This window comes from Acinetobacter sp. 1424608 (assembly GCF_000588255.1).
GTDB classification, from domain to species: domain Bacteria; phylum Pseudomonadota; class Gammaproteobacteria; order Pseudomonadales; family Moraxellaceae; genus Acinetobacter; species Acinetobacter nosocomialis.
The window spans coordinates 57,672-101,977 of the sequence record NZ_JFXL01000015.1 but is presented as its reverse complement, the minus strand read 5'-3'; the positions used below and the strand labels follow the sequence as shown (position 1 = coordinate 101,977).

Genomic DNA, 44,306 nt, shown 5'->3' with positions numbered 1-44,306 from the left:
CGGCGCAGATGGATCTCGGGTAATAATTGGAATAAATTTAAAACCTACATGCCCTTCGCCAAAAGTTTCGGCAATCTCTTGAATACGGTCAACATAAGCCAATTCATCTGCTGTACGTACACTGTAGACCAAATTGATCTTTTGATAATTAGACCAAGTTTCAAAGTCTTGTAGCATCGACAAAAATGGAGCCAAACCAGTACCTGTTGCCAATAACCATAAATCATGCGGTAAAGGTTGCTGATAACGCGCCAAAGTCAGATAGCCATATGGAATTTTTTCTAAATATAGCTCATCACCGACTTTCAAATGCTGCAGATTCGAGGTGAAGGCACCGTCTGGTACAACAATTGAGAAGAACTCTAGCGTTTCATCAAATGGAGAAGACACCACCGAATAAGCACGAACAACCAGTTCCTCCCCCACCTTTAAACCTATACGCGCAAACTGACCTGCGGTAAATTTAAAATGTGAAGGGCGAGTCATGGTAAAGCTGAAAAGTGTTGGGGTCCAACGATGAACAGATAAAACTTTTTCTACGCTAAATTTTTCAATTGACATGATTTCAACGTGGCATGAAATAGTGCGCTCATGTTAGCATGACAGCCGAAATAATGAATACTTTTAAACGTTAAGGCTTTTAAACATGCGGATGACATTACGCCAGTTGGCTGTTTTTGTAGCAGTCGCCCAAGAAGGAACCGTTACTAAAGCCAGTGATGCGGTCAGACTGACGCAAAGTGCAGCAAGTATGGCTTTAGCTGATTTAGAAGACGGCTTAGGTGCTCCTTTGTTTGATCGTTTAGGGAAGCGCTTACAACTAAATGATCTTGGACGTTTTTTACTTCCACAAGCATTAGAGATATTAGGGCGCTGTGAAGCTTTTGAACAAGCTGCAAAAGGTGAGTTACAAAGCATTGACCTTCGTATTGGGGCGACCTTAACTATCAGTGACTATTTAATGCCTGATTTAATGGCTAACTTTTTACAGCGTCATCCGCAAGCACATTTACAACTTCAAGTAGGTAACACACGCCAAATGATTGAAGCTGTGAATCAGTTCCAATTAGATTTAGCTTTAATTGAAGGTTCTTGTCACTTACCTCAACTCCAATGTATTCATTGGCGCGATGATGAATTAGCAGTGTGCTGTTCACCAGATCATCCTTTAACACGTTTAAATCGCCCACTTACGCCTCAAGATTTTCATGACATAGAATGGATATTACGTGAGGAAGGTTCTGGTACTCGAGAAGTCTTTGATAATGCTATTTTGCAAGATCTACCCGATGCCAACATTCGCTTAACGCTTGGTCACAATGAAGCAATCTTAAAAATAGTGGCAGGTGGGTTAGGAATGTCTTGTATTTCTAGATTAGCAATTGAACCTTTAAGTGAAAAAGGTCAGCTCGTCATTTTAGATACACCATTTTGGCAACTGACCCGTCCGCTTTATATGCTGGTGCATCGCCAAAAATATCAAGGTCCGGGCCTTAAAGCATTTTTAAAATTCTGCGATGAAGATCAGGCTTAAAGCCTGATTTTCTAATGCCATCGTGAGTCATTTTCACACAGCTCACCGTCATGATCACCATCCATTTTAGTGTTGGGACAATTTCTTACAAACCAACGTGCTTCTTCTAAAGAATGCATTTGCGAACAATACTCACGCCCATCACACTGAAAAACTGATGTTTCATCATTTACCCGTTCTGTTGGTCTTTCAGGTGTAAATGCTAAAGCCTTTTTCGTTTTTTCAGTAAGTTGAATATCCGGCAATTTACCCAAAGCTGCGCGCTGTGCTTCGATAATCTTCTTCTGTTGCTGTATTAATAATTGCACTTTTTCATGTGATGCACGTTGTTGAGCCTCCTGACGATAGTGCAATACCATAAAACTCACACACGCAACAATGACTAAGACAATAACGGTAAATATACTGATGTATTCACTTGGACTCAGCTTGAATTTGCTGCGTTTGGCTTTTCCCCGTTGATTCATATTTCCCCTTTTTTTTAATTTTATTATTCGTTTTAAGAAAATTAAGGGAAACTTATATCTCCCTTAATTCTAAATCTCTTAATTTTTTTAAACACCAACCAAAGTAATTGCTTAATACATTATTTAAGTAATTTTAATGCATAAGACTTAGTTCACCTAGCGTCGGAAATTTGACAATAACTCACTGGTGATCGCTTTATTGTGTTCCGAAATTTTATTTTTTTTAGTTTTTGCAGGGTTTGGGTCAACACGCTCAATTTTGATCGCTTTAAATTTCCCCTGATTATCCGCTGCAAGAAATCTTACTTTTTCATTTCTTTTCGGCTCACCTTCTGATGCAGGGAAATCAGAAATATGAAAGAAAATATCTCCTTCAGTGGTTGAAATAAAACCAAATCCCTTATCGGCGTTATATTGTTTTACTCTTCCAACATAAAACTCTTGCTTCATGATCTTTCCCCTATTTTTTCCCATCCAATCGTTGCGGTAAATAAAAAGAGACTTTCAATTCCGCTCTTAAAAAAATATACGGTTTGATGAAGTCTCTTTTTATTGCTATGTCAAAAATTAATCTTTTTGAACACTACCAAAAATCTTGTCACCAGCATCGCCTAAACCAGGAACAATATAACCATGTTCATTTAAGCCATCATCAATAGATGCAGTATAAAGCTGAATATCGGGATGTGCTGCTTCTACTTTTGCAATTCCTTCAGGAGCTGCAACTAACACCATAACACGAATATCTTTACAACCACTTGCCTTTAGCACATCAATGGCAGCAACTAAAGAATTACCCGTTGCTAACATTGGGTCAATAATCATCGCAATACGGTTCGCCACATCTGGAACTAACTTCTTATAGTAAGTACGTACTTCTAAAGTAGCCTCATCACGTTCAAGACCTAACACACTAACTTTGGCACTTGGAATCAGGTTAAGTACGCCATCAAGCATACCAATACCTGCACGTAGAATTGGTACAATCGTTATTTTTTTACCAGCAATACGCTGAGTAGTAACATTGCCAGCCCAACCTTCAATCTCACAATCCACAACTGGTAAATCTTTGGTTGCTTCATATGTCAATAACATAGTCACTTCTTGAGCAAGCTCACGGAAATTCTTAGTACTGATGTCAGCACGACGTAATAAACCTAATTTATGACGAATAAGTGGGTGACGAATTTCTTGAATGGCCACAGATGTTACCTAAAAATATAAAAACGTATTTATTATAATCTTTTTTTAACTATCAATAAAAAAAAGCCTCCATATTTGGAGGCTTTTTTGTACACAAGAATTATTGCTGTTGTGAAAGCATGAAATGTAATGGAGATAAAATTTCTGCTTTTAACGCCAAATTAATCATTGGATCTGGATATACACCCAAAATAATTACTAATGCAGCAGCAGCCAACACCATTAAACCACCCACTTTTTGTCCCCAATGTGCATCAGCATCAATACGAGGAGTTTCAGGTGGAGTCATATACATAACAACCATCACACGTAAGTAGTAATACAAACCAATACCACTACCTACAATAATCATTGCAGCTAAGAACCAGTGTTGAGTCGTTACAGCAGCCATAACAACCAAGAACTTACCAATGAAGCCCGCTGTTAATGGAATACCAGCCAAAGATAACATCATGACTGTTAATGTTGCTGTAAGTACTGGACGACGCCAGAACAAACCACGGTAGTCTGCAAGGCTTTGTGCTTCATCTACATTGTTATATGGGCTAGACATTAACGCTACTGCACCAAAGGCACCAATAGTTGTTAATACATAAGTCACCACATACACAGTTACGCTACCTAAGCTCGCATATGTCATGCTAATTAAAGCAATTAATAAATAACCAAAATGAGCAATAGATGAATAACCCAAAATACGTTTTAAGTTCACTTGACGAACAGCGAGCAAGTTACCGACTAAAATTGACAATACAGCAATAATTGTCAAAACAGTCACTAGCGAGTTCACCATGATTGCGCCAGAAGCAAGCAAATAACGTACGAACAAACCAATTGTTGCAACTTTAGCAGCAGTCGCTAAGAAAGTTGCCATTGGAGCTGGAGCGCCTGCATATACATCTGGTGTCCATTTATGGAACGGTGCAAGCGATAATTTGAATGCAACAGCAAAGATAATGAGTGCTAAACCTAATAACACCATTGGCTGTTTGATTGCACCAAATAAAGCTTGAACAGAATCATAGAATGAAAGCGAACCAGTATAAGCGTAGATATACGCCATACCCATCAACAACATTGCAGAAGCTGTTGCAGAAAGCACAAGGTACTTAATGCCCGCTTCAAGCGATTGACTACGTTGATATGTATAAGCAAGTAAGCCATATACAGGAATCGACATTAACTCAAGGCTAATGAAGAAAGATGCATAGTGAGAACTTGCAACCATCAACATTGCACCAGCTACAGAAGCAAGTAACAGAAGATAGAGTTCTTCGCGGTTGTCTTTATAAGTCTCGATATAAGCATGAGACAAAGTACAACAAGCCAATGATGCAACTAGAATCATGAACTGATAGAACAAAGTAAATGGATCAACCATAAACATGCCCATCACATTTGCCGGTACAAATTTACCGCCAAATAGTTCTAGCAAGATATAAAGTGCAGCAAGGTTTAAACCGACAACAGAAGTTGTTGCGATTAAATTATGGTTACGTTTAATTGAAATTAACAACATGACGACGACTGTTGTCAAAGCAACAATCATCACCGGTGCTAAAGGCATAAGCGTAGAGAATGATACTGTGAAGTTCATGATTATTGGATCTCCACATGGTCAAGTTGAGTAGCTGTTTGCTGAACAGTTTCAACGACTTCTTGTACTGGCACATAACTATTGACCAACCACTGCATACTTGAATGAGATACATCCAAGAATGTTTGCGGGAAGATACCAAGCCAAACGAGACCAATCGCACAAATCATCAAAATAACAACTTCACGAGCAGATAAGTCTTTTAATGGACTAGTGTAGTGTTGCTTTTGTTCAGGGTTTGGCTCACCAAATAAAGCACGGTGAATCAAGATCAAGCCATATAAACCTGCAAATACAAGGCTGATAGAAGCAAGAATCGTGAAGGCAGGATATTTATTAAATGAACCCATCAAAATCAGGAATTCACCAATAAAGTTACCTAAACCTGGCACACCAACAAGAGCAGCTACGAAGAACATTAAGAAGAATGGTAAGTATTGGAGTTGACCACGAAGACCACCCATCAAACGCAAATCACGTGTATGCAAGCGCTCGTAGATTTGACCAGACATAATGAACAATGCAGCAGATGACAAACCATGTGCCAACATCATGATCATTAAACCTTGGAAGGTCAAAATATTACCTGCATAGATCGCAAGTAAAATGAAGCCCATGTGTGAAATCGACGTATACGCAAGTAAACGCTTCATGTCAGTTTGCTGGTAAGCACACCAAGCGCCGTAGAAAATACCAATCAAACCGAAAATAATCGCGATATCTGCAAACTGTGCAGAAGCTGCCGGGAAGAATGGAATTACAAAACGGAGCAAACCGTACGCTGCAGTCTTAATCAAGATACCAGCCAAGTCTACAGAACCCGCTGTAGGAGCTTGAGCATGCGCATCTGGTAACCAGCCATGCAATGGGAAAACTGGTAACTTCACTGCAAAACCGATAAAGAAGCAGATCATGAAACCATACGCGAAGCCAGCAGGTAAACGATTCGCTACAGCTAATAAATAGTTGTAATCAAAACCGATCATACCAGTCATCATGTAGCCATAGACCACAAGGCCAAGGATACCGATTAACATCACTAAACCAGCGATTTGTGTATATAAGAAGAACTTTGTTGCAGCGTAAACACGTGAACGACCGTTTGAACCCTTATGCCCCCATAACGCAATCAAGAAGTAGATTGGTACAAGCATCATCTCCCAGAAGAAGAAGAATAGGAACAAATCAATTGCCAAGAACACGCCAATAACGCCACCTAAACTCCATAATAAGTTTAAGTGGAAGAAACCAACATTCTTTTGAATCTCGCCCCATGAACATCCAACAGCAAGTACACCCAGTAAAGCTGTTAACAACACCATGAGTAAAGACAAACCATCCACGGCTAAGTGAATGCCAATACCGAGAGACTTAATCCACGGTAAGTAGAACTCGGCTGACCAAGTTGGGACTTTCGAGCCCAACTCGTAGCTATAAGTACCATTTTGCCAAAGTGCAAGACCTAAGCCCAATGTAATGAGCATACCAATTAAGGCAATCCAGCGTGGCAAAGTTTTGTCGAGTTTATCGACTAACCAACAAGTAAAACCTGCAATGAACGGAACAAGGATCAGCGCGGGTAAAATTAAATTGTTTTCCATTTTATTTCCCCACTACCTGAATAACGATCAAGATCATCAATAACACCACTACACCGAGTGACATGCTTGATGCGTATTCACGCAATGAACCTGTTTGACGTGAGCTTGTGAAACTGTTTCCGCCTTTAACAAGCGCAGGAAAAACAAGCCATAAGCTGTCAATCGGATCACGACCAAATAGTTTGGCGAAGAATAAATAAGGTTTAACAAAAACGATGTCATACAACGCATCGAAACCAAATGCAGTACGACAAATATGAGCTAAGCCAGCACCAAGACTTGTTTGAGCAAACGATTTCACTGCACCGTAAGCAAATGCAAATAGACCAATACCAACAGCTAAACCAACAAGCGCAATGCCTACAGCTAAATGCTCTGCCCCATGCATGCCTTCTACAAATTGTTCAGCAACATGGAATTCAGGAATTTTTGCTGTATTTAAAATACCAGCTACTGGACCTTTTAATGCAGCACCCACAAAAGTAGACAATACTGCCAAGATACCTAATGGCGCCCAGTAAGTTGCACCTTTAATCTCATGATAATGCGTATTTTCTTTACCGAAGAATACAACCCAGATTAAACGGAAGGTATAAATTGAAGTCAGGAATGCACCTGCTACACCAGCCCAATATAAAGTGTGGTATAGAGCAATTGATTGACCTTGTACCCAAACTTCACCAAGAATTGCATCTTTTGAGAAGAAGCCGATTGTTAAGAATGGAATCGCTGCTAATGCACCACCACCAATCGCGAAACATGCAAATAGGAATTTGTTTTTGTAGAACAAACCGCCCATTTTGAAAATGTTCTGTTCGTGATGGTAAGCAAGAATAACTGCACCAGAAGACAAGAATAATAATGCTTTGAAGAATGCGTGAGCTAACATGTGGAACAGGCCAGCTTGATACGCTTCTGCACCTACAGCCATAAACATATAACCAAGCTGACTCATTGTTGAGTAAGCCAAAATACGTTTGATATCTGTTTGCACGAGAGCAGCAAAACCTGCAACTAATAAAGTTACAGCGCCTGTTACCGAAATGAACTGCATCACTTCAGGTGCAAGCTCAAATACGCTAAATAGACGGCAGCATAAGTACACCCCAGCCGTTACCATTGTTGCTGCGTGGATTAATGCAGAAACAGGTGTTGGACCTGCCATCGCATCTGCCAACCATGTTTGCAATGGAATTTGAGCAGATTTACCAGCAGCACCTAAGAACAACATTAATGCAGTCCAGATAGTAAGTGACGAACTCTTCGTCATGACTTCTGCTGCGTGTTCAACGATGTACTGAGTATTAAGCGTACCAAATTGTTGGTAAAGCAAGAATAAAGCGATAAGTAGGAATACATCACCTACACGGGTAACTGTAAATGCTTTGATCGCTGCCCAACCATTTGCAGGGTTTGCATAATAGAAACCAATCAGCAAGTAAGAGCATAGACCTACGCCTTCCCAACCTAAGAATAACAACGCTAAGTTGTCACCCAATACAAGCACAAGCATGCTTGCAACGAATAGGTTGAAATAAGAGAAGAAGCGCGCATAACCTTCTTCACCACGCATGTACCATGATGCAAAGATGTGGATTAGAAAACCAACACCTGTGATCATGCCCATCATGAGTAAAGATAAGCCATCTAAATGTAAGCTAATGCCAGGAGCGAAACCACCAACATTGAACCATGTCCAAAGGTTTTGAACAAAAACCTGTTGGCCGCTGTTGGTAAATGCCATACCAGCAATCAATGCAAATAATGCAGATAAACCTACAGAACCCACACCGATAATTGCTGCAACATTTTCAGAGAGCTTATCACGCCCTGCCGCCAATAAAATAAAACCGATTAGCGGAAATAATACTGTTAGATATAAATAACTCATCCGCGCATCTCACTAGCAGCATCCACATCCAAATGATGGAAGCGATGATAGAACTGAAGGACAATCGCAAGACCGATACACGCCTCTGCCGCAGCAAGGGTTAAAATCAGAATGAACATGACTTGTCCATCTGGTTGTGCCCATACACTACCTGCAAGAACGAATGCTAACGCAGCAGCATTCATCATGATTTCAAGGCTCATTAACATAAATAGTAGGTTGCGTCGCACCATTACACCGTAAAAACCGAGTGCAAAAAGAATGGTTGCAACAATCAAACCATGTTCTAAAGGGATCTGGCCCATTATTCTTTTTCCTCTTCTGCACCTGGTTCACGTTTACCTAAGTGGTATGCTGCAACAAGGGCTGCTAGCAATAACATCGCGGCAACTTCAACCAATAATAAGTAGTGAGTAAAGAGCGCTTGACCAACAACTTTTGGTCCAATTACTTGTGCTCCAAGTGGTGCAGAGATGGTTGTATATTCACCACCAAGCATCCAAACTAAAAGCAAGCCAAGTAAAAAGCTCATGAGTGCTGGATATGCCCAAGCATCTGAAGAAAGCCATTTACGCTCTTGTTCCACAGTGTGTTGCCCTAAGTTAAGCATCATCACAACGAATACGAACAAGACCATAATCGCACCAGCATAAACAATGATTTCGAGGGCGCCAGCAAACGGCGCACCTACGATCATGAAAATACCAGCAACAGCTAGTAATGAAACAATCAGACTAAGCAATGCATGTACAGGGTTCGTGTTAGTCACTACACGAACCGTAGAAACGATGGCCACGAGCGCCATCAAATAAAACGGCCACATCATGGTAATAGACTCCGTACATCGATTGGTGCACTTTCTTTTTGTGCTTGACCTTTCTCTTTACCGTTAATTGCCATACCAGTTACACGGTAGAAGTTGTAGTCTGGGTATTTACCTGGACCTGAAATGAGTAAGTTTTCTTTCTCATATACGAGGTCTTGACGTACGTATTCGCCCAACTCGAAATCTGGAGTTAACTGAATCGCTGTCGTTGGACATGCTTCTTCACACATACCGCAGAAGATACAACGAGAGAAGTTGATACGGAAAAACTCCGGATACCAACGACCGTCTTCTTTTTCAGCTTTTTGCAGTGAAATACAGCCAACTGGACATGCAACCGCACAAAGATTACATGCCACACAACGCTCTTCCCCATCTGGGTCACGTGTCAAGATAATACGACCACGATAGCGAGGTGGTACAATTTCCTCTGCTGGTACTTCTGGATAAAGAATTGTGTCACGTTTACGGAAACCATGGGTAAATACCATGAATAACGTCCGAACGATTGACCCAACTCCAGCTAGAATTTTATACATTTTGTACTCCCTGCTGTCTTAGGCCTGATTCATCAGAATCACAGCACCAGTTACCAATAGGTTAACCAACGCCAGCGGCAAACAAATTTTCCAACCGAAGTTCATGACTTGGTCGTAACGTGGACGCATTAAAGAACCACGTGCCAATACAAACATCATTACGAAGAATGCTGTTTTAATCACAAACCAGAACACTGGTGGAATAAATGGAATTTCTAAATTGAATGGCGCTAACCAGCCACCAAAGAATAAAGTCACGATCAATGCAGAGATAAGTACAACGTTTACATATTCAGCAACGAAGAACATACCCCATTTCATACCGCCATATTCAACATGGTAACCTTCAGCCAATTCTTGTTCTGCTTCAGGTTGGTCAAATGGGTGACGGTGAGTTACCGCAACACCAGCAACCACGAAAATCAAGAAACCTAAGAATTGTGGAATGATGAACCAAACGTCACGTTGAGCTTCAACAATTTCACGAAGGTTAAATGAACCAGCGATTGCAACTACGCCCATTAACGAGATGCCCAAGAACACTTCATAAGAAATTGTTTGAGCAGCTGAACGCAAACCACCGAGTAATGAATATTTGTTATTTGATGACCAACCACCGAATAACACTGCATAAACCGCAATACCAGCCATAGCCATAAAGAACAACAGACCGATGCTCATGTCTGCAACACCCAATGCAGGGCTTACAGGAATAACCATGAACGAAAGCACCGCAGTTGCCATCGCAACTGCCGGAGCTAAACGGAAAGTTAATTTATCGGCAAATTTTGGTGTCCAGTCTTCTTTGAACATGATCTTAAGCATGTCGGCAACGATCTGGAACATACCACCAGGACCAACACGGTTTGGACCATAACGGTCTTGCCACCAAGCAAGTAAACGACGCTCAATAAAAGACATCAATGCAGCAACAAGTACAACGACAAGCAAAATCACAACTGCTTGAACCACTGCATAAGCAATTGGCCAGTTCTCAGCCCAAAGTGGCGTTTGACGTATAATTTCTTGATTCATGAATTACACTCCTAATGCCACTGAAACAGGCTCAGCTAAGGATACTGTCGGTGCTAAACCAACTGGGTAACCGATATAACCTGTAGGTAAATATTCAATTACTTGTACAGGTAAGCTCACTGTAGTTTCGCCTGCTTTAACTGTAATACGTTGACCTTCTTGTAGGTTCAAACGCGTTGCGTCTTGTTCGCCTACAGCAAATACAGCTTCAGGAATACGAGTTTCCATTGCAGGTGTTTTAATCGTGAATTCACCAGAACCAAAAATATGGTGCATTGGTACAAGACGGAAGCTTTCAGGGTTTGCAACTACTGCAGTTGGAGCAACATAGCTACGTGCTGGACGTTTTGCTAAACGGTCAAATAAACGAACGCCTGAATCACCACCTTTTAAGTGCCCCCCCACTTCATCTTGGTATTTGTTCCAAGATTGTGGAGAGTTCCAACCTGGCGCCCACGCAAATGGTACAAGCGAAGAAGCTTTTTGCGGACCTACATAACCTTCCATAGAGAATGTTAATGCTGAGTCTGGGTCTGTCGGTTGCTTAGGTTCATGAACAGATAAAGGTGCACGAATTGCTGTACGACCAGAATAGCGACGTGGTTCACGAGCAATTTTCAAACCATGTACACGATAGCCTGCATCTGGTGCAACATCTTGAATTGCTTCAAGTACCGGAACATTTTTAACGATACTTTCAATGACGTCATCAAGCAATGTCCAATCAACTGGCTTACCTTTAAGACCAGTTTCAATGGCATGCAACCAACGCCAAGATTCTTTAATCGCGTATTCAGGTTTGTAGTAGCTTGGATCGTAAACTTGATAGAAGCGCTGAGCACGACCTTCTTGGCTTACAACAGTACCATCACCTTCGGCAAAGCTTGCTGCTGAAAGCACAATATCCGCCTGTTTCACAGTTTCTGTTTCGCTGTGATCAAGCACGATTACTGTTTCAGCTTTATCAAGTGCTGCTTTAACTTGAGCAGCTGGTAAACGACGGAACAAGTCATTTTCAACAATAACAAGTGTGTCGTAGTCTTGAGCAAATGCTTGTTCAAGGCTTAAGCCACCAAACAATGCCAAGCCCATAGAGTTCACTTCAGGAACTACAAGGCTTAAACCAGCTTTTGAGCCAAGGTTTTGCGTTAACTCTGCTGCAGCTTCCATAATTGAAGCATCTTGCAAGCTCGTACCCGCAATAATTAACGGTTTGTTTGCTGCTTTTAAAGTGTCTGCAATAGTTTGAGCAAATGCTTTTGCATCGTCATCTAAACCATTAACTGTTTCACCTTTAACTGCCGCAGCAACTGCAAAACCTAAACGCGCAATGTCATTTGGAGAGGCAACAACTTCACCAGTTGCAACATCAGCAAGACGAGTTTGAGTTGCAGCCAAAATATAGATCGGAGATTTCGCTTCCTGACCAATACGTTGTACTGGTTCAGCCAACCAATCTGGCGTACGTGTTTTTGCAGCCATTTCGCGAGCTTTGTTTTTCGCAGCTTGACGAACTGACAAAGCCATACGTGGTGCAGTTTGGGTTAAATCTTCACCCAAAATTAATACTGCATCATAGCTTTCAATTTCACGCATGTTCGGGTTGTAAATACCTTCTGTTTGCATGATTGAAGCAGCAAGTTCAACAAGTTTTTGCTCTTTTTGTGCAACACCTGTTGAGTAGTTTGCCTGGCCTACAAGTTCACGTAATGCATAGTTTGATTCTAAGCTTGCACGTGGTGAACCGATACCTAAAACTTTTTTACCTTCAAGTTTCGCAATTGCTTGATCTAAAGCTTGGTCAACAGAAACAGTTGCTACTGTTTCGCCATTACGGAACTGAGGTTGACGTGGACGATCTGCACGGTTTACATAACCTGTGCCAAAACGGCCTTTGTCACAAAGGAAGTATTGGTTAACCGAACCATTGAAACGGTTTTCTACACGACGGATTTCGCCATAACGCTCACCCGGAGAGATGTTACAACCTGAAGAACAGCCATGACACACGCTTGGTGCATATTGCATATCCCATTTACGGTTATAGCGCTCTGAATGAGTTTTGTCGGTAAATACACCTGTTGGACATACTTCAGTCAAGTTACCAGAGAATTCAGATTCTAAAGTGCCTGATTCTGGACGACCAAAGTAAACACGCGATGCATTGGCAAACACACCAAAGTCTGTACCGCCCGCATAGTCTTTGTAGTAACGAACACAACGGTAACAAGCAATACAACGGTTCATTTCATGCGCAATGAATGAGCCTAGTTCTTGGTTGTAATGTGTACGCTTAGTAAAACGATAGCGACGACGGTCATGACCAGTCATTACAGTCATATCTTGTAAATGACAGTGACCACCCTCTTCACACACCGGACAGTCATGTGGGTGGTTGGTCATTAAGAACTCAACGATAGATTCACGAAAATCCGTTGCTTCTTTGTCTTCAATCGAGATATAGGTATTGTCAGATGCTGGTGTCATACATGACATCACAAGACGTCCGCGCGTATCTTCAGGATTTGCATACTGAGTTACGGCACATTGACGACATGAACCAACAGAACCTAAGGATGGGTGCCAACAAAAATACGGAATATCAATGCCAAGGGATAAACATGCTTGTAGCAAGTTTTCTGATCCATTGACTTCGTACGATTTTCCATCGACATGAATTGTAGCCATAGTCGAATCCCTTAAGCTTGTTCTACGTTGCTAGTTTGCACGACAGGACGATTCGTCACTTTCGCTTCAAACTCGCTACGGAAATGTTTGAGTGCGCCCATAAGCGGCTCCATCGCACCTGGTGCGTGGGCACAGAAAGTTTTACCAATCCATAATTTACGAGTAAGTTCTTGTAAATGATCGATATCTTCTTTCTTACCTTCACCTGTTTCAAGTGCTTTAAGCGCTTTAACAGCCCATGGCAAACCATCACGGCACGGTGTACAGAAACCGCATGATTCACGCGCAAAGAATTCTTCAAGATTACGGGTCAACGACACCATACATTGAGTCTCGTCTACCACCATCAATAAACATGTTCCTAAACGAGAACCTGCTTTCATAATGGTTTCAGCATCCATTGGTAAATCAATGGTATCTGCAGGTAAAAAGTCAGTTGACGCACCACCTGGTAACCATGCTTTAAGCTTTAAGCCTTCACGCATACCACCGGCATGATCTTCGATTACTTCACGTGCAGTCGTACCAAATGGTAGTTCCCAAAGACCAGGGAATTTAACTTTACCTGACGCACCATAAATCTTAGTGCCTGGGTCTTTTGATTTACCAGCTGATAAACCGATATACCACTCTGGACCACGAAGCATGATTGCTGGCAAGTTGTTATAAGTTTCAACGTTGTTCACAATCGTAGGACGACCCCATGCACCAGCAACTTGCGGGAATGGCGGTTTAGTACGTGGGTTAGCACGACGACCTTCAAGTGAGTTAATCAATGCAGTTTCTTCACCGCAGATATAACGACCTGCACCAGTATGCACGTGTAACTCGAAGTTCCAGCCAGAACCTAAAATGTTGTCACCTAAGTAACCTTTAGCGCGAATTTGCTCAAGCGCTTCATTTAGGTATTGAGCAGCTTCGATATATTCGCCACGGATGAAGATATAGCCTTGAGTTGCTTCTAAGGTATAACCTGCAATTAACATACCTTCGATCAATTGGTGAGGAAGTTTTTCCATCAACAAACGGTCTTTAAAGGTACCTGGTTCCATCTCATCAGCGTTACAGATCAAGTAACGTGGGCCACCATCGTTTGGCGCCATAAGAGACCATTTGATCCCTGCTGGGAAGCCTGCACCACCACGACCTTTTACAGTTGCAGCTTTAATGACTTCAAGCACTTCAGCAGGTTTCATGCCTAATGCTTTTTTAAAGCCAGCATAACCTTCAAGTGCTTCATAGTCGTCAGCGCTATGTACGGCATCTTGTTTGCTTAAACGCCAAGTCAGTGGATGAGTTTCCGGATTACCGTCGCCATAAATTGGTTTTGGTTCAGTATTCATACATACTTCTCCAATAACTGTTTGACTGATGTCACTTCAACTAAACCGTGAGTATCTTCATCAATCATTAACGTTGGGCCTTTGTCACAGTTGCCTAGGCAGCAAATTGGGAGCAGTGTAAAACGACCATCTTGTGTCGTTTGACCAAACTGAATACCTAATTCACGCTGGAATGCTTCAGCTAATGTTTCAGCACCCATTAAGAAGCAAGCAATCGAGTCACAAAGCAAAATTACGTGACGACCTACAGGCTGGCGATAGATCCGGTTGTAGAACGTTGCTACACCTTCTAAATCTGCCACACTAATCGTCAATAATTGTGCGATGGCGTTCATTTGAGCATCATCTACCCAACCGTTACGGCGCTGTACGCACTTTAATGCATCTAAAGAAGCTGCACGTGGGTATGGATAGTGACCAATGTGATGTTCAATTTCATGGATTTCTTCAGCAGTCAAAATCCCTTCAACATTCACACGTGGTTTTTTATCAGTCAGAATCATCATTTTGCGTTACCTCTTAGCGATCCACGTCAGCCATAACCACGTCAATGGTCGCCAGATAAATGATTAAGTCAGACACTAAACTGCCGTTAATCACTGAAGGAATTTGCTGTAAGTGAGTAAACGTCGGTGTACGGATACGAGTACGATAACTCATCGTTGCCTTATCCGAAGTCAAGTAATAAGTACTTGCACCTTTCACAACTTCAGTCATGAATGACGCTTCACCAGCAGGCATGACAGGACCCCATGACACGCTCAAGAAGTGCGTAATCAAAGTTTCAATATCTTGTAACGTCTTATCTTTTGGTGGTGGAACAGCCAATGGGTGATCCGCTTTATATGGACCAGAAGGCATGTTATCCAAACACTGTTTGATAATTTTGAGTGACTCAGTAATTTCACGGAAGTGAACAAGAACACGAGCGTAAGCATCGCCTTCATACTCAACTGGCACATCAAAATCAAAGTTTTCATAGCCACTGTATGGACGATATTTACGAACGTCGAAATCAATACCTGTTGCACGTAAACCAGTACCAGTTACACCCCATGCAAGCGCAGATTTTGCATCGTATTGAGCAACATTACGTGTACGACCAATAAACACAGAGTTTTTAAGCGCAGCTGTGTAGTATTCGTTGAGACGTTTTGGCATCCACTCTAGCAATTCTTTAACAAGTTTTTGCCAGTTATTTGGAAGGTCGTGTGCTGTACCACCAATACGGAACCATGCTGGGTGCATACGGTAACCCGTAATTGCTTCAACAATGTCGTATACTTTTTGACGGTCTGCGAACATATAGAATACTGGTGTCATACCACCGGCATCCTGAATTGCCGTACCACAGTAAAGTAAGTGGTTATTAATACGGAACAATTCGTTCAACATGACACGAATCACTTGTGCACGCTCAGGAACTTTAATTCCTGCAAGCTGTTCAACTGCCATTACATATGGCATGTTTTGCGCACAACCGCCCAAGTAGTCAACACGGTCAGTATAAGGAATGAAAGAGTGCCATGTTTGACGCTCAGCCATCTTTTCCACACCGCGGTGGTGATAACCGATATCAGGAACACAGTCTTTCACTTCTTCGCCATCTAACTGCAATACAATACGGAACGCACCGTGTGCAGATGGATGGTTAGGACCCAAGTTCAAGAACATGAAGTCTTCATCAGCGTTACCACGCTTAAGACCCCAGTCTTCAGGTACAAAGCGTAAATGTTCCTGTTCGAAATCTTGCTTCGCTTTGTCTTGCATATACGGCGTATATTCTGTCGCACGTGCTGAATATTCTTTACGAAGCGGGTGACCTTCCCAATAAGTTGGCAACAAGATACGACGGAGCATTGGATGCCCTTCGAAATTGATACCGAACATATCGTAAGCTTCACGTTCATACCAGTTGGCATTTGGCCAGATATTTGTCGCTGTCGGGAGGCTAAGATCATTTTCGTTCAAGGCAACCTTGATACGAATGTCACTATTACGCTCAAGCGATAATAAATGATAGAACACAGTGAAGTCAGATGCTGGTAAACCATCACGATGTTGACGTAAACGCTCATCCATCGCTGATAAGTCAAACAGCATTACATAAGGACGTTCCACTTTACGCAGGAACATGAGGACTTCTTGCACGCGTGCGCGCTCAACCCAGACTGTTGGAAACTCTTCAAAAGTCGCCTGCACATAGAAGTTCTCACCAAACTTGGTTTTGAGCTCTTCTACGATTGCAAATGCTGGGCGTGAATCAACTGGTGTTGATTCTGGCATAGCAATGTCAGTTTCAGCCATTGGCTTGGCTTCCTATTTAATACAAATTCTGTCAATTTTCTCGATGAACATATCGGTCAGATATGTCAAAACACCGTCAAAAAATTATTTAATCTCATCCATAGAGCGTAAGTTTTTAACGGCAATACGCTGCGCATTCTTACGATCACGTTCTGGCATCATCTTTGGCTTATACACTGGCTGAAGATCATCACCAATCACGGCAGAAAGCGGGCGTCGCTCTAATTGAATCTGGTCTTGCAAAAGCATTAACGCTTGAATTAATGCTTCAGGACGAGGCGGACAACCTGGGACGTACACGTCAACAGGAATAATTTTGTCTACACCTTGTACTACTGAATAGATGTCGTACATACCTCCAGAGTTTGCACAAGCACCCATTGAAATAACCCATTTAGGTTCTAACATTTGTTCATACAAACGTTGAATAACCGGAGCCATTTTTACAAAGCAGGTACCTGCAACAATCATCAAGTCAGCCTGACGAGGTGAAGCACGAATAACCTCTGCACCGAAACGGGACAAGTCATGCACGCCTGTTAAAGTCGTTGCATATTCAACGTAACAACATGAGGTACCAAAGTTAAATGGCCACAAAGAGTTTTTACGTCCCCAGTTTACTGCTGTATGCAAGACATCCTCTAAACGAGTCATGAATACGTTTTTATTCACTTCCTCTTCAAGCGGATCAGTCACAATTTGGCGTTCTTGCAATGGGTATTGATCAGCATCCGGATTCGCGCGGGTCAGAGTATATTTCATCCCGACTTACTCCTTTTCAGATGACAATGCAGGTGTAGTTTTTGACTTAACACGACCTGATGATTGGGCTGGAATCTGGCCAGTAGGGTCAGTTACGAGCTCTTCAATAGAGTTAAAGCGTGTAATTTCAGCAATGTCCATTGTTGGTGAACCGACTTTAATCTTCTCACCAGCTAATTTACGGCGATCTGCCGGTGCCCAACTTAAAGCACCTACAGAGAAGGCATAAACAAGCGCAATTAATAGATCAACGACAAAGATTACAACAGTGGTATATCCCAACCACCCTACTTCACGCACAGAAGTAGACCATGCATAGAGGTAAAGGGCCTCTAAGTCGAAAACCACGAAGAAAATTGCAACTAGATAGAACTTTGCAGACAGGCGAATGCGAGCGCCACCAGCACTCACGACACCTGATTCAAACTGCTCTTGCTTAGCACGTCCCCACGATTTTCCCCCGAGGAGTAAGGGAACTGTGAGCATAAAGACGCAAAGAAATGTAACGCCGATCACGAAGGCGATAATCGCCCAGTCGTATGGAGTAATGGCACTCATGCGGGGATAACTCCTGGCAGGCCTATTATTTAACAAAGAATGTATGTATTGGCCTTTGAATACACCAAACACAAAATTAATCCCGCCAATTGTACCTGATTTCTAATTTCGCATGCTAGTTGAAGCGTCTTAGTCTTTTGGATGATTTTCCAATCAAAAGTATTGTTCTATGTCTTGTAGAGGGGGTTTCACCGCTTATAATCGGTTTATTTGATAGTTTTCTTAGTTGTAATGATTTTTTTCATTTTTTGATTTTTAATATTATTTGCACAATTGCTCAATCGGTCAAAATAAACACCTTACTTTTTTATAATATTAGACGGTTTTTTATTGTATTCATCTTCCCCTCTGAATTATGATGAATGTTTAATCATGCATTAATATTTTATTACTCTTGGATAAGAGTGTTTATCATTAAGGGCAGCTGATGCCATACTCACTTCGTGAATTTTCATTTTCTTCTTCCCTGAAGTTTTTTTTCCTATTTACTCTCATTATTTCAATATGCTGCTTTATTGGAATTGCATCTCGCCCCCTTAGTTTTCTTGCATTTTTCTGGCCTGCTAACTCCGTATTTTTAGGTCTACTCATTCGATTTCCGCAAACACGACAAGTGGGTAGTTTTGCAGGAGCTTTTATCGGTTACATGATTGCCGATTTAGTTAAGGGCACTCCTCTTTTTCTCACCCTTATTTTAACTGCCTCAAATTATCTATATGTCGTCATGACATTAGCACTTGCAATGTTATTTGGCCGTTATATAAAAGCTGCGTATCGAGGCTATTCTTACTTGGTTTTATTTGCTCTGTGCGGTATTGGTAGCATAACCGGTGCTTTTTTTGCAGCAACTTTTGTACCGATGTTTAATACCAAATTTATGATTGGCAGCTTTTGGGCTGAGTTTGGTTATTGGGTTACATCAGAACTTCAAAATGCCTTACTGTTATTGCCAATCATTTTAAACTTCCCTCCTTATCTTAAAATAAAAAACTACATTAAAGGTAATCAAGTATATGTAAAGGCTGTTGATTTTCTGCCTTTATTGGCTGTCCTCATTTCAATAACTGTCAGTTATTATGACTCAGGTCCAGGTTCCCTACTCTATCCAATTGCCGCATTAATCTGGTGCGCTATACGCTATAAACCCATTATTGTGGCTCTCATTACTTCTTTTACGAGTGCGTATATTATTTATCATGTCTCTGGTCATTATTTATTACTGTATCCACAAGATTATTTAAGCAATACTATTTCTATCCGTATAGGGCTAATCATGATGACCATTGCACCACTTACTGTTTCCAGTATTAGTGCACTTCATTCTGAATTAATTCAAAAATTACAACATGCTATTGCCCATGATGAACTCACATCGAGTTTAACTCGACGTCAGTTTTTACAATCGGTTCGTTTACTCCAAGAAAAAGTACAAAAAGAACATAAAACCTCTGCATTTTTTATGTTGGATGTCGATCATTTTAAAAAGGTGAATGACAGTTATGGTCACTTGATTGGTGATAGAGCCTTACAAACCTGTGTAACCACCATACAAAATATTCTGCACCCTCATGACTTACTGGGTCGTTTTGGAGGTGAGGAATTCGCAATTTTTATTCCTGACACGACTAAAGAAGCTGCTTTTGAACTTGCAGAAAGAATACGCATTAAAATTAGTCAGCAACCAATATATGTTTATGGCAAATTACCTATTTTTGTACAGGTCAGTATTGGCATTAGCTTATATTCTCCAAACTACCACCGATCTATTGAAAGCTTGTTTAAAGAAGCAGATGACGCACTCTATCAAGCAAAGCGCCAAGGTCGTAACCGAGTTTTTATTTCTTTGTAATATTTTAAAGTCATTATCTAGTGTAATGAATTTTATACAATAACTTCTGTTTTGCCATGTATGCTAATAACAGATAATAAGGAGAAAAATGTATGAATCTAGAATATACGCATAAACCAGACTATTACTTGTTTGCACAATTACTCGTGCGACATATAGAAAGCTATATTCAAAAACACCCAGATGCAGATAATGCCATTTTTGACTTGCGAGATGTCTATGAAATTTTTAGACAAGATTTCGCGTCAACCACAACAAATCTAGAAGGCATTTTACATATTGCGGATTCATATAGAGTTGAAACTTTGAATGGAGACCAGCCTCTTATTCAAAAATATCAAATCGATGCTAAAAACAATTCGCTGTTAATTGACTTTAATACAGATGCGCTAAACAGTTTAAGAAGCGGGAAACCAATTTTAGAACCTGATGCCACTCAATTATAAATAAACCAATAAAAAAGCACCTTATGCAGGTGCTTTTTTATTTGCCTTTAATGGCGGCTGTTTAAAGCGATGTGCTGGCCACGTCATGACAAAACGTGCGCCTCCCAAGCTTGGGCTTTCATCTACTTTAATTTCACCACCAAACCAATAAGCAATACGGCTTACAATCGAAAGTCCTAAACCATACCCACCAGATGCACGTGTACGGCTATCATCTAAACGTGCAAAGGCTTCAAATACACGTTTACGATCTTGTTCAGGAATACCGGGACCATCATCTTCAACACAGACAAAAGCCATGCCATCGCTGTGAATACCGCCAGTAATACGCACTTTGTTATCACAATAACGAACAGCATTACCTACTAGGTTTTGTACAACACGGTGAAGGTAACGACGCTCTGCATCTACTTTCACATATAAAGGTGGTGGAATAAGCTCAATTTCTTTCTGTGTTTTTAACGCTTCGGTTTCAACAGCAACCTGATCTAACACTTCAAAGAGCACAATTTCTGCAAAATCTAGCGAAGGTGTACCCTGCTCTAGTTTTGCATAAGTCATGATTTCATCAATTAAGGTATTGAGTGCTTCAATATCTTTATCAATCATGTCGACCTGATGCATACGGTGATTGTAGTCATCTTCTTCGGCTAACATTTCTGTACCAAAGCGAATACGTGCAACAGGTGTTCTCAGCTCATGAGATACCGCTCTCATTAACTCACGTTGAGCTTCAATTAAACGCTGAATATGATCAGACATATTGTTATAACTTGAAGCCAAGTTTGCCATTTCGTCACTTCCTTCAATCGGAACACGCAATGACAAATCACCCGATTTCATACGGTTTAATGCGTAACGCACTTGGCGAATTTTGCGCTCTAACGGCAAAATCAAACCGTAAACACCCAAACTTAATAAGAACAGGCTAAATAAGGTAATCCCCGCCGAAAGCTGTAAAGGCATCCAGTTAAACATTGGAACAGGGCCCAACACTAACACTTGTGCCGGATGATTCGGGATTGGAGAGACAATCGAAATGGTCGTACCACGTACTGTTGCACTATCTTTGTACAACATGACACTTTGGTCTTGGCGTAAACGCCCAATCTGTTCAGAGTCCAGATTTACATCTTGAATGTTTTGAATATTGATTGGATATGAAAAGTGTTTTTGAATCTTGGCAAGGTACTCTTGTTCCTGCCCCGGATAAAACATTAAGTAGTCGAGTACAAAAATAGGAAGAGCCTTCATTTGGCGTTCACTAATTTTGTCGACTTTTATAGATAAGTAATGTTGTGGGTCGTCACGCAAACCAATAATGACATACGCAATGCTATTACTGGCATCGTAACGAACAACAGATTTTTGTGCTTCAATCCGCTTTTTCTCGGTTCGAGACAATTCAACCTTACTTGCATCAGTATAGTAAATTGGAAGTTCGAGCAAATCAGATGCATCAGAAATCCAATCTATCTTTTGCTGCTTCCCAGGTTGTCGAGCGACCCCTTCACTAATGACATAAGAAATACCATCAGTTAAAGATTCTCGGTATTCTTGTGCGCGTTGGTAGTTGATAATTTGTACCAGTAAATACCCAAAAACAGCCACCAAAACAACAAGAATTACCAGCCCCGCATATATTCGCAGGAATATACTGTGTTTAAACACTCGACCAACCTTATAGGAAGTTTAATCAGATTTTACAATCCATTGGTTTCTTTAACAAACAAGTAACCTTTACTACGTACAGTTTTAATACGTTTTGGATTTTCAGGATCATCGCCAATTTTTGGACGAATACGCGAAATACGTACGTCGATTGAACGGTCTTGACCGTCGTATTCGATACCACGTAAACGCTCGAAGATATCTTCACGCGATAAAATACGACCAGCGTTTGAAGCAAGCAACCATAACAAGTCATATTCAGCACTTGTAAAGTCAACAAGTTCACCGTTTAACGTTACAGAGCGGCCGCCATTGTCGATGACTAGGTCGTCAAACTCGATACGTTGAGCAACTTCATCTTCAACAGTTTTATCTGTGCGACGTAATAGTGCACGAATACGCGCTAATAATACACGTGGTTGAACTGGTTTAGCGACATAATCGTCTGCACCCATTTCTAGACCAAGTACTTGGTCCATGTCTTCAGTACGCGCAGTCAACATCAAAATAGGTTGATGGTAGTGTGGGCGAACTTCACGACAAACGGTTAAACCATCTGCACCCGGCAACATGACATCCAAGACCACAAGATCTGGTTGTTCACTAATAATACGACGAATTGCACGGTTACCGTCAGTTTCTACACCAACTTCCAAACCGTTGCGGATTAAATATTCTTGAGTTAATCGCGCTAAACGCTCGTCGTCTTCAACGATCAGAATCTTTGGTAACTTTTCTTCTTGGCTCATATCATTGCCCCTATAAATCTCATTACATGCATCTTAAAAATCTTGCAGATACATTCGTTTATCATTTGCAATATACACACGTTTACATTGTAAACAAGTAGGCGTTCACCAAACTGATACATGACAACCATGTTTTGTTGCATTTTATTAACCTTTGAATTTTCAAGTATTTTTGATATCTGTTTATTATTCTTATATGTCATAATCTATTCATATTTCCTATGTATGAATATTAAACAAATTATTTCTTAGATGAATTTAAATTCACTCAAGTGTTTGTTTTTTGAGTTATCCACAAAGTTATCTATAAGTGTTTTTTCATAGCTTTGGTATGCTATCTCCCGACAAATCATACAGATAAAAAATTACTAAAAAGTCAAGATTGATCTAGCTTAAAAAATCCCGTATCTTGTGTTGAAAATAAACTTTAACTACTAAGTCTTGTGTTTATCCCTCAAATATCGTGGCATGTTTTTTGCTCGGTTCAAACGGTCTATGAACATAACAAAAGTGACAATGGAGCTATGCTGGCATGAGCGTAATTACTTCGACTCCTGGTCAAATTCAGGTGATTAAGCGTACTGGAGATGTTGCTGCATTTGATGCAGAGAAAATTTCTGTTGCGATTGGTAAAGCTTTTCTTGCTGTGGAAGGTCAACAGAGTTCGGATTCAAGCCGTATTCATGACCGTATTACCCAGTTGACGGAAATGGTATTAAATACTTTTAAACGCCGTTTACCATCGGGCGGTACGATCCATATTGAAGAAATTCAAGATCAAGTAGAACTTGCTTTAATGCGTACTGGGGAACAAAAAGTTGCCCGCGCTTATGTAATTTACCGCGAACAACGTGCTAGCGCTCGTCAGCAAACAAATTCAAACCACCACCCTACCTTGCAAGTTACTGATGCAAACGGTCAGCTTCAACCACTTGATTTAAGTGCACTGAAAGCAACTGTAAATAGAGCTGCTGAAGGCTTAGAAGGTATTGAGGTTGAAGCAATTATCGATGAAACCGTTAAAAACTTATATAACGGCGTAAAAGAAAGCGATATTGCAACAACTATGATGATGGCAACACGTACACGTATCGAACAAGAACCTAACTATACATACGTAACTGCGCGTTTGCTCCGTGATGAGTTGGTCAGCACTGGTTTAGCATTCTTAGGTTTACCGGCAGATACAGCTGAAAATAATGCACTTGAAGCATTCTTGAAAAAAGGTGTAGAGCTTGATTTGCTTTCACCAGACTTGCTTAAGTTCGATTTAGAAAAACTAGCAGCAGCGATTCAGCCTGAACGTTCTAACCAGTTTACCTACTTAGGTTTACAGACTCTATTTGACCGTTACTTCATTCACTCAAACGGCGTTCGCTTCGAATTACCACAATTATTCTTCATGCGTGTGTCTATGGGTCTTGCACTGAATGAGCAAGATAAAGAAGAGCGTGCAATCGAATTTTATAACTTGTTGTCTAGCTTCGACTATATGGCTTCTACGCCTACCCTGTTTAACTCAGGTACATTACGTCCACAGCTTTCAAGTTGTTACTTAACAACGATTGGTGACGACCTTTATGACATTTATGGTGCAATGCGTGACAACGCGATGCTCTCTAAATGGGCGGGTGGTTTAGGTAATGACTGGACACCAGTACGTGCCTTGAACTCTTATATTAAAGGTACAAACGGTAAATCTCAGGGTGTTGTTCCATTCCTTAAAGTTGCGAACGATACTGCTGTTGCGGTAAACCAAGGTGGTAAGCGTAAAGGTGCGGTATGTGCGTACTTAGAAACTTGGCACTTAGACATCGAAGAATTTTTAGAACTTCGTAAAAACACAGGTGATGACCGTCGTCGTACTCATGACATGAACACTGCAAACTGGGTTCCTGACCTATTTATGCAACGTGTGTTTGAAGATGGCGAATGGACACTATTTACTCCATCTGAAACTCCAGACCTCCACGATTTAACTGGTGCTGAGTTTGCTGAACGCTATGCATACTATGAGTCTGTTGCGAAAGAACAGAACATGTTGCACAAGAAAGTACGTGCGAAAGACTTATGGCGCAAAATGCTTTCTATGTTGTTCGAAACTGGGCATCCTTGGATCACGTTTAAAGATGTATGTAACTTACGTTCACCACAACAACACGTTGGCGTAGTTCACTCATCTAACCTATGTACTGAAATTACGTTAAACACAAACCAAGACGAAATTGCAGTATGTAACTTAGGTTCGATCAACCTTGTTCAACACGTTAAAGGCGGCGTATTAGACCGTGAAAAGTTAGCGCGTACGGTTAAAACAGCAGTTCGTATGCTCGATAACGTTATCGACATTAACTACTACGCTGTACCACAAGCGAAAAACTCTAACTTGAAACACCGTCCTGTTGGTATGGGTATCATGGGCTTCCAAGATGCGCTTTACGAAATGGGTATGGCTTACGGTTCTGATGAAGCTGTGAACTTTGCTGACGAGTCAATGGAAGTGATTAGCTACTATGCAATCCAAACTTCAAGTGACTTGGCTGTTGAACGTGGTGCTTACTCAACATTTAAAGGTTCATTGTGGGATCAAGGTATCCTTCCAATCGACTCTTTAGAAATTGTTGCTAAATCTCGTCCAGAACGTATGTTCGAAGTTGACCGTACTCAACGTTTAGACTGGGACACTTTACGTGCCAAAGTTCAAAAAGACGGTATGCGTAACTCAAACGTAATGGCGATTGCTCCAACTGCAACCATTTCAAACATTTGTGGTGTTTCTCAGTCTATTGAGCCAACATTCCAAAACTTATATGTGAAATCTAACTTGTCTGGTGAGTTCACTGTTATTAACCCTTACCTTGTTCGTGCATTAAAAGACCGTGGTCTTTGGGACACAGTAATGGTTAACGACCTTAAACACTTTGAAGGTTCAGTACAAAAAATTGCTCGTATTCCTGAAGAATTAAAAGCAATCTTTGCTACTGCGTTTGAAGTTGAGCCACGCTGGATTGTTGATGCTGCATCACGCCGTCAAAAATGGATTGATCAAGCACAGTCTCTTAACCTTTACATCTCTGGTGCAAACGGTAAGAAACTTGACATCACTTATAAGATGGCATGGTTACGTGGTCTTAAGACGACTTATTACCTCCGAGCTTTAGGTGCAACTTCTGCTGAAAAATCTACAATTAACACAGGTGCGTTAAACGCGGTTAAACCTGCAACTGTAGAAGCGGCAGCACCTGCAGCAGCGCCAGTAGTAGAAGCGAAAAAACCTGAAGCAGTTGAAGAAGACGGCTTTACTCAAGCAGCTCCGGTTCCTATGGCTTGTTCAATCGACAACCCAGATTGCGAAGCTTGCCAATAATTAGCTTCTAAAGGTCTCTATATCAGAATAACGGCTACATTTGTAGCCCACTGATAATTCTTTAAACATGGGCTACATGTAGCATAAGTATCTAACAAGGTAATTATGTTTAAGAAAAAAGATTCCTTTAGCAAAAAGCTAAAGTTGACCGCTAAAGAAAAAAACACGCTAAACCGTCGCATGAGTCAAATAGAAGTAGTTCTGCTTTATTGGGTTCAAGTTGAAAGGAAATGTGTAATTCTTTATAGATATTTTATTTATTTGGGAGCGCTTATACTCCCAAATAAACAAACCAAGCAAAAACTTTATAAAATTGCTTTAGGATTGATTAAACAATTTGCTGTTTATATTTTCCTACCAAGCATTTGTAAAATTTTTACCGATATATTGGTAACGGCTTATTCAAATAACTTTATGTTGTAATAGAAATATTTGAATAGATAAAGGAAAGACTATGTATCATTTGACCGAAAATTATAAATTAGGACTCATGGTTTTAGTCTTTTCATTTATCTTTTTTTATCTGCCAATGATGTACGCTTTTTTAGCAATTCGTAAACAACGACGTAATCAAAATAAGTAAGTTTTCAAAAAAGAATTACTTATTTTGATTATGTAGAAATACATAATCAAATCTAAATTTGAAGATTGTAGATATTTAGAGCAATTTAAAATTTAGAAGGTTCTGAGAAAATGTTGGGGATACTGCAATATCCCCGCCATGTTTCTCAGATAACCAAGAACTTGGTTGACTGATAGCTTTCTTGCTAGAAAGTAAAACGAATATTCGTTCACTTTGGGCTATGAGTCAACTGTTAATTTTCATCAATTAACTAACACTTTGTTTTAAGGAGCATTAAAAATGCGATTAGAAAAAAGTAACATCTCGACCCAATTTGAAGGAGTATTGTATGCCGCTATGGTGTTTAAGTTACGATTTAAAAAATAAGACTCGCTCACATTATTCTAAAATATATCAATCACTTAGAAAATATGATTGCGAGAGATTACAACAATCGATTTGGTTACTTCGCACAACGAAATCGGTTGATGAAATTACAAATGATTTTAGGCATTGTGTTGATCAGAGTGACCGTCTTGCGGTTTTTCCAATCGACCAAAATTTGTTAAACGTTTTAAAGGAGTAAATACCCCTACCATTCATTAGCGATAATAAATGGTTTTGAAATAAAGAGAAGATTATAATCTTCTCTTTATTTCAGGGGTTCATTACTTACTAAGTAGGAGAATCCCATGTCCATTTTAAGTTGGGACGATTTTGAAGATGATTCGCAAAAACCGGCTGCACCTGAACACAAGTCTGCGCCCATCCAACCGGAAAAAACGTCTGATTCGCAGAATGTATCTGCTGCGCAGCCATCATCGCAGAGCTTGGCAGCTCCACAATCCGCTGGAACCCATTCCGTGCGATCAACAAATCCAACCGATTCAATGGCTCGAGCATCTGAAGCCTTAGAACATTTGGATGTTGCTCCTGGCCTGGAAGAGTTAGAAATGGGCGCGCAACGCGTTCAAGTTGACGACAAAGCCATGATTAACTGTCGCGCTGATTTGAACCAGCTTGTGCCGTTTAAATATGAATGGGCTTGGCAGAAGTATCTTGACGGGTGTGCAAACCACTGGATGCCGCAAGAAGTGAACATGAACCATGACATCGCACTTTGGAAGTCTGAAAATGGCTTAACCGAAGATGAGCGAACTATTGTTATGCGTTCTTTAGGTTTCTTCTCGACTGCAGACTCTTTGGTTGCGAACAACTTGGTATTGGCGATTTACCGTCACATTACTAACCCTGAATGCCGTCAGTACATTTTGCGTCAAGCGTTTGAAGAAGCAATTCACACTCACGCTTACCAATACTGTATCGAATCTTTAGGTATGGATGAAGGCGAAGTCTTCAACATGTACCGCGAGATTCCATCAGTTGCACGTAAAGCAGCTTGGGGCTTGAAATATACTCAATCATTAAGTGACCCTACTTTCCACACAGGTACGCCTGAAAACGACCAACGTTTACTTCGTAACTTGATCGCGTTCTACTGTGTACTTGAAGGGATCTTCTTCTACTGTGGCTTTACTCAAATTTTGAGTATGGGTCGTCGTAACAAGATGAACGGTGTTGCTGAGCAGTTCCAATACATCTTGCGTGATGAGTCTATGCACTTGAACTTTGGTATCGACATGATTAACCAAATCAAGATTGAGAACCCTCACCTATGGACTGCCGAGTTCCAACAAGAAGTCATTCAAATGATTCTTGAAGGTACTATGCTTGAAATCGAATATGCTCGTGACACAATGCCACGTGGCGTATTGGGTATGAATGCAAGCATGATGGAAGAATATTTGAAATTCATCTGTAACCGCCGTTTATCTCAGTTAGGTTTACCAGAGCAATTTGCTGGTGTAACTAACCCATTTGCGTGGATGTCTGAGATGATGGACTTACGTAAAGAGAAGAACTTCTTTGAAACTCGCGTAACTGACTACCAAACTGGTGGTGCGTTAAGCTGGTAAGTTTAATTTAGCATTTGCAATAAGAAAGCCACTCCTCTTGAGTGGCTTTTTTATCGCGAGTATTTTTAAATTTGATTTTAAACAATATTGAATTATTCACTATATAAATATGTTATTTTCACTTAAATAGAACTTTCTTCACATTAGGAACAAATAAATAATAGCCTTTTAATTTAAAAACAATAATACTGATACCAAAATATTTTATAGATAAAAACTAATAATATAAATATATAAAAAACTCTTGTTTTTAAAAAGTTTTTATAATTAAAACTAGGCGTCGGCTGACCCGCTTTTGCTTTTAAACGAATATAAACTCAGCCGACGAGCTAGATATACCAAATTATTTCACTAAAAACCAATATCAATACTATTATTTTACAAATAAAAATAGAATATTAATTTAAAAAATTCAAAAAACAAATATATCCAATTTAATTAATTGTTTTATTTAAAGAATAACAAACCACTAAAAACCGAATTAAAGAATTAAAACAAAAACAATGATTTATCAAATTAAAACCACCATAAAGAAGTAAAGTTATTTTTATTTCAATAATATAGATTATGTTTTATTTTATAATTTAAATAAAAATATATTATTTAATATTCATAAAATCCTATTAAGTTATCTCATATTTTGTGTTTAAAAATGTTATTAAAAATAACTCTATTTTTTATTTTATTGATTTTAAATATATTTAGATATGCTTCACATGACCAGTGACAGATTACACATCTTGACACCAAATAGTAAAAAATTAAATACTCTTTACCAATTATGTGCACAGAAGCACATAATCAACAAATAGTAATAAAAATATCTCAAACAAATCACATGGAAATAGATTATGTTAATTAAAAGTATTTTATCTTCGATTACTAAGATTATCCCACTTCCTGAAAATACTAACACAAGCAGTAGTTTAGGTAACGGCTCTGGTGACGGCCTACTGAACGGAATATCTTCGGGAAATGGTGAACACAACTATGGTATAGGAAATGGTATTGCTCATGACGCCAGTATTACTGCCCCAATTACCATACCTCTTAACCTTTCAGGCAATTCAATTACACTCATAGGTAATTCATCTTCAAGTTCAGTTAACACGTCACCAACGACCACTTCGAATACAGTTCATGACAACGACGTAACAAATAATGGTAATGGTTCCACTTTAGGTGCCGGTACAGGAAACGGCTCTGGCGATGGGCTTTTAAACGGTGCAGCTTCAGGAAATGGTGAACATAATTATGGTATTGGTAATGGCATTGCCAACGGTGCAAGTATTACTGCGCCACTCTCCATTCCTCTTAACCTAGCGGGTAATTCCATTACCTTAATCGGTAATTCATCCTCTAACTCAGTCAACAACTCTTCAACCAATACCTCAAATACTGTTAATAGTAACGACACCACATATAACGGTAATGGCTCGGGGGCAGGTAATGGTTCAGGCGATGGCTTGTTAAATGGAATTGGCTCTGGAAATGGTGAGCAAAATTACGGTATCGGAAATGGTATTGCCCAAGGTTCACATGTTACAGCCCCAATCACTCTTCCCCTGAACCTGTCTGGCAATTCAATTACATTAATTGGTAACTCATCTGCTAGTTCAGTTAACACATCACCAACAACTACTTCTAATACCGTTCACGACAATGACACAACCAATAATGGCAATGGCACGGTTACAAGTGGTGTAGGCACGCTTGGCAGTTCTGGCAATGGCTCAGGTGACGGCTTGTTAAATGGAATTGGTTCTGGAAATGGCGAGCAAAATTACGGTATCGGAAATGGTATTGGTAATGGCGCTAACATTACCTCCCCAATTACCGGAGTTTTAAACCTCTCTGGAAACTCTTTTACTTTAATTGGTAACTCTTCTTCTAGCTCAATCAATACTGCACCAACAACAACTTCAAATACTGTAAACGACAATGACGTGAAGAATAATGGAAATGGTGCAAGTGGTGTAAATGCACTTGGTGGCTCTGGCAATGGTTCAGGTGATGGCATTGGCAACGGCTTAGCTTCTGGCAATGGTGAACATAACTATGGTATTGGCAACGGGAATGGTAACGATGTAAATATTACTGCCCCACTGACAGGTGCACTAAACTTTTCAGGTAATGCTTTTTCACTGATTGGCAACTCTTCTTCTAGTTCAATTAACATTGCTCCAACCACAACGACTAACACAGTTAATGACAATGACGTGACCAATAATGGCAATACTGGAAACACATTAGGTACTGTTGGAGGTTCTGGAAACGGAACTGGTGATGGCTTACTCAACGGTGCAGCATCTGGTAATGGTGAGCACAATTACGGCATTGGTAACGGAAACGGTAACGATACCAACTTTACGTTTCCCTTCACTGGCGTACTTAACTTTTCTGGAAATGCGCTTTCAGGTTTCGGTAGTTCAACAAGCCACTCCTTAAATATTGCTCCAACCACCACAACCAATACAGTCAATGATAATGACACCATTGTTAATAGTAACTCTGGTGGACTGGGTAGTTCTGGTAATGGCTCTGGCGATGGTCTATTAAATGGCACAGCGTCGGGCAATGGCGAACACAACTACGGCATTGGTAACGGTAACGGCGAAGGTACAAACTTCACACTTCCATTTACTGGTGGTTTAAATATTTTGGGTAATGCTTGGTCTGGTATAGGTGGGACTTCAGCTCAGTCTATAAATATCTCACCAACCAACGCTTCAAATACAGTCAATGATAACGACATTACCCATAACGGTAATGCATCAGGTGGTGTGATTGGCTCTGGTGGTTCAGGCAACGGCTCTGGTGATGGCCTATTAAATGGCATTTCATCTGGCAACGGTGAACACAATTATGGCATTGGTAACGGTAATGGCGATGGTGCTGATATTACTGCACCTATTACCACACCAATAAATATATTAGGAAATTCCTCTTCATTGGTTGGTGGTGAAGGTACAGGCGATATTTTAAGCCCTATTACCAACGTCATTGGAGGTATTGGCGGCATCGGTGGCGATCTGGGCGATAACCCGCTGACAGGAATTATTCAAAGCGGCATAGATGTTTTACAAGGTGCTGAAAGCTTAAAAACCAGTCTGATCAATGGTGGTATTGATACCATTGCAGGAACGATTATTGGCGCATTCCCTCAGGCAGAACACCCTGTCGGTGATTTTGCAGACCTAGGCAAACTGCTTTTTGAAACTTCTCGTGATAGCGTCAACGGTACGCTTGAAGCAATTTCAGACCTTGCTGGAGCCGATCTAAATGGTGCGCAGAACTCAATCAGTGGTGTACTTAATACCCTAATTGCCAACGGTTCTTCAGCTTCAAATATTATTCAGCATATTATAAGTGATGATTTTGTGGCTCAGCATGGCGATCTGTTCGGTCCGATTACCAATATTATCGGAGGTATTGATAATGGAAATGACGGTTTCCTAGGTGGCCTTAATGATTTAATTAATATTAGCTATGGTGGTGCAGACAATAGTCAGCAAGTTGATGTAAGCGGTATTTTAGGCAATATTCTCGGCTCGGTCGGTTCAAATCAAGGTATTGCGGTGGGTGAACCTGACCCAACGGGTGGTAGTTTGATTCATACGATTTCACTTACCACACTAAATCAGTTAACTGACCAACTTTTACATGCTTTACCGACTGTCTAATTTATTGGTAAAGATATAAACCCTATAAAGCACCTTTCAAATCTTGAGTTTGGAAGGTGTTTTTCATTAAAGAGCTTTTGACAGATACGCTCATGCGTATAGACCATTAATCCAGATCTAAATAACCAAATACGGCCTTTTCAACTCGCTGTTGTAAAGAGAAGAAGTTCTTTAGAACATGCAAGAAATCATAATTTCTCAAAGATCATCAATCTTTTCCTGAGTAAAGTACTGAGCCAACTAGAACCGCTTGACCTGCAATACTGACGTGTAATATTGAATCTATTTTCTCAACTGTCACTAGAACTCGTCCCGGTCTTTGTATGGCTACACCTTGATATCCCCAATAACTTACTTTCTGGTCACATTCAATTAAATCGTGGTGAACAAGGTACGCTCCTGCTGGACCATTTGCATTACCAGTTACAGGATCTTCATTAATACCGATTGCAGGTGCAAACATTCGGCCATAAGTAATAGGTTCTTGCCTACTCCCTTCCAACACAAAGGGGAAAAAACCATTGCAACCTATTTCAGCACTAATAGCTTTCAATTTTTCATTATTTGGAATTAATTCATCGAGCTTATTTCTGCTCAGCATTGGCACCATCACCTTGGAATGCCCTGTCGTGACAACTTGTATTGGTAAGTCAGTAAAATCATTCACACTCACACCCAATGCGCTTGCGAGTTCAGCCCTTTGATTCGCATTAAAAGGTGGTAAAAACTCTACGCGACCTTGAGTCATTTTCACCAATAACTCTTCTAGACTTCCGAATATTGAAACGGGTAAATGACCTGCCCCCGTTTTTGCGATTAATGGGTAGTCTGATTGGTGGCCTGTAGTTGCACGTAAAAAATGAGTAGCGATCGTCGCATGTCCACAGATCGGGACTTCATCTGTAGGGGTAAAATATCGAACATGTATGTCATGGCTTTGATCTTGAGGTGATAAAACAAAGGCAGTTTCTGAATACCCTGCGAATGCAGCAATATCTTGCATTTCTTGCGTTGTAAATTGGTCAGCATCTAGCACAACCCCTGCTCGATTTCCTGTATTTGGTTGGGTGGTAAATGCATCAACTACATAAATGGTCGTCATGGCAGAACTCCTCTGTTGTTAATATTGTGATCTCAGAAATAGCTCCTGCCATAACCAGAAAATCTTATTTAATTGCAACGACACATGCCTTAACTCTAAAAGGTTAGTTGTCTCAAATAATGAGTTTTGAGTCCCTGTAGTGGTTGTTTGAATTGTATAAATCTAAACATCGGCGATACTATAGTTTTTATTGCAAACGCATTTTCTAAATATGGAAAGGTATGAACTGGGACGATACTAAAATTTTGTTAGCTATTGGGCGAACTGGCGGGGTGAGCCGCAGTGCAAAATTGCTTGGTATTAGTGTTTCTACCGTACATCGCAGAGCCGTTGAACTGGAGAAAAGCCTCAATGCGGTTCTTTTTTCCCGAGACAGTGATGGCTATACACTCACCCACGTTGGAAAACATTTTTTTTCTTTGGCTGAAAAAGCTGAAGAGCATTTAATAGCGATGGAACGTTACAATGATCAAGGGCAACAATCATTGTTCCGCATTGCTTTACCTGAGTTAATCGGGCAACAGTTGCTTCAATCAAAGCTAACAGCATTGCAACTGAAGCATCCAGATTTACAATTAGAAATTTCAACGAGTGTCGTTCCAGTTGATTTTTCCCGACGGGAAGCTGACCTTATTCTTCGACTTGTTCGTCCAGAAAGCGGGCGTTACATTATTCGACGCCTTGGCCAACTGGAGTATGGACTTTATGGTAGTAAGGATTATCTTGCCAGTTTCACAGAGCATGCTGAAACGGCTGATGATTTACTGAATCATCGTATAATCGGTTGGGACAGAAGCCTTCAATATACGTTTTTGGCACAATGGATGCGTGAACTCACCCAAGATGCAGCCACTGCTTTATCTTTTGATAACATGCACTCACAACTACGAGCAGTCATTGAAGGACAAGGAGTTACAGCCCTGCCTTGTTTTGTTGCAAAGGCTTTGGGTTTAGTACCTATACTACCTATGCAAACTTTAAAACAAGATGTGTGGTTAATGCGTCATTTAGATACTAAAGATAGTGACTATTCAACGTTGATTAGTGAAACAATTGAAAAAGAACTTCAAGAATATCTGTTGTGATAAACATTAGCTTTTACTCTAATTTTGAATTTAAAAAGAATTTTATGTTAAACCGAGTTATATCTCACTCAAGTTATACAGAGTGATTTTATTCAAAATGATTGGCGAGAACTATCAAATCTGCTCATAAAAAAGCCGATTTGTATCAAAATCGGAATTTTGCTTTTTTATAGTAGATAAAAATTTTTAACACTATGATTTTAAAATCTTTTTAAATATGGTCTCAGATCGCCCATTATGTTAAATGGAGTTATATATCTCCTATAATTTCAAATAAGGATTCCTTCAATTCTTTGAAAAAGGAATTTCTTGAAAACTTTAGAGTAGGTAGTACTAAATGAACTCACTCAATGTTCACCATCAACTTAATGGTTATAGGAACTTTGAGTGAGCTTAGATTTTTATTCCATTTCTAGTACTTATTTTAAAATTTCATAGAGTTTATTAAATAAGATATTTTTTCTTGCAATAAAGAATTTATCAAACTCAGTAATTGCAAAATCACATTCTAATGGTAGTAAATGATTTACTAAGAAATTGTCTTTAAGAGACTCTTTATCAATAGTTTCATTCTCAATCCATTTATCTAAAGGTAAATTATTTTTTGACATATTTTCATTTGAATCAAGCATTTGTAAGTTAACTATAGAGTTGTACTCTCTCCAACTGTATTTGGTTTTATCTTCATTAGATAAGTTTTTGAACTCATCTTTAGGATGTAAGTGATCTTTATGGAAAGAATTATTTTTATAATCTAAATGTGGGAATAATAAAGCCAATATAGAAAAGGATTGGGCTTCTTCGTATTGAATATTTAATAACTCTTCAATAAATTCACTTCCAATACTGATATCTTTTTTCACAAATGAAAAAATTTCTTGTATTGGGTATGAAGATGTGGTTAATTTTTCAGGGCTAAAAGCTCTTCTTATTTGGGAAAGTACAGAGTCAGACGTTCCACTAAAAAGTTGTTTTAATAGACTTATATGCAACCACTTTTTAATTTCAAGTCGTTGATTTTTATATTCAATTTTAGTGCTAAAATCTTTATAAATTTTATTATGGTATATCCAGTAAACTATTGGAAGAATAGAGTTTTTAGATGTTAATGTGTAGTCATTAAAGCCAAACCCTTTAAGTAAGTTGAAAGTTTCTAAGAGAGCATCTCTTATCTCATCCCATTTTTTCTCAAATAATTGAGCATTTTCTTTCGAGAAATTATTAACTTTGAATTTAATATCAGTGCTATATAAATAAAGAAAAGTCTTTAAAATTAAATCCTTACTCACACTAAAGCCTTTATCTCTGATGTTGTCTACTAATTGATGAATTTCTTTTCTAGCATCTTTTTTTTCCCAATTAGCAACAGCAATAGACATGATCAAGTCTGAAAAACTTAAAGGTTCACCACCACTGTTTATACGTATAAAAATATTTAAAGCTTTATCAATATTTTGATCTTTTTCTAAAAAGAAATTAATTAGTTTGTAGTCATTAATTGTTCGCTTAAGTTGGCGAATAGCTTTTCTTGCAAATGCTCCATTTAAGTTTTCGACAAAATTATCTAAATCTTCATCATTTGTTAAATTGAGAATTTCACCTACTTTAAACCAATTAACATTGGTACTTGATTTATATATTATTTGGTTCTTTGTATCTTGATTTCTTAAAAATTTAAACTCATATACTCTACCATCTTCTTCATTATTAAGTTCTTGATCTATATTCAAGTAAAGCTGTCTTGTTGGTATCGATACTTCAGTATTTTCCCATTTTTTTCTATATTCTTTATATGCAAAACTACCTTTTAAGCCTAAATATAAAGATGTTAGTCGCTGTTGTCCATCTAAAATTGCATTAAAAGATGTTAAACCATTTGTAGATATTTCATCATTATGCGTTTTATACCTTTCTCGATATTCAGATATAAATTTATAAAATTTATATCCTTTAGCTGTTTGTTCATTTACTTCCCAAAATAAAAAAGAACTAATTGGATAGTTTCTCATTATTGAATCGAATAACCATTCAACTTTGTGATGTGACCAAACAAATTCACGTTGTATTGCTGGTAGTAAATATTTGTTTTGATCTATATTTAGAATAGCTTCAGATATACTTATTGGGGTTTGGAATGACACAAGCAACTCTTTGAAATTAATAATATATGAATGTTAATTATACTTTATTTGTTAAGCTCTTACAGATACGAAGGGATAATTGATTTTAAGTTTAATTTTTCTAAAATTAACATAATACGCCTTATGCGAAATTTATTTTTTCTGATATAAATCATAGTCTTATTTTAAAAAATCCTGATTCATAGTACTTGGGCTGTTTTAATGATTTGTCACCTTTTAGGATTACTTTTTGATCAACTCTCAACAATTTCATGTAATCTCTATTAATTCTAAAGCAGATAAATATCTAATCTGAATCCTTCAGATGTTGTAAGAGTTACTAAACTTTTGAATTGCTGAAATAGAAAATGACAATTTATATGTCATATGACAAACAGAAACCATAGCTTATGTCCCTAGCTCAAATCCAAATAGCCAAATACAGCTTTTTCAACTCGCTGCTGTAAATGATTTAAATTACTTTCCCCTGCTATACCTGCTGCGTTAATTATTCCTTTACTTAAAGCAATTACATCTTGTGCGGCTATCTGCGCTTGTGAAATACCAGAGTGTATAAACAGATCAGAAATTATGGTTTCAAGCTCGTGTTGAAGCTCACTTTCCCCAACATCTTTTCCAATAAGTTCGGAAGCAAACTCTAGTGTTCGTGCCAACTGCGGACGGCTCAATTGATGTTGCACAGCGGCTTGTATGATGAGTTTTAATTTTTCTTTTAAGTTTGCGGCTTCATGTTGCTGTATGGCTTCAACGATACGATTTGAAAGTTTTGCACGCTCACGTCGAATTAACTCAACGATTAAAGCATCTTTAGATGGAAAGTATTGATATAGGCTACCAATGCTTACACCAGCAAGTTCAGCCACAGCATTTGTGTTAAATCCAACAAAACCTAAAGACTCTAAAATGCGAGCAGCCGCCTCTAAAATAGCTTCAAAGGTAGCCATAGAGCGTGCTTGACGCGGGCGTTTGCGGGGATCTGGAAGTGTTTCTGACATGGACCGAAATGCGAGTATTTAATGTGAGTAATCACTCATATACTGACTGAGTCATATTGATATGACAAGTAAATGCTGACTTTTCAGTTGAACTACAACTCGGCTCAGTCATGGAGTGGTTATGTCTAGAACCTATACTTTTTTTATTCATTTACGAGCTTTGCCTGCTTGGTTGGCTTTAGCTCGTGAAAAGCGGGCTGAGTTTAGTGCACAGAAGCTTGAACCGATTTTTGAAAAGTACTCTACTGTAAAAGTTCGCTGGTATGACGTTGAAGCGTTTAGCACTAAAGCGAGTGATATTGCTGTGTTTGAGACGACATCTTTGCAAGATTATTATTTTGTGATTGATGCGATACGAGACTCTGAGTTTTGTACAGTGCCCTACTTTGAGTTTGTAGAGATTATTCCTGCAATTGAAGATGGGTATGTGGAATATGAAAGTTCTTTATAAAGATTGTGAACTCTTTCAGCTTTTCAGAATGATTATACAATCTAAACTTATATAGCTAAATTCTTTTATAGGTACTACTTTAATAATAGTTCAACTTATTTGAATATAATTAAAAGTCAATAAACTGATAAGATCTAACTTAAATTTATAGAATTTTATGAGAAAAGCACTAGTTTATTTAGCCTATATTTGATTAAATACAAATAATTAATCTTAAAAGAATTTATATATTTTTTTGAGATTAATTGAATAATGATTAAACCAAAAATACATTATTCCTAAAACTGATACAATCAACTATTAATTTGTATTTCACTAGTTTTTTTAAGAAAATATATATCACTTAATTGGATACTTTTTATGGATAAAGAGATAAATATTGATCTTGCTTCTATTGGGGCAGATGTTACAAACATGAATAGTGAGCCTATTCCAGAAGATCTATTTTTAACTCTAGAAACTAGTATACTGCTATCACAGCAAGAAACGGTTAACTCATCCAAGCTATCCAGACTATTACAGGATGCCGATGGTGAATACCAATTAACAGCGTCAGGTGGGCAAGTAGACCTTAAAAATCCAATTTTTGTTAGAACTTTAGGTTTTAAACCTGAAAGAGAAGGAACTTTTGAATTAATTTATACTAATATTTTAGGTCAAGAAAGAAAAATTTTTAATTCTAATTTAAGTAATAATGAACGTATTGTATTTTCAATTAATGATGTTATAAAAAGATTCCAACTAAAATATGAAAGAAAACGTTTAGCTTTTCACAAAAAAACTATTATAGAAGATCTCAGAGTTTTTGGTTATGAGTTTGACACTGTCTTATCTGAACTAGATTATTTTCGACAAGTTATAGATGATAGAAATCAATACGAAGAAAAAATATCCCAATTAAAAAATAATATAACTGATCAGTTAGCTAAACTTACAACAAAAAAAGAAGAATATGATAAGTATCTTGAAGAACAGGATACGTATGAAACTGAATTGTTAGAGAATATTGATAGTCTAAAAGAACAAAAGAAAAATCTTCAAAACAATATAAATCAGCATAATGCAGAAATTGAATCTCTTAGTTCACAAATAACTGCAAAAGATAACCAACTATCAAAATTGAATGATGATTTTTTAGAGCTACAGAAACGCTCAAAATATTTAACTGAAGGTAATGAACGCCTAGAAGAAAGAAGAAAAGAATTAGAAAAATCGGTAAATCTATTTCCAGATAATCTGGAAGGTTTTGTAGCAAGAGCAACTAAAACTAAATGGACTTATGGTTTTTTAGCATTTATTCCTCTACTTATTTTAGGATTTATTGTGAATCTTTCTTGGGAGACTTTAAAGGATTTTACAGCAATATCAACCGTAGATACTTTCGAAAAAGCATGGATTATCTTAATTCAAAGATTACCTTTTACATTACTCATAATTACGTTGGCTTCAATGTGCTTAGCCTTTTTATATAAAATGGTTCGTCATTTAACTGAAATTCAACAGCAAGAGTTGAATTTATCAAAAATTAGTATGCTTGCACGGGATGTTTCTGATAGCGAACATAACTCTCTAGAAGAAGAAGTAATACAAAAACTACGTATTGATCGAAAAATGAAATTAATAAGAGAATTTTTAAATTCTGAGTTTAATAGATATCAAACATTTATTGATAAAGAGGAGCAAATTAAAGACACTAAGTTTATAAAAATAAACTTACCATTCAAAGTTCCTTTTACATCTAGAACTAACGAGTAAATTTCATATTATAAATCACATTTACTATCATTCTAATTTGAAATATTAAGCAGTTTTAATGATAACTTATTAGACTGTTTATATTTTTAATAGTTAATTATTAAAGTATAAATAATGTAGATAACTTATAAATTTAAGTATCTACATAAAATTTAGTTTTTAATTAAAGAAGCTATCAAAAAGTCCTCCCCCAAAACTTCTCCAACACCACATTTCTTTCATCCAAACTATTTGAGCTTAAAACCTGTAGCAGTAAACCATCGATCAGGTTTAAAACCATGTCTGCATCAAATTTGAAAGCACGAGTCTCACAGCTAAAAATCAGGTCAAAAAGTTCCCGATGTAGCCATTTTCGGTATTCAACTGCCATACGGTAGGCTTGCGGATACAACCGTTTTATTTCAAAAACTGCTTTAAGCAGTAAATGATACAGACTGTTTAAATTGGTATGTAAAACAATAATTTCTTTGAGTTTATCGTGCTGGGTGCAGTAACGGCTTGAGTAAATAATCGAGAGCACTTCTTCTTTGAGTAGACTTTTTTGAAAGGCGATGCACATTTCAATTAGGCGTTCTTTTGAGCCAAAATATTTATAAAAGGTGGTTTTGGTTATTTGGGCCTTTTCAACAATGAGGTCTACCCCTGCATTATGGAACCCATACGTGGTAAAGAGTTGGATTGCGGTTTGAATAACCTGTAATTTTCTGGAAGATATTTCTAAAGTTGGCATAGTTTTACCTTTTTAAATTCTTGTTGTGTCTAAATGAGATAAAAAGCCTGTGCCCTTTTTGGGAGAAAAAAAGGCACAGCAAAGCCGCAAGACGGTGCTTGGCACATCTCAAGTTTTGTTGTTGCTAAGTTTTAAGTAAAAATGACTTAAAGCCTGAAAACCCTACGGCGTTCAAGCTGCTTTTAATTTTTAAGCTGTGTCGTTATAGCTTTTGGCGCTCAAGGCCAAAAAATGATGGATGTGCATAGCCAACTCCTGATTTATGGAGTTCTACCAGAGCATTTATTTGGAATTATGGTGGCAGAACGAGCAAGGGTTAGCAGACTGATAGTAAGAAATCAGCACACCCGAAGGTGTCCCTCACTCGTCCTACCGCAACGAGCGAGGGACGATTGATACACATAAGACTACTCCTCAGAAGGAATAATCTGATGCTCTTACTATGCGGTCTGCTAAAACCGGCTGGCAATGTGGCCAGCACGCAAAGCATAATCTGAGAGTTTAGAAGTGTCAATGTAGCTTTTATGACAAGTATTTAAATTTATTATTATTTTTCATTAGATTAACTTAATTATTATTTAAGATATTATATTTAATTGTATTTTTAAAATTAAACAGAAGCGATCCGTGCTTATTGATTTCTTAATGAGTCTTTTATTATGAAACAACGAAACACTAAGTGGGATTAGACAGTTTCCGTCTGCCCCACTTGGTGATAAGCACGGTTAAAATAAACCAAACTTTGGTCATGCTGGCTTTGTTTAATCGCCACAATCGGACATATAAAAATCGTGTGTGTGCCGACTTGTTGAATTTGCTCAATCTCACAATCGAAACTTACCAAAGCATCTTCCAACACAGGTGAACCCGTTTCTAACTCAATCCATTCGCCATGTTTAAAGCGTTCTTCTGGCGTGAGCTTAGATGAAAATGCTTTTGAAATATGTTCGTGGTGCGCGCCTAAAACATTCACGGTTAAGATTTTGTTATCTAGGAAATGTGCATGTGAGCTTGCAGCTTGGTTCATACAGACCAATAATGTCGGCGGTGTGTCAGTCACACTACAAACAGCAGAGGCAGTAAATCCAAAACGGCCAGACATGCCTGCCGTGGTCACAACGCTAACTGCACTTGTGAGTAAAGACATTGCATTTCTAAAGTCTGTTGCTTGAACCATGACATTATTCCTAAATTGAACCGTACCTTGTCCGGTGTGTTTGCTATACCGCCCAACTCCATCAGGAAGGTACTATCGACATGCGATCTGATTAGAGCGACATGTAGTAAGTAAAATGAGGGTTACTTGTTTGATTATCAACTACCATCAAAAAAGTAACCCTTTATACCACTTATTGGTAAATATTAAGCAGTAAGTTCAAAACCCGTAAGTTCTCGGCGAACGATTTCTGCACCTGCCGTTAATGCATTTAACTTGCCACGTGCCACTTCACGAGAAAGAGGTGCCATACCACAGTTTGTGCAAGGGTAAAGCTTATCTGAGTCTACAAACTGAAGCGCTTTACGTAGTGTGTTGGCAACTTCTTCCGGTGTCTCAATCTGATTTGTTGCAACATCAATCGCACCCACCATCACTTTTTTACCACGAATAAGTTCGAGTAAGTCGATTGGCACACGCGAGTTGTGACATTCTAACGAGATGATATCAATGTTAGAAGTTTGAAGTTTCGGGAAAGCTTCTTCGTACTGGCGCCATTCTGAACCGAGTGTCTTTTTCCAGTCAGTATTGGCTTTAATACCGTAACCATAGCAAATGTGCACCGCAGTTTCACATTTTAGACCTTCAATTGCACGTTCTAAAGTTGCAATACCCCAGTCATTTACTTCGTCAAAGAATACGTTAAATGCAGGTTCGTCAAACTGGATAATATCTACACCAGCAGCTTCTAACTCACGCGCTTCTTGGTTCAAGATTTTGGCAAATTCCCAAGCAAGCTTTTCACGGCTCTTATAGTGACCATCATAAAGCGTATCAATCATAGTCATTGGGCCAGGTAACGCCCATTTAATTGGCTGATCAGTTTGCTGACGTAAAAACTTTGCATCTTCAACAAATACAGGCTTTTGACGAGACACTGCACCTACCACAGACGGTACACTTGCATCGTAACGGTCACGAATACGAACTGTTTCGCGCTTCTCAAAATCTACACCATTTAAGTGTTCAATAAACGTGGTCACAAAGTGTTGGCGGGTTTGTTCGCCATCGCTGACAATATCAATGCCTGCAAGTTTTTGCTCGTGCAACGCTAAACGTAACGCGTCTTTTTTACCTTCGATTAAGCCTTCGTTTTCGAGTTTCCAAGGCGACCAAAGTTTTTCAGGTTCTGCAAGCCAAGACGGTTTTGGTAAGCTGCCAGCAGTTGAAGTTGGTAATAATTTTTTCATGATAAATGACCCGTATGTTGATTAATTAGGAGCGTAATTAGCAGACCACTGCTCAAGAATCGCTTGGTATGGTTTGATAAATTGCTCTTCAACAAACTTCCCCTGCTCTATAGCCAAACGGCTACGTTCTTCACGGTCATACACAATTCGAGTAAGTGAATAATCTTGGTGCTTCAAGCTTGGTTGATAAGACTTTCCAGCCACTGAATTTGCATTGTAAATTTCAGGACGGTAAATCTTTTGGAATGTTTCCATGGTACTAATGGTACTAATCAACTCAAGGTTGGTGTAATCACTCAACAAATCGCCAGTAAAGTAGAACGCTAACGGCGCAACGCTATTTGGCGGCATGAAGTAGCGAACTTTTAAGCCCATTTTCTGGAAATATTCATCAGTGAGTGAATAGTCTTCTTGCTTGTATTCAACACCTAAAACCGGATGTTCATTTTCAGTACGGTGATACACCTTACTTGTTGAAACGCTTAGGCAAATGACTGGTGCCTTTTTAAAGTTGGCTTTATAAGTCTCAGAGTTAATAAAGCTCTTAAATAAGTTACCGTGTAATTCGCCAAACTTTTCTGGCGTGCTAAACGTAGACTTGTTTTTGTTGTGGTCTAACAACAGCACACTAAAGTCATAGTCACGTACATAAGACGAGAAGTTGTTGCCCACGATGCCGTCGATGCGTTCATTGGTCTTCTTATCAACAATATTGGTTTTCAATATTTCGATAAGAGGAAGCCCGCTAGTACGGTTTTCGGCATCAATATTCATTTCAACCGAAATGATTTCAAGTTCAACGCCATAGCGGTCGCCCTTAGGGTTGTCCCAATGAGCTAAGGCATTGAAGCGATTGTCGATCATCCGTAATGTGTTGCGCAAATTTTCTTCGCGGCTCATCCCTCTCGCCAAGTTAGCAAAGTTGGTTGTAATACGCGTATTGTCTGCTGGACGATAGTTCTCATCGAAACAAATACTCTTAATCGT

39 protein-coding genes (1 of these 39 only partly in view) are annotated in these 44,306 nt (G+C 39.0%); 12 read left to right on the top strand and 27 right to left on the bottom strand.

Annotation, left to right across the window (positions count from 1 at the left end):
- Window positions 1-561, bottom strand: a 561-nt coding sequence (locus tag J678_RS17980; protein ID WP_032027416.1) for a ferredoxin--NADP reductase, incomplete at its 3' end; no start/stop codon positions are given.
- A gap of 85 nt (window positions 562-646) precedes the next feature.
- On the opposite strand from J678_RS17980, the gene gigC reads away from it, so the two are divergent.
- Window positions 647-1,534, top strand: coding sequence for a LysR family transcriptional regulator GigC (gene gigC / locus J678_RS17975; RefSeq protein WP_002050411.1), 888 nt, complete (start codon window positions 647-649; stop codon window positions 1,532-1,534).
- Window positions 1,535-1,545: 11 nt separating this feature from the next.
- On the opposite strand, the gene J678_RS17970 is transcribed toward gigC, so the two are convergent.
- The 16 genes from J678_RS17970 to ndhC form a co-directional block, all read right to left on the bottom strand.
- Entirely contained in the window at window positions 1,546-2,001 is a 456-nt protein-coding gene (locus J678_RS17970) for an excalibur calcium-binding domain-containing protein (RefSeq protein WP_017394180.1), read from the bottom strand.
- Between the two features lie 156 nt (window positions 2,002-2,157).
- Window positions 2,158-2,451 carry a cold shock domain-containing protein gene (locus J678_RS17965; RefSeq protein ID WP_002050402.1) on the bottom strand — a complete coding sequence of 98 codons (294 nt, stop codon included), beginning with the start codon at window positions 2,449-2,451 and terminating at the stop codon, window positions 2,158-2,160.
- Window positions 2,452-2,568: 117 nt separating this feature from the next.
- A complete protein-coding gene (gene upp / locus J678_RS17960) occupies window positions 2,569-3,204 on the bottom strand; it encodes a uracil phosphoribosyltransferase (RefSeq protein ID WP_002050313.1) in 636 nt (211 codons plus the stop codon).
- A gap of 100 nt (window positions 3,205-3,304) precedes the next feature.
- On the bottom strand, window positions 3,305-4,801 hold the full coding sequence (nuoN, locus tag J678_RS17955) for an NADH-quinone oxidoreductase subunit NuoN (protein WP_002050422.1): 1,497 nt from the start codon (window positions 4,799-4,801) through the stop codon (window positions 3,305-3,307).
- Between the two features lie 2 nt (window positions 4,802-4,803).
- Entirely contained in the window at window positions 4,804-6,402 is a 1,599-nt protein-coding gene (gene nuoM / locus J678_RS17950; protein WP_002050326.1) for an NADH-quinone oxidoreductase subunit M, read from the bottom strand.
- A 1-nt stretch (window position 6,403) separates the two neighbouring features.
- Window positions 6,404-8,293 (bottom strand): NADH-quinone oxidoreductase subunit L, encoded by a 1,890-nt coding sequence (nuoL, locus tag J678_RS17945; RefSeq protein WP_031995588.1) that lies wholly within the window; start codon window positions 8,291-8,293, stop codon window positions 6,404-6,406.
- On the bottom strand, window positions 8,290-8,598 hold the full coding sequence (gene nuoK / locus J678_RS17940) for an NADH-quinone oxidoreductase subunit NuoK (protein WP_000529822.1): 309 nt from the start codon (window positions 8,596-8,598) through the stop codon (window positions 8,290-8,292). Before nuoK ends, nuoL begins: the two co-directional genes overlap by 4 nt.
- A complete protein-coding gene (nuoJ, locus tag J678_RS17935; protein WP_014205902.1) occupies window positions 8,598-9,116 on the bottom strand; it encodes an NADH-quinone oxidoreductase subunit J in 519 nt (172 codons plus the stop codon). Before nuoJ ends, nuoK begins: the two co-directional genes overlap by 1 nt.
- A complete protein-coding gene (gene nuoI, locus J678_RS17930) occupies window positions 9,116-9,658 on the bottom strand; it encodes an NADH-quinone oxidoreductase subunit NuoI (RefSeq protein ID WP_000276693.1) in 543 nt (180 codons plus the stop codon). The genes nuoJ and nuoI overlap by 1 nt, the downstream gene beginning before the upstream one ends.
- A gap of 18 nt (window positions 9,659-9,676) precedes the next feature.
- Window positions 9,677-10,693, bottom strand: a complete 1,017-nt coding sequence (nuoH, locus tag J678_RS17925) for an NADH-quinone oxidoreductase subunit NuoH (RefSeq protein WP_002050372.1) — start codon at window positions 10,691-10,693, stop codon at window positions 9,677-9,679.
- A 3-nt stretch (window positions 10,694-10,696) separates the two neighbouring features.
- Window positions 10,697-13,381, bottom strand: a complete 2,685-nt coding sequence (gene nuoG, locus J678_RS17920) for an NADH-quinone oxidoreductase subunit NuoG (protein WP_004710381.1) — start codon at window positions 13,379-13,381, stop codon at window positions 10,697-10,699.
- An 11-nt stretch (window positions 13,382-13,392) separates the two neighbouring features.
- Entirely contained in the window at window positions 13,393-14,724 is a 1,332-nt protein-coding gene (gene nuoF / locus J678_RS17915; RefSeq protein WP_017394179.1) for an NADH-quinone oxidoreductase subunit NuoF, read from the bottom strand.
- Window positions 14,721-15,230: an NADH-quinone oxidoreductase subunit NuoE gene (gene nuoE / locus J678_RS17910; RefSeq protein WP_002050341.1), complete on the bottom strand. Its 510-nt coding sequence runs from the start codon at window positions 15,228-15,230 to the stop codon at window positions 14,721-14,723. The genes nuoF and nuoE overlap by 4 nt, the downstream gene beginning before the upstream one ends.
- A gap of 13 nt (window positions 15,231-15,243) precedes the next feature.
- Complete coding sequence (gene nuoC, locus J678_RS17905) at window positions 15,244-17,031, bottom strand: NADH-quinone oxidoreductase subunit C/D (RefSeq protein ID WP_002050296.1); 1,788 nt, start codon at window positions 17,029-17,031, stop codon at window positions 15,244-15,246.
- Window positions 17,032-17,115: 84 nt separating this feature from the next.
- Window positions 17,116-17,793 (bottom strand): NuoB/complex I 20 kDa subunit family protein, encoded by a 678-nt coding sequence (locus tag J678_RS17900; protein WP_002050353.1) that lies wholly within the window; start codon window positions 17,791-17,793, stop codon window positions 17,116-17,118.
- Window positions 17,794-17,799: 6 nt separating this feature from the next.
- A complete protein-coding gene (gene ndhC / locus J678_RS17895; RefSeq protein ID WP_002050273.1) occupies window positions 17,800-18,351 on the bottom strand; it encodes an NADH-quinone oxidoreductase subunit A in 552 nt (183 codons plus the stop codon).
- A gap of 427 nt (window positions 18,352-18,778) precedes the next feature.
- Here ndhC and J678_RS17890 point away from each other — a divergent pair, with 427 nt between their 5' ends.
- Both J678_RS17890 and J678_RS17885 read left to right on the top strand, forming a co-directional pair.
- Window positions 18,779-20,200, top strand: coding sequence for a sensor domain-containing diguanylate cyclase (locus J678_RS17890; RefSeq protein ID WP_017394178.1), 1,422 nt, complete (start codon window positions 18,779-18,781; stop codon window positions 20,198-20,200).
- A gap of 92 nt (window positions 20,201-20,292) precedes the next feature.
- Window positions 20,293-20,646 (top strand): hypothetical protein, encoded by a 354-nt coding sequence (locus tag J678_RS17885; protein ID WP_002050462.1) that lies wholly within the window; start codon window positions 20,293-20,295, stop codon window positions 20,644-20,646.
- Between the two features lie 21 nt (window positions 20,647-20,667).
- Here J678_RS17885 and bfmS read toward each other — a convergent pair whose 3' ends face one another.
- Genes bfmS through J678_RS0104450 form a run of 3 tightly spaced genes read right to left on the bottom strand, consistent with a single transcriptional unit; the run spans window position 20,668 to window position 23,269 of the window.
- A complete protein-coding gene (bfmS, locus tag J678_RS17880) occupies window positions 20,668-22,317 on the bottom strand; it encodes a sensor histidine kinase BfmS (RefSeq protein WP_031955847.1) in 1,650 nt (549 codons plus the stop codon).
- 32 nt (window positions 22,318-22,349) lie between these two features.
- On the bottom strand, window positions 22,350-23,066 hold the full coding sequence (bfmR, locus tag J678_RS17875) for a response regulator transcription factor BfmR (protein WP_000076440.1): 717 nt from the start codon (window positions 23,064-23,066) through the stop codon (window positions 22,350-22,352).
- Window positions 23,063-23,269, bottom strand: a complete 207-nt coding sequence (locus tag J678_RS0104450) for a hypothetical protein (RefSeq protein WP_017393245.1) — start codon at window positions 23,267-23,269, stop codon at window positions 23,063-23,065. The genes bfmR and J678_RS0104450 overlap by 4 nt, the downstream gene beginning before the upstream one ends.
- 329 nt (window positions 23,270-23,598) lie before the next feature.
- Here J678_RS0104450 and J678_RS17870 point away from each other — a divergent pair, with 329 nt between their 5' ends.
- From J678_RS17870 to J678_RS17855, 6 genes are all read left to right on the top strand, one after another.
- Window positions 23,599-26,433 carry a ribonucleoside-diphosphate reductase subunit alpha gene (locus J678_RS17870; protein ID WP_004888625.1) on the top strand — a complete coding sequence of 945 codons (2,835 nt, stop codon included), beginning with the start codon at window positions 23,599-23,601 and terminating at the stop codon, window positions 26,431-26,433.
- Between the two features lie 105 nt (window positions 26,434-26,538).
- Window positions 26,539-26,856 (top strand): hypothetical protein, encoded by a 318-nt coding sequence (locus tag J678_RS0104445; RefSeq protein WP_017393244.1) that lies wholly within the window; start codon window positions 26,539-26,541, stop codon window positions 26,854-26,856.
- 31 nt (window positions 26,857-26,887) lie between these two features.
- The gene (locus tag J678_RS23910) at window positions 26,888-27,016 is read left to right on the top strand and encodes a hypothetical protein (RefSeq protein WP_017393243.1); all 129 of its coding nucleotides are present in this window, start codon (window positions 26,888-26,890) and stop codon (window positions 27,014-27,016) included.
- A gap of 328 nt (window positions 27,017-27,344) precedes the next feature.
- Window positions 27,345-27,581, top strand: a complete 237-nt coding sequence (locus J678_RS23985; protein WP_017393242.1) for a hypothetical protein — start codon at window positions 27,345-27,347, stop codon at window positions 27,579-27,581.
- Between the two features lie 106 nt (window positions 27,582-27,687).
- Window positions 27,688-28,971, top strand: a complete 1,284-nt coding sequence (locus J678_RS17860) for a ribonucleotide-diphosphate reductase subunit beta (RefSeq protein ID WP_017393241.1) — start codon at window positions 27,688-27,690, stop codon at window positions 28,969-28,971.
- A gap of 851 nt (window positions 28,972-29,822) precedes the next feature.
- On the top strand, window positions 29,823-32,654 hold the full coding sequence (locus J678_RS17855; protein WP_017393240.1) for a beta strand repeat-containing protein: 2,832 nt from the start codon (window positions 29,823-29,825) through the stop codon (window positions 32,652-32,654).
- Window positions 32,655-32,862: 208 nt separating this feature from the next.
- Here the strand turns inward: J678_RS17855 and J678_RS17850 are convergent, their stop codons facing one another.
- Entirely contained in the window at window positions 32,863-33,756 is an 894-nt protein-coding gene (locus tag J678_RS17850; protein WP_017393239.1) for a PhzF family isomerase, read from the bottom strand.
- A gap of 221 nt (window positions 33,757-33,977) precedes the next feature.
- Between J678_RS17850 and J678_RS17845 the strand changes: the two genes are divergently transcribed.
- Window positions 33,978-34,841 (top strand): LysR family transcriptional regulator, encoded by an 864-nt coding sequence (locus J678_RS17845; protein WP_031996685.1) that lies wholly within the window; start codon window positions 33,978-33,980, stop codon window positions 34,839-34,841.
- A 419-nt stretch (window positions 34,842-35,260) separates the two neighbouring features.
- Here J678_RS17845 and J678_RS17840 read toward each other — a convergent pair whose 3' ends face one another.
- Window positions 35,261-36,982, bottom strand: coding sequence for a DUF262 domain-containing protein (locus J678_RS17840; protein WP_017393237.1), 1,722 nt, complete (start codon window positions 36,980-36,982; stop codon window positions 35,261-35,263).
- A 395-nt stretch (window positions 36,983-37,377) separates the two neighbouring features.
- Window positions 37,378-37,977, bottom strand: a complete 600-nt coding sequence (locus tag J678_RS17835) for a TetR/AcrR family transcriptional regulator (RefSeq protein WP_017393236.1) — start codon at window positions 37,975-37,977, stop codon at window positions 37,378-37,380.
- Window positions 37,978-38,098: 121 nt separating this feature from the next.
- Here J678_RS17835 and J678_RS17830 point away from each other — a divergent pair, with 121 nt between their 5' ends.
- Window positions 38,099-38,428, top strand: coding sequence for a darcynin family protein (locus J678_RS17830; RefSeq protein ID WP_017393235.1), 330 nt, complete (start codon window positions 38,099-38,101; stop codon window positions 38,426-38,428).
- Between the two features lie 360 nt (window positions 38,429-38,788).
- Complete coding sequence (locus tag J678_RS17825) at window positions 38,789-40,183, top strand: hypothetical protein (RefSeq protein WP_017393234.1); 1,395 nt, start codon at window positions 38,789-38,791, stop codon at window positions 40,181-40,183.
- A gap of 175 nt (window positions 40,184-40,358) precedes the next feature.
- Here J678_RS17825 and J678_RS17820 read toward each other — a convergent pair whose 3' ends face one another.
- From J678_RS17820 to J678_RS17805, 4 genes are all read right to left on the bottom strand, one after another.
- A complete protein-coding gene (locus tag J678_RS17820) occupies window positions 40,359-40,913 on the bottom strand; it encodes a TetR/AcrR family transcriptional regulator (protein WP_017393233.1) in 555 nt (184 codons plus the stop codon).
- 685 nt (window positions 40,914-41,598) lie between these two features.
- Window positions 41,599-42,090 carry a flavin reductase gene (locus J678_RS17815; RefSeq protein ID WP_002061574.1) on the bottom strand — a complete coding sequence of 164 codons (492 nt, stop codon included), beginning with the start codon at window positions 42,088-42,090 and terminating at the stop codon, window positions 41,599-41,601.
- 185 nt (window positions 42,091-42,275) lie between these two features.
- A complete protein-coding gene (locus J678_RS17810) occupies window positions 42,276-43,319 on the bottom strand; it encodes a methionine synthase (RefSeq protein WP_017393232.1) in 1,044 nt (347 codons plus the stop codon).
- Window positions 43,320-43,340: 21 nt separating this feature from the next.
- Window positions 43,341-44,306, bottom strand: partial view of a DUF1852 domain-containing protein gene (locus tag J678_RS17805; protein ID WP_017393231.1) — the 3' portion only. It continues 21 nt past the right edge of the window; 966 of the gene's 987 nt are visible here — the last part of the coding sequence; its start codon lies beyond the right edge, outside the window — the gene reads right to left on this strand; the stop codon is at window positions 43,341-43,343.

Excerpts from the sequence above, each read along its gene's own strand:
- gigC (WP_002050411.1), top strand. The coding sequence starts at position 647 with ATGCGGATGACATTACGCCAGTTGGCTGTTTTTGTAGCAGTCGCCCAA.
- J678_RS17970 (WP_017394180.1), bottom strand. The coding sequence starts at position 2,001 with ATGAATCAACGGGGAAAAGCCAAACGCAGCAAATTCAAGCTGAGTCCA.
- J678_RS17965 (WP_002050402.1), bottom strand. The coding sequence starts at position 2,451 with ATGAAGCAAGAGTTTTATGTTGGAAGAGTAAAACAATATAACGCCGAT.
- nuoN (WP_002050422.1), bottom strand. The coding sequence starts at position 4,801 with ATGAACTTCACAGTATCATTCTCTACGCTTATGCCTTTAGCACCGGTG.
- nuoM (WP_002050326.1), bottom strand. The coding sequence starts at position 6,402 with ATGGAAAACAATTTAATTTTACCCGCGCTGATCCTTGTTCCGTTCATT.
- nuoL (WP_031995588.1), bottom strand. The coding sequence starts at position 8,293 with ATGAGTTATTTATATCTAACAGTATTATTTCCGCTAATCGGTTTTATT.
- nuoK (WP_000529822.1), bottom strand. The coding sequence starts at position 8,598 with ATGGGCCAGATCCCTTTAGAACATGGTTTGATTGTTGCAACCATTCTT.
- nuoJ (WP_014205902.1), bottom strand. The coding sequence starts at position 9,116 with ATGTGGCCGTTTTATTTGATGGCGCTCGTGGCCATCGTTTCTACGGTT.
- nuoI (WP_000276693.1), bottom strand. The coding sequence starts at position 9,658 with ATGTATAAAATTCTAGCTGGAGTTGGGTCAATCGTTCGGACGTTATTC.
- nuoH (WP_002050372.1), bottom strand. The coding sequence starts at position 10,693 with ATGAATCAAGAAATTATACGTCAAACGCCACTTTGGGCTGAGAACTGG.
- nuoG (WP_004710381.1), bottom strand. The coding sequence starts at position 13,381 with ATGGCTACAATTCATGTCGATGGAAAATCGTACGAAGTCAATGGATCA.
- nuoF (WP_017394179.1), bottom strand. The coding sequence starts at position 14,724 with ATGAATACTGAACCAAAACCAATTTATGGCGACGGTAATCCGGAAACT.
- nuoE (WP_002050341.1), bottom strand. The coding sequence starts at position 15,230 with ATGATGATTCTGACTGATAAAAAACCACGTGTGAATGTTGAAGGGATT.
- nuoC (WP_002050296.1), bottom strand. The coding sequence starts at position 17,031 with ATGGCTGAAACTGACATTGCTATGCCAGAATCAACACCAGTTGATTCA.
- J678_RS17900 (WP_002050353.1), bottom strand. The coding sequence starts at position 17,793 with ATGAAATATACTCTGACCCGCGCGAATCCGGATGCTGATCAATACCCA.
- ndhC (WP_002050273.1), bottom strand. The coding sequence starts at position 18,351 with ATGAGTGCCATTACTCCATACGACTGGGCGATTATCGCCTTCGTGATC.
- J678_RS17890 (WP_017394178.1), top strand. The coding sequence starts at position 18,779 with ATGCCATACTCACTTCGTGAATTTTCATTTTCTTCTTCCCTGAAGTTT.
- J678_RS17885 (WP_002050462.1), top strand. The coding sequence starts at position 20,293 with ATGAATCTAGAATATACGCATAAACCAGACTATTACTTGTTTGCACAA.
- bfmR (WP_000076440.1), bottom strand. The coding sequence starts at position 23,066 with ATGAGCCAAGAAGAAAAGTTACCAAAGATTCTGATCGTTGAAGACGAC.
- J678_RS0104450 (WP_017393245.1), bottom strand. The coding sequence starts at position 23,269 with ATGACATATAAGAATAATAAACAGATATCAAAAATACTTGAAAATTCA.
- J678_RS17870 (WP_004888625.1), top strand. The coding sequence starts at position 23,599 with ATGAGCGTAATTACTTCGACTCCTGGTCAAATTCAGGTGATTAAGCGT.
- J678_RS0104445 (WP_017393244.1), top strand. The coding sequence starts at position 26,539 with ATGTTTAAGAAAAAAGATTCCTTTAGCAAAAAGCTAAAGTTGACCGCT.
- J678_RS23910 (WP_017393243.1), top strand. The coding sequence starts at position 26,888 with ATGTATCATTTGACCGAAAATTATAAATTAGGACTCATGGTTTTAGTC.
- J678_RS23985 (WP_017393242.1), top strand. The coding sequence starts at position 27,345 with ATGCCGCTATGGTGTTTAAGTTACGATTTAAAAAATAAGACTCGCTCA.
- J678_RS17860 (WP_017393241.1), top strand. The coding sequence starts at position 27,688 with ATGTCCATTTTAAGTTGGGACGATTTTGAAGATGATTCGCAAAAACCG.
- J678_RS17855 (WP_017393240.1), top strand. The coding sequence starts at position 29,823 with ATGTTAATTAAAAGTATTTTATCTTCGATTACTAAGATTATCCCACTT.
- J678_RS17850 (WP_017393239.1), bottom strand. The coding sequence starts at position 33,756 with ATGACGACCATTTATGTAGTTGATGCATTTACCACCCAACCAAATACA.
- J678_RS17845 (WP_031996685.1), top strand. The coding sequence starts at position 33,978 with ATGAACTGGGACGATACTAAAATTTTGTTAGCTATTGGGCGAACTGGC.
- J678_RS17835 (WP_017393236.1), bottom strand. The coding sequence starts at position 37,977 with ATGTCAGAAACACTTCCAGATCCCCGCAAACGCCCGCGTCAAGCACGC.
- J678_RS17830 (WP_017393235.1), top strand. The coding sequence starts at position 38,099 with ATGTCTAGAACCTATACTTTTTTTATTCATTTACGAGCTTTGCCTGCT.
- J678_RS17825 (WP_017393234.1), top strand. The coding sequence starts at position 38,789 with ATGGATAAAGAGATAAATATTGATCTTGCTTCTATTGGGGCAGATGTT.
- J678_RS17820 (WP_017393233.1), bottom strand. The coding sequence starts at position 40,913 with ATGCCAACTTTAGAAATATCTTCCAGAAAATTACAGGTTATTCAAACC.
- J678_RS17815 (WP_002061574.1), bottom strand. The coding sequence starts at position 42,090 with ATGGTTCAAGCAACAGACTTTAGAAATGCAATGTCTTTACTCACAAGT.
- J678_RS17810 (WP_017393232.1), bottom strand. The coding sequence starts at position 43,319 with ATGAAAAAATTATTACCAACTTCAACTGCTGGCAGCTTACCAAAACCG.